At 61.6% G+C, this 56681-nt stretch carries 48 protein-coding genes, 4 tRNA genes and 1 riboswitch; of the genes, 21 read left to right on the top strand and 31 right to left on the bottom strand.

Translation table 11 applies throughout. The annotated features are described in order from the left end of the window. Window positions 1–98: 98 nt before the first annotated feature. The 4 genes from MM194_RS12180 to MM194_RS12165 form a co-directional block, all read right to left on the bottom strand. Window positions 99–476 (bottom strand): VOC family protein, encoded by a 378-nt coding sequence (locus MM194_RS12180; RefSeq protein ID WP_033129870.1) that lies wholly within the window; start codon window positions 474–476, stop codon window positions 99–101. Window positions 477–542: 66 nt separating this feature from the next. Beyond that, window positions 543–1247 (bottom strand): YafY family protein, encoded by a 705-nt coding sequence (locus MM194_RS12175; RefSeq protein WP_033129869.1) that lies wholly within the window; start codon window positions 1245–1247, stop codon window positions 543–545. A gap of 60 nt (window positions 1248–1307) precedes the next feature. Next, entirely contained in the window at window positions 1308–2270 is a 963-nt protein-coding gene (locus tag MM194_RS12170; RefSeq protein ID WP_033129868.1) for a helix-turn-helix domain-containing protein, read from the bottom strand. An 88-nt stretch (window positions 2271–2358) separates the two neighbouring features. Further along, window positions 2359–3129: an MBL fold metallo-hydrolase gene (locus MM194_RS12165; protein ID WP_033129867.1), complete on the bottom strand. Its 771-nt coding sequence runs from the start codon at window positions 3127–3129 to the stop codon at window positions 2359–2361. Window positions 3130–3400: 271 nt separating this feature from the next. Here MM194_RS12165 and MM194_RS12160 point away from each other — a divergent pair, with 271 nt between their 5' ends. Together MM194_RS12160 and MM194_RS12155 are read left to right on the top strand one after the other, a co-directional pair. Continuing rightward, window positions 3401–3814, top strand: a complete 414-nt coding sequence (locus MM194_RS12160) for an Hsp20 family protein (RefSeq protein ID WP_033129866.1) — start codon at window positions 3401–3403, stop codon at window positions 3812–3814. Window positions 3815–3907: 93 nt separating this feature from the next. Beyond that, the gene (locus tag MM194_RS12155; RefSeq protein ID WP_241343700.1) at window positions 3908–4348 is read left to right on the top strand and encodes an Hsp20 family protein; all 441 of its coding nucleotides are present in this window, start codon (window positions 3908–3910) and stop codon (window positions 4346–4348) included. Between the two features lie 59 nt (window positions 4349–4407). Here MM194_RS12155 and MM194_RS12150 read toward each other — a convergent pair whose 3' ends face one another. Together MM194_RS12150 and MM194_RS12145 are read right to left on the bottom strand one after the other, a co-directional pair. After that, window positions 4408–5661, bottom strand: a complete 1254-nt coding sequence (locus MM194_RS12150) for a valine--pyruvate transaminase (protein ID WP_033129864.1) — start codon at window positions 5659–5661, stop codon at window positions 4408–4410. 265 nt (window positions 5662–5926) lie between these two features. Further along, entirely contained in the window at window positions 5927–6700 is a 774-nt protein-coding gene (locus MM194_RS12145) for a helix-turn-helix transcriptional regulator (protein WP_241343699.1), read from the bottom strand. A gap of 92 nt (window positions 6701–6792) precedes the next feature. Here MM194_RS12145 and MM194_RS12140 point away from each other — a divergent pair, with 92 nt between their 5' ends. Continuing rightward, window positions 6793–7920 (top strand): MFS transporter, encoded by a 1128-nt coding sequence (locus tag MM194_RS12140; RefSeq protein WP_241343698.1) that lies wholly within the window; start codon window positions 6793–6795, stop codon window positions 7918–7920. Between the two features lie 4 nt (window positions 7921–7924). Here MM194_RS12140 and MM194_RS12135 read toward each other — a convergent pair whose 3' ends face one another. The 10 genes from MM194_RS12135 to MM194_RS12090 all read right to left on the bottom strand — a co-directional run bounded on the left by MM194_RS12135 (window position 7925) and on the right by MM194_RS12090 (window position 24687). Further along, the gene (locus tag MM194_RS12135) at window positions 7925–8608 is read right to left on the bottom strand and encodes a response regulator (RefSeq protein WP_241343697.1); all 684 of its coding nucleotides are present in this window, start codon (window positions 8606–8608) and stop codon (window positions 7925–7927) included. Beyond that, window positions 8608–11196, bottom strand: coding sequence for a sensor histidine kinase KdpD (locus MM194_RS12130; RefSeq protein WP_033129860.1), 2589 nt, complete (start codon window positions 11194–11196; stop codon window positions 8608–8610). Before MM194_RS12130 ends, MM194_RS12135 begins: the two co-directional genes overlap by 1 nt. A 72-nt stretch (window positions 11197–11268) precedes the next feature. After that, window positions 11269–11796 carry a potassium-transporting ATPase subunit C gene (locus MM194_RS12125; RefSeq protein WP_033129859.1) on the bottom strand — a complete coding sequence of 176 codons (528 nt, stop codon included), beginning with the start codon at window positions 11794–11796 and terminating at the stop codon, window positions 11269–11271. A 61-nt stretch (window positions 11797–11857) separates the two neighbouring features. Continuing rightward, window positions 11858–13915 carry a potassium-transporting ATPase subunit KdpB gene (gene kdpB / locus MM194_RS12120; protein WP_033129858.1) on the bottom strand — a complete coding sequence of 686 codons (2058 nt, stop codon included), beginning with the start codon at window positions 13913–13915 and terminating at the stop codon, window positions 11858–11860. Next, window positions 13912–15597, bottom strand: coding sequence for a potassium-transporting ATPase subunit KdpA (gene kdpA, locus MM194_RS12115; RefSeq protein ID WP_241343696.1), 1686 nt, complete (start codon window positions 15595–15597; stop codon window positions 13912–13914). Before kdpA ends, kdpB begins: the two co-directional genes overlap by 4 nt. Window positions 15598–16393: 796 nt before the next feature. Next, window positions 16394–17743: a glutathione-disulfide reductase gene (gene gorA, locus MM194_RS12110; protein WP_241343695.1), complete on the bottom strand. Its 1350-nt coding sequence runs from the start codon at window positions 17741–17743 to the stop codon at window positions 16394–16396. A gap of 75 nt (window positions 17744–17818) precedes the next feature. Continuing rightward, on the bottom strand, window positions 17819–19777 hold the full coding sequence (locus tag MM194_RS12105) for an ATP-binding protein (protein ID WP_033130864.1): 1959 nt from the start codon (window positions 19775–19777) through the stop codon (window positions 17819–17821). 120 nt (window positions 19778–19897) lie between these two features. Continuing rightward, window positions 19898–22978, bottom strand: a complete 3081-nt coding sequence (locus MM194_RS12100) for a multidrug efflux RND transporter permease subunit (RefSeq protein ID WP_241343694.1) — start codon at window positions 22976–22978, stop codon at window positions 19898–19900. A gap of 15 nt (window positions 22979–22993) precedes the next feature. After that, window positions 22994–24100, bottom strand: a complete 1107-nt coding sequence (locus tag MM194_RS12095) for an efflux RND transporter periplasmic adaptor subunit (RefSeq protein ID WP_033130866.1) — start codon at window positions 24098–24100, stop codon at window positions 22994–22996. Then, on the bottom strand, window positions 24097–24687 hold the full coding sequence (locus MM194_RS12090; RefSeq protein WP_033130867.1) for a TetR/AcrR family transcriptional regulator: 591 nt from the start codon (window positions 24685–24687) through the stop codon (window positions 24097–24099). The genes MM194_RS12095 and MM194_RS12090 overlap by 4 nt, the downstream gene beginning before the upstream one ends. Window positions 24688–24941: 254 nt before the next feature. Between MM194_RS12090 and MM194_RS12085 the strand changes: the two genes are divergently transcribed. From MM194_RS12085 to MM194_RS12065, 5 genes are all read left to right on the top strand, one after another. Next, window positions 24942–25018 (top strand) — tRNA-Arg (locus tag MM194_RS12085). 50 nt (window positions 25019–25068) lie between these two features. Further along, a tRNA-His gene (locus MM194_RS12080) sits at window positions 25069–25144 on the top strand. A 31-nt stretch (window positions 25145–25175) separates the two neighbouring features. Beyond that, window positions 25176–25261 (top strand) — tRNA-Leu (locus MM194_RS12075). A gap of 62 nt (window positions 25262–25323) precedes the next feature. After that, window positions 25324–25400: transfer RNA gene (locus MM194_RS12070), tRNA-Pro, on the top strand. Between the two features lie 169 nt (window positions 25401–25569). Further along, window positions 25570–26088: a ricin-type beta-trefoil lectin domain protein gene (locus tag MM194_RS12065; protein ID WP_241343693.1), complete on the top strand. Its 519-nt coding sequence runs from the start codon at window positions 25570–25572 to the stop codon at window positions 26086–26088. Window positions 26089–26201: 113 nt separating this feature from the next. Here the strand turns inward: MM194_RS12065 and MM194_RS12060 are convergent, their stop codons facing one another. From MM194_RS12060 to MM194_RS12030, 7 genes are all read right to left on the bottom strand, one after another. Then, window positions 26202–27005: a Cof-type HAD-IIB family hydrolase gene (locus MM194_RS12060; protein ID WP_033130894.1), complete on the bottom strand. Its 804-nt coding sequence runs from the start codon at window positions 27003–27005 to the stop codon at window positions 26202–26204. 96 nt (window positions 27006–27101) lie between these two features. Continuing rightward, window positions 27102–28142, bottom strand: coding sequence for an alpha/beta fold hydrolase (locus MM194_RS12055; RefSeq protein ID WP_241343692.1), 1041 nt, complete (start codon window positions 28140–28142; stop codon window positions 27102–27104). Further along, a complete protein-coding gene (gene trmH, locus MM194_RS12050) occupies window positions 28132–28878 on the bottom strand; it encodes a tRNA (guanosine(18)-2'-O)-methyltransferase TrmH (RefSeq protein ID WP_241343691.1) in 747 nt (248 codons plus the stop codon). Before trmH ends, MM194_RS12055 begins: the two co-directional genes overlap by 11 nt. 124 nt (window positions 28879–29002) lie before the next feature. Further along, window positions 29003–31120, bottom strand: coding sequence for a bifunctional GTP diphosphokinase/guanosine-3',5'-bis pyrophosphate 3'-pyrophosphohydrolase (gene spoT, locus MM194_RS12045; RefSeq protein WP_033130871.1), 2118 nt, complete (start codon window positions 31118–31120; stop codon window positions 29003–29005). Between the two features lie 130 nt (window positions 31121–31250). Then, the gene (gene rpoZ / locus MM194_RS12040; protein ID WP_033130872.1) at window positions 31251–31526 is read right to left on the bottom strand and encodes a DNA-directed RNA polymerase subunit omega; all 276 of its coding nucleotides are present in this window, start codon (window positions 31524–31526) and stop codon (window positions 31251–31253) included. 78 nt (window positions 31527–31604) lie between these two features. Further along, a complete protein-coding gene (gene gmk, locus MM194_RS12035) occupies window positions 31605–32231 on the bottom strand; it encodes a guanylate kinase (RefSeq protein WP_033130873.1) in 627 nt (208 codons plus the stop codon). 269 nt (window positions 32232–32500) lie between these two features. After that, complete coding sequence (locus MM194_RS12030) at window positions 32501–33583, bottom strand: glycosyltransferase family 9 protein (RefSeq protein WP_033130895.1); 1083 nt, start codon at window positions 33581–33583, stop codon at window positions 32501–32503. A gap of 144 nt (window positions 33584–33727) precedes the next feature. Here MM194_RS12030 and MM194_RS12025 point away from each other — a divergent pair, with 144 nt between their 5' ends. Together MM194_RS12025 and MM194_RS12020 are read left to right on the top strand one after the other, a co-directional pair. Beyond that, on the top strand, window positions 33728–34453 hold the full coding sequence (locus tag MM194_RS12025) for a 3-deoxy-D-manno-octulosonic acid kinase (protein WP_033130874.1): 726 nt from the start codon (window positions 33728–33730) through the stop codon (window positions 34451–34453). Between the two features lie 71 nt (window positions 34454–34524). Beyond that, complete coding sequence (locus tag MM194_RS12020) at window positions 34525–35388, top strand: sensor domain-containing diguanylate cyclase (protein WP_033130875.1); 864 nt, start codon at window positions 34525–34527, stop codon at window positions 35386–35388. 160 nt (window positions 35389–35548) lie between these two features. On the opposite strand, the gene MM194_RS12015 is transcribed toward MM194_RS12020, so the two are convergent. After that, the gene (locus tag MM194_RS12015) at window positions 35549–36406 is read right to left on the bottom strand and encodes a carboxylate/amino acid/amine transporter (RefSeq protein WP_241343690.1); all 858 of its coding nucleotides are present in this window, start codon (window positions 36404–36406) and stop codon (window positions 35549–35551) included. A gap of 43 nt (window positions 36407–36449) precedes the next feature. Between MM194_RS12015 and MM194_RS12010 the strand changes: the two genes are divergently transcribed. Then, window positions 36450–36908, top strand: coding sequence for a DUF6314 family protein (locus MM194_RS12010; RefSeq protein ID WP_241343715.1), 459 nt, complete (start codon window positions 36450–36452; stop codon window positions 36906–36908). Window positions 36909–37424: 516 nt separating this feature from the next. Here MM194_RS12010 and MM194_RS12005 read toward each other — a convergent pair. Beyond that, complete coding sequence (locus MM194_RS12005) at window positions 37425–37586, bottom strand: hypothetical protein (RefSeq protein WP_152599220.1); 162 nt, start codon at window positions 37584–37586, stop codon at window positions 37425–37427. Next, window positions 37571–38470, bottom strand: a complete 900-nt coding sequence (locus tag MM194_RS12000; RefSeq protein ID WP_033130877.1) for an EamA family transporter — start codon at window positions 38468–38470, stop codon at window positions 37571–37573. Before MM194_RS12000 ends, MM194_RS12005 begins: the two co-directional genes overlap by 16 nt. 91 nt (window positions 38471–38561) lie before the next feature. Here MM194_RS12000 and MM194_RS11995 point away from each other — a divergent pair, with 91 nt between their 5' ends. Continuing rightward, complete coding sequence (locus MM194_RS11995) at window positions 38562–39521, top strand: LysR family transcriptional regulator (protein ID WP_241343689.1); 960 nt, start codon at window positions 38562–38564, stop codon at window positions 39519–39521. On the opposite strand, the gene trpS is transcribed toward MM194_RS11995, so the two are convergent. Both trpS and MM194_RS11985 read right to left on the bottom strand, forming a co-directional pair. Continuing rightward, window positions 39500–40513, bottom strand: coding sequence for a tryptophan--tRNA ligase (trpS, locus tag MM194_RS11990; RefSeq protein WP_241343688.1), 1014 nt, complete (start codon window positions 40511–40513; stop codon window positions 39500–39502). The two genes, MM194_RS11995 and trpS, sit on opposite strands and share 22 nt — an antisense overlap. Window positions 40514–40706: 193 nt before the next feature. After that, entirely contained in the window at window positions 40707–41141 is a 435-nt protein-coding gene (locus tag MM194_RS11985; RefSeq protein WP_033130880.1) for a universal stress protein, read from the bottom strand. 376 nt (window positions 41142–41517) lie between these two features. Between MM194_RS11985 and fabV the strand changes: the two genes are divergently transcribed. Further along, on the top strand, window positions 41518–42705 hold the full coding sequence (gene fabV, locus MM194_RS11980; RefSeq protein WP_241343687.1) for an enoyl-ACP reductase FabV: 1188 nt from the start codon (window positions 41518–41520) through the stop codon (window positions 42703–42705). Window positions 42706–42731: 26 nt separating this feature from the next. Here fabV and MM194_RS11975 read toward each other — a convergent pair whose 3' ends face one another. Continuing rightward, complete coding sequence (locus MM194_RS11975) at window positions 42732–44516, bottom strand: diguanylate cyclase (RefSeq protein ID WP_347006505.1); 1785 nt, start codon at window positions 44514–44516, stop codon at window positions 42732–42734. 209 nt (window positions 44517–44725) lie between these two features. Between MM194_RS11975 and ftnA the strand changes: the two genes are divergently transcribed. Both ftnA and MM194_RS11965 read left to right on the top strand, forming a co-directional pair. Beyond that, complete coding sequence (gene ftnA / locus MM194_RS11970) at window positions 44726–45250, top strand: non-heme ferritin (protein WP_033130883.1); 525 nt, start codon at window positions 44726–44728, stop codon at window positions 45248–45250. Between the two features lie 150 nt (window positions 45251–45400). After that, window positions 45401–46585, top strand: coding sequence for an NAD(P)/FAD-dependent oxidoreductase (locus tag MM194_RS11965; protein ID WP_241343685.1), 1185 nt, complete (start codon window positions 45401–45403; stop codon window positions 46583–46585). 154 nt (window positions 46586–46739) lie between these two features. Here the strand turns inward: MM194_RS11965 and MM194_RS11960 are convergent, their stop codons facing one another. Beyond that, complete coding sequence (locus tag MM194_RS11960) at window positions 46740–47960, bottom strand: MFS transporter (protein ID WP_033130885.1); 1221 nt, start codon at window positions 47958–47960, stop codon at window positions 46740–46742. Between the two features lie 284 nt (window positions 47961–48244). Here MM194_RS11960 and leuE point away from each other — a divergent pair, with 284 nt between their 5' ends. The 6 genes from leuE to murI all read left to right on the top strand — a co-directional run bounded on the left by leuE (window position 48245) and on the right by murI (window position 55913). After that, window positions 48245–48883 (top strand): leucine efflux protein LeuE, encoded by a 639-nt coding sequence (gene leuE, locus MM194_RS11955; protein ID WP_033130886.1) that lies wholly within the window; start codon window positions 48245–48247, stop codon window positions 48881–48883. 196 nt (window positions 48884–49079) lie between these two features. Then, a complete protein-coding gene (locus MM194_RS11950) occupies window positions 49080–50753 on the top strand; it encodes a sensor histidine kinase (RefSeq protein ID WP_033130887.1) in 1674 nt (557 codons plus the stop codon). Window positions 50754–50799: 46 nt separating this feature from the next. Further along, the gene (locus MM194_RS11945) at window positions 50800–51531 is read left to right on the top strand and encodes a LytTR family DNA-binding domain-containing protein (RefSeq protein WP_241343684.1); all 732 of its coding nucleotides are present in this window, start codon (window positions 50800–50802) and stop codon (window positions 51529–51531) included. A gap of 109 nt (window positions 51532–51640) precedes the next feature. Further along, window positions 51641–52831 carry an MFS transporter gene (locus tag MM194_RS11940; RefSeq protein ID WP_033130889.1) on the top strand — a complete coding sequence of 397 codons (1191 nt, stop codon included), beginning with the start codon at window positions 51641–51643 and terminating at the stop codon, window positions 52829–52831. Between the two features lie 114 nt (window positions 52832–52945). Beyond that, window positions 52946–53124: riboswitch (cobalamin riboswitch) on the top strand. A gap of 49 nt (window positions 53125–53173) precedes the next feature. Further along, on the top strand, window positions 53174–55009 hold the full coding sequence (locus tag MM194_RS11935) for a TonB-dependent receptor (RefSeq protein ID WP_241343683.1): 1836 nt from the start codon (window positions 53174–53176) through the stop codon (window positions 55007–55009). Window positions 55010–55124: 115 nt separating this feature from the next. Further along, the gene (gene murI / locus MM194_RS11930; protein ID WP_241343682.1) at window positions 55125–55913 is read left to right on the top strand and encodes a glutamate racemase; all 789 of its coding nucleotides are present in this window, start codon (window positions 55125–55127) and stop codon (window positions 55911–55913) included. Between the two features lie 4 nt (window positions 55914–55917). Here the strand turns inward: murI and MM194_RS11925 are convergent, their stop codons facing one another. After that, complete coding sequence (locus MM194_RS11925; protein ID WP_241343681.1) at window positions 55918–56409, bottom strand: RNA-binding protein; 492 nt, start codon at window positions 56407–56409, stop codon at window positions 55918–55920. Window positions 56410–56681: the final 272 nt, after the last annotated feature.

The raw sequence follows: 56681 nt of genomic DNA, 5'->3' as shown, positions 1-56681 counted from the left end.
AATAAAAAAGCCGGTCCTCGTGACCGGCTTTTTGTTTTCAGGGCTGGGTATAAAGTCACGTTCCACGTGAAACACTAGCTGCGTAGATGCTGCTATCGTCAGGCCAGCTCGGGGGTGGGGCAGTAGAGGCGTAGCCGATGGCCATCCGGATCGAGCGCCATGCCGGTGTAGCCAAACTCCAGTCGGATCGGCGGCTGGGTGATGGTGAGGCCACGAGCCAGCCATTTCGCAAACTCGGCATCGACGCTGGCATCATCAGGCAGAGGGAAGGCCAGCTCCATGGCACCGGCTCCTTGCGTGACCTTGGGCTCGACCGTGGCACTGGACCAGAGCGCCAGCCTGGCGCCCGACTCGAACACGAACATGGCAAAGGTGGGGGACTCCTCCACCGGCGAGCGACCAAACAGCTCGCGATAGAAGCGGGCGCTGCGAACCGGATTGGCGACATAGAGAATGGTGAACTGGGGGACAAGCATGGGGACACTCCTTGTTTCGGGGATGGCGCATCTGCGCCGACCCCGTCAGCATGGCGCTACCTGCTGTCAGTTTCTGTCAGCAATGAATTTTGGCTGCGGGATCTGCTGGGTGGCGCGCCACTCCTTGAGCAAGATAGCCCGGCTCCTGGGATAGCCGATCTCCTCCAGCTTCAGCTGGCGGATGCGATCGACCCGGAAGTGGCGAAAGTCCTGTCGCAGCTCGCACCAGGCCATCAGCACCCGCACCTGCTCGAAATAGCCGAGGGCGAAGGGCCAGACGGTGCGCTCGGAACTCGCCTCCCTCAGATCCCGATAGCTCAGGGTCACCTTGTGTTGCTGGCGGATGGCACTGCGCAACGGGGCTTCATCGGTGAGGCTGTCACTGCGGGCGGTGCCGATCAGTAGGGCATTGGCCTGGAGCTGCTGACGGTACTCGGCGGGCAGCACGGCTTCTATCTTGGCCAGCGCGCTGCTGGCCGATGCACTCAAGGCTCCGTCACCGTGAGCGACGACCCAGCGCGAACCCAGCACCAGCGCATCCAGCTCCTCCTCACTGAACATCAATGGCGGCAGCATGAAACCGGGTCGCAGCACATAACCTATCCCCGGCTCTCCTTCAATATGTGCCCCCTGGGCTTGCAGGGTGGCGATATCCCGATAGAGGGTGCGCAGGCTGATGCCAAGCTGGCTGGCCAGTTCGGTGCCGGTGATGGCGTAGCGATGACCGCGCAGCAGCTGGAGCAGGGCCAGCAGGCGTTCGGAACGGGACATGAGGTGGCTCCTTGAGATCTGTGATGGTGCTGCCGAGCGGGTGGAACGGCAAGAGCGGCGTTACAGCTTGTCGCCGCGAAAGGTGCGGCGCCACTCGCTCGGAGACACCCCGAAGCGAGTGCGAAAGTGCTGGCGCAGGCTGGTGGCCGTCTTCAATCCCACCAGTTCGGCGATGCGTTCCATGGAGTGAGAGCTGGATTCCAGCAATTCCTGGCTGAGTCCGAGCCGCTCGGCCAGCAGCCATTCACCGACGGAGAGGCCGGTCGCCTGCTGGAAACGGCGGGTGAAGGTGCGCCGACTCATCAGGCAGTGCTCCGCCAGGCTGTCGAGGCTATGGGGCTGCGCCAGGTGGACGCGCAGATGATCCAGCAGCTGATTCATCCTGGTATCCCGGGTGGAGGCGGGTACCGGCTGCTCGATGAACTGGGCCTGGCCGCCTTCTCTATGGGGTGGCACCACCAACCGCCGCGCCAGCTTGTTGGCAATGGCTGAGCCATGGTGCTGGCGAACCAGATGGAGGCAGCAATCCAGTCCGGCCGCCGTGCCGGCCGAGGTGACCAGGTTATCGTCATCCACATAGAGGGCGTTGGTATCGAGCCGCACGCCGGGAAAGCGCTGCATGAAGTCCTGCTCGTATTCCCAGTGGGTGGAGGCCCTGCGTCCCTCCAGCAGGCCGGCGTAGGCCAGCACATAGGTGCCGAGGCAGAGCCCCACCACCTGGGCGCCTCGGCCATGAGCGGCAACCAGGGCATCGAGCAGGGGCTGGGCCGGGCGCTCGGCGGGATCTCGCCAGAAGGGAATGATGATGATATCCGCCTCGGCCAGGGCTTCGAGCCCGTGGGTGGGATTGATGTGAAAGCCTTGGGAGGAGCCGGGCTGGCGGATGGCATCACCGGCGCAGAGCCTGAGTTCGAACAGGGGTCGACCCGGCATCATCATGTCGCCGAAGATGAGACAAGGCACGGCACAATGGAAGGGGCTGAAGTGATCGAAGGTCACCACTGCGACTATCGGGCTGGGCATGGCGGTAGGCTCCTCTGCTCGTTGCACAAGGATGATAATCTCTGGTCGCAGAAAGACGAAGGGCCATGTAGTCCCATGGCCCTCTTGCTCAGAACACCAGGGTCTCGCCATCCTCAGGCACCAGAACCCGTTCCTGTATGCCGTGTTTGCCAAGATAGTCGCGCAGCTCGTGCCGTGACAACAGGGCATGATTGACGGCCTCCAGATGGCTGGCGATCAGGGTGGCCTGCGGGGCGGCTTGGTGCACCGCCAGCACATCCTCCTTGTTCATGATGATGGCGCCGAGCCCGGGAATATGGGCATCGCCACAGTTGAGCACGACCACCTCGGGTCTGTGCTGTCGCAGGCTCTGTTCAACCATCTCGTTCCAGACGGTATCACCCGCCAGATAGAGGCGCTTCTCGCCGGGATGGGAGAAGACCACGCCGCACACCTCTCCCAGCCGTTCACCCAGCACGGCCATGATATCGTCGCTGCCGTGCTGGCCTTCGGTCCGTTGCAGCCGGATACCGGCAAACTCTGCCGACTCGCCCAGCAGACGCACATCATGGAAGCCGCTGGCGCGGATGCTGTCGGCATCCTTCTGGTGCTGCACGAACAGCGGGAGGTGTTTGGGGATCTGCTGCTGTGCGGCCAGGTCCCAGTGGTCAGGATGATCGTGGGTGACGATCACCGCATCCACATCGATGAGTTTCGCCAGGGGCAGTGGCAGCTCGACCAAGGGGTTACGAAGGTGGCTGTTGGCCGTCCCCTCAAAGCCCGGGAGGCTGTCCTTGGCAGACAACATGGGATCGATCAGAAAGCGGGTACCGGCATAGTCGATCAGCAGGGTGGCGTTACGAACCTGGGTAATGTGCATGGCATTGCATCCTTGGTGGCGACTGAGTGTGCAACCAGTATGACGAGAGATGCGGGGAGCGATGAGTGGCCCGTGGGTCGATAATCATCACAATCGGGCCAAATTGCAGCGCGAGAGTGAGCGGGGAAAAATTTTTTAAAAATCTCCCTTGAAAGAAAAAAGCTGACCCCTATATAGGTAACAAGGCCGGAACGCTCAATAGAGGTTTCGACCAGGCGCCCGTCCAAATGGAGGGCAAACAATCTGTTATCGCTCAAAAGAGGGTAATACTATGCGTTCTATCGACTTCTCTCCGCTCTATCGTTCTGCCATCGGTTTCGATCGTCTGGCCAATCTCATCGAATCTGCGGCCAGCAATGGCAATGCCGGCTATCCCCCCTACAACATCGAGCAGCTGGGGGACAACGACTACCGCATCAGCATGGCAGTGGCGGGCTTTACCCAGGAGGAGCTGGAGTTGAGCTTCCAGGAAAACCTGCTGACGGTGAAGGGCAGCAAGCAGGCCGATACCGATCGCAACTATCTCTATCAGGGCATCGCCGAGCGAGGCTTTGAGCGTCGCTTCCAGCTGGCCGACTATGTGCGGGTGAAGGGGGCCGATCTGAAAAATGGTCTGTTGCACATCGAACTGGCCCGTGAAGTGCCCGAGGCGATGAAGCCGCGCAAGATCGAGATCAACGGCTAATCGCCACGCTGACCACCATTTTTTACCTAGTTTCCCGGGTGCCTGATGGGCCTGTGGAGATGGAAACCTGTTGCTTAATAGAAGGATAGGATTATGCGTAACCTCGATTTTTCTCATCTCTCTTCCAATGCCGTTGGCTTCGAGCGGATGGCCCGTGAGCTGGAAGGCCTGTTTGAACACAAGGCTACGGCCTATCCCCCTTACAACATCGAAAAGCGGGAGCAAGACGGCTACCGTATCACCCTGGCGGTGGCTGGCTTCGAGCGTGAAGAGCTGGAGCTGGAGACCGAAAACGGCACCCTCAAGGTGAAGGGCCGCAAGGCACCCGCTACCGGGGAGCGTCGCTTCCTCCATCAGGGCATAGCCGAGCGTGACTTCGAGCTCGCCTTCAAGCTGAGCCAGCATGTCGAGGTGCGAGGCGCCAGACTGGAACACGGTCTGCTGATCATCGACCTGGCCCGCGAGCTGCCCGAGGCGCTCAAGCCCCGTGCCATTCCCATCGGTCAGGCGGAGCAGCTGGCGCTGCCGAGCTAAGCCCCGAGATCGAAAAGGCCTGCAATCGCAGGCCTTTTTTATTTTCTGAAGTTGGGCTCTCAGCTGCCGGCGTATAGGCGGTTGATCTCCTCGGCCAGGATGGCGACACCGCGGCGCACCAGCTCCTCACTCTGGGAGTAGTTGAGGCGGATGCACTCCTGGCTGTGGCGCCACTCGGGATCATCGATGCCGGGGAAGAAGTAGTGACCCGGCACTATCAACAGGTTCTTCTCCTTCAGGCGCTCATAGAGTGTCTGGCTGTGGATCGGCAAATCTTCGAACCAGAGCCAGAGGAAGAGGGCACCTTCCGGCTTGTGGATATGGAAGCGGGGATCCGGGATCGCCTCACGTAGCAGCTTTACCGCCAGCTTGGCCTTCTGCTGGTAGAAAGGCTTCACCACCTGTTCGCTCAGGGCGATGATCTCGCCGCTCTCGATCATCGGTATGGTGATGGCGGGTCCCAGGCTGCCCGGCGCCAGGTTGATGATGCCGCTCAGGTTGGTGATGGCCTGGATGATCTTCTCATCGGCGATGACGATACCACAGCGGGTACCCGGCAAGCCGAGCTTGGAGAGGCTCATGCAGAGGATGGTGTTGGCATTCCAGAACGGCTTGGCTTCGCTGAAGATGATGCCGGGGAAGGGCACTCCGTAGGCGTTGTCGATCAGCAGGGGAATGCCCTTGTCGCGGGCGATCTGATCGAGATGCTCGATTTCCTCATCGGTCAGCACGTTGCCGGTCGGGTTGGTCGGGCGGGAGACACAGATCACCCCGATGTCATCACCCACCTGCAGGCTCTCGAAGTCCACATGGTACTTGAACTGGCCGTCGGCCAGCTTCTCGATGGTGGGCTTGTAGGCCACGAAGTAATCGTCGGCCAGGGCCGAGTCGGCATAGCCGATGTATTCGGGAGCCAGGGGGAAGAGCACCTTCTTCTTGCGGCCATCGGCGAACTCGCCGGCCAGCAGGTTGAACAGATAGAAGAAGGCGTTCTGACTGCCGTTGGTCAGGGCGATGTTGCGAGCCGAGATGTCCCAGCCGAGTTCCTTGCTGAGCAGGGCGGCCAGGGCCTTGGTGAACCTGTCCTTGCCTTGTGGGCCGTCGTAGTTGGCCATGGCTTTGACCAGTTCACCGTTATCGAGCAGGCTCTGCGCCTCGGCCTGAAAGCGTTCCAGCATGGCGGGAATGGGGGCCGGGTTGCCGCCTCCCAGCATGATGGCGTCCGGATTGAGCAGCCCCTGATTGAGGTCATCCATGAGTTGGGTAATGCCGGCGTGGCGAGTGAACTTCTCGCCGAACAAGGAAAATTCCATTCGGTGGCGGATCCAGGTTGAGTAACGGGGATGTAGCACCATAGCTCAGTTCAAAAGCGGGTGTCGATCAAAAAAACCGGACGTTTCACGTGGAACAGGGCCGGCAACTCAGAGATTTGAAAATGCCTAATCCGAAATGGATATCTCTCACCCCTCATATCTGAATGATGATTAATTTAAATAAAATCATCGACTTATAAGAATTGTGAGGAGAACCCGTTGCCATCCGTCGGATGGCAACGGGGTAGAGGCATCCTGATGGCGATTATTTGCCCCGCGCGCCCAGGTAGCGCAGCGGGGTCTGCCCGGTGTGCTGCTTGAAGAAGCCGATGAAGGCGCTGTCGCTGGAGAACTCCAGCTGCGCCGCGACCCGGCTGATGGGTACGGCCTCGGCCAGCAGCTCCATGGCGCGCAACAGGCGCCACTGCTGGCGCCAGGCCTGATAGCTCATGCCGGTATCCCGCATGAAGATGCGACCTATGGTCTTGTCACTGGCACCCACCCGCTCGGCCAGCCGGTTGAGCCGAGCGGGCAGGGCGCCGTCTCGGGTCACCTCCTGCAACCAGTTGTCCAGCCGCGGATCGGCGGGCAGCGGCAGCTGCCAGGATTCCTGCGGTACCTCTGCCAGTTCCTCCATGAAGAGTGCCAGCAGTCGGCTCTGCTCCTGCTTCGGCTTGTCCCAGGGCCAGAATGCCATCCGCTCGATGACCTCCCGCAGCAGGGGGTTGACCGCGATCACCTGCACCTCGGTCGGCAATTCGGCCCGCGGTTTGAAGTAGAGGGAGCGGTAGGCCACCACCCCGCGCATCAATACCCTGTGGGGCGTACCCGCCGGTAGCCAGGCCGCCCGGCTCGGTGGCAACAGACAGATCCTGTGCGCCAGCTCTATGCTCATGCAGCCCGCCTGGGCGAACAGCAGCTGGTGACGGCCATGCCGATGCAGACCCGAGTCATGCCAACCCAGATCGGAGGCGATACCGCTCACATCGCCAGTCAGCTGATCGGGGTCGAAAGGGTGATCGGGAAGAATAAAGGCCATCTGTCTGATTCTTGATGTTTATAGTCCTGCTTATTGTAATCAGACATCCGCTTTCTCACTAGACTGGCAGCCTCTCATCAAGGAGGTTTGTCATGAACAACAAGTCGCCACCGCTCTGGCTGGTGGTCGGATTGATGATGTTTCCCCAGCTGGTGGAGACCATCTATAGCCCCGCACTGACCCATATCGCCACCGGGTTCCGGGTGAGCGAGGGGCTGGCATCCCAGACCCTGTCGGTCTATTTTCTGGCGTTCGCCCTGGGCGTGGTCTGCTGGGGGCGGCTGTGCGATCTGATCGGACGGCGTCCGGCCATGCTGGCCGGTCTGCTGACTTACGGGCTTGGCGCCTTGCTGGCGCTGCTGGCTACCGAATTTGAAACTCTGCTGGTCGCGCGGGTCATCTCGGCCTTCGGTGCCGCCGTGGGATCCGTGGTGACCCAGACCATGCTGCGTGACCGCTATCAGGGCGGGGATCTGGCGCGCGTCTTCTCGGTGATGGGGGTGGCGCTGTCCCTCAGTCCCGTGCTCGGTTTGATGAGCGGTGGCCTGCTGGTCGGATGGGCTGGTTACCTCGGCGTGTTTGGCGGTTTGCTGGTGCTGGCTTTGGGGTTGCTGCTGATCGTCGGTTGGCGGTTGCCGGAGACGCGCCCGGTGAGCACAACCCGGGTCGCACTCTGGCCGCTGGCGTGCCGGATGGTGCGGGATGCCGGGCTCTGGTGCAGCGCCCTGCTGGTCGCATTGTTCAATACCATGCTGTTTGGTTACTACAGCCTGGCGCCCTTCCTGTTTGCGAAGCTGGGATGGAGCGTCAGCGAGTTCGGCTACTCCGGTATGGGGCTGGCCCTGGCGACGCTTGCCGGCAGCCTGTTGAACAAGGGGTTGCTGGGGAAGGGGTGGATGCCGTCATCTCTTATCCGGTTGGCCGCCGGCCTGGCGCTGGGCTGTGGTGGGGCCCTGTGGGCGACGCAGAGTTCGCTCTGGTTCCTGCTGCCCATGATGGGGGTAGTGGTGGCTTTTGGTATCGCCATCCCCAACATCCTGAGCCAGGCCCTGCTGGCCTATCGGGAGGTGGCGGGCAGTGCCGGCGCCCTGTTTGGCCTCGCCTACTACCTGTTGCTCAGCCTGGGATTGGCGCTGGCGGCCACCTTGCAGGATCTGGGGTTGCTGCTCATCGGCTGCGGCTTGCTGGCAATGCTGGCCAGCAAGCGCCGTTCCACGTGAAACATCAGCTGCCGATGAAGCGGTAGCCGATGCCGGATTCGGTTTCGATCAAGCTGGGCTGCTGGGGGTTATCGGCCAGCTTTTTGCGCAGGCTGGCGATGACGATGCGCAGGTAGTGGGTGTCTTCCTTGTGGCTGGGCCCCCAGATGTCGTTGAGCAGTTGGGTCTGCATCACCAGCTTGCCGGGGTGGCACACCAGCGCCTGCAACAGGGCGAACTCCTTGCGGGACAGGGGGATCTCCTCTCCGTGCAGGCTCACCTTGTGGCTGCTGGTATCCAGGCTCAGGCCACATTGGGGAAAGTGGCGGCACTCGCCGCTGCTGGCCCCGGCCCGCTGCCGCAACAGCACGCGGATCCGCGCCATCATCTCCCCGATGCCGAACGGCTTGTTCATGTAGTCGTTGGCGCCGGCATCCAGCAGCCGCACCTTCTCCTGCTCTGAGTCCCGTGCCGACAACACCAGCACCGGGTGCTGATGATGTTCCCTGATGGCTTGCAGGATCTGGATGCCGTCTCCGTCCGGCAGCCCCAGATCCAGGATCACCAGGTCGGGGTTGAGATGGCGATACTGTGCCAGGCCGTCATTGACGCCGACCGCCTCGCTGACCTGATGGCCCTCGGCGATCAGGCTGATGCGCAGGAAGCGGCGGATGGCCACCTCATCGTCGATGACCAATATGTGCGCCATTACACCTCCGGTGAATTGAGGACGAGCGGCAGGGAGATGCGCATGCAGGTACCGTTGCCGTTGGGGCCGGCGAATGCCCAGATGCGGCCGCCGTGGGCCTCTATCATAGCGCGAGAAATGGCGAGGCCAAGCCCGGTGCCGCGACTGCCGCCATCGCCGACCGGCTGGGTGTAGAACAGATTGAAGATCTTGTCCCTGTCCGCGGTGGCGATGCCCACCCCGATGTCGATGATGTCGATGATGAGATCCGGGGTGGCCAGCATCACCTTGAACTCGATGGGGGTGCCGGCTGGCGAGTAGCGGGAGGCGTTGTCGAGTATGTTGACCAGCACCTGCTCGATCAGGGCGCCGTGCACGTAGAGCTGGGGGATCTGCTGATCGAAGTGAATGAGCAGCTTGTGCTGGCGCCAGGAGGAATCCAGCCGCTTGCGGGCGCTCTCCACCAGATCGGCCAGATCGACCCACTCCCGCTTGAGCTGGAAGTCCGGCGAGCCGATGCGGGTCATGTCCAGCAGGTTCTGCACATAGCCGTGCAGGCGGCGAGCTTCGTCCTGCACCGAATGCAGCAGCTCGTCGCGATCCTCCGGGCTGATCCGATCACCGTATTCCAGCAGCGTGCTGCCGGCACCTATGATGGTGGCGAGGGGCGTCTTCAGATCGTGAGATACCGAGGAGAGCAGGGCGGCGCGCAGCCTGTCCGTCTCGGCCTGCAGCTGGCTGTCGGCCAGCCGCTCGTTGAGATCGATCCGGGCAAGGGCGGCACGAATATCGGTGAGCAGCGCCTGCAACTGGTGTTCGGCGGAGGAGGCGAGCGGGTTGGCCAGCCTGATACCCAGCACCAGTTCATCGGTGAGGTGATGATACTGGGCTTCGGCCGCGTTGAGGGTCGCGGTGTGGGCCCCGGCGCTCTGCTTCTGGGCCAGGCACCAGTCGATGGCGGCCTTGTCGGTCTGGCCCGGTCCCCGCACCTCATCCCCGGCTCTGTACTGGTACTCCTCATCCAGGGCGAACACGGGTTGCCCCAGGGCCAGGGAGATGGCCTGGGTACCCTGCCTGAGCACCTCCACCGGGCTGCTGGCGGTGGCCAGCCCCTGGCTCAGGGACAGCAGGGCGTTGCCGAGCTGCTGGGTCTCGCGCAGGCCGATCAGCTGCTGGCGCTGGCGGGAGGCGAGCCGTCCTGCCGTCATGCCGACGATGAGCAGTACGAACAGGGTGAGCAGGTCGCTGTGGCTGGCCACGCTCAGGGAGAAGTAGGGGGCGGTGAACAGCAGATTGTGAGCGACGAATCCCAGCACGGCCGCCAGTATGGCTGGCACCAGGCTGGTGGAGAGGGCCGTGGCCAGCACCCCCAGCACGAACAGCAGTGGCAGGGAGGCGGGTGGCAGCCAGTGAGAGAAGCCCCAGGCGATGGCCGAGGTGATGCCCATGATCAGCAGGGCCAGCAGGCTCTGGCGGATCTCCCTGGGGCCCGCGGGGTGCAGTCTCAGGCTGGGTTTGCGCTTGTCCGTGTCCACCAGGGTGATCTCGAATCCCTGCGCCTGTTTCAGCAGGTGTTGCACCAGAGAGCGGCGCCAAGGCGGGCTGTGAGGCTTGCCGAGCAACAGCTGCGAGACCTGCTGCTGTTCGGCCGTCTCCAGCAGGGCATCGGCGACCGCCGGGCTGGAGAGGGTCAGCACCTTTGCGCCGAGGTGAGAGGCCAGCGCCAGTGCCTGCTCCACCTCGGCCGAGCGCCACCCCTGGCTGTCGATATGCACCACCAGCCAGGGCAGCTGGCGGCGCTGGGCGAAGCGGTGACCGTAGCGCACCAGGGAGGCGCCGTGCTGATCGCCGAGGCAGACCATCAGCTTGCCTCGCAGTGGCTGGGTGGTCTTGCCTGCCGCCTGCCACTGCAGTTGCAGATCTCCCTCCACGTGGCTGGCGGCAGTCTGCATCGCCAGCTCGCGCAGGGCGGTCAGGTTGTTGAGGGAGAAGAAGGATTGCAGGGCGGCCTTGGCCTGATGGGGCACATAGACCTTGCCCTCCTTGAGCCGGCCGAGCAGCTCCTTGGGGGGAAGGTCTATGAGGACTATGCTGTCCGCCTCCAGCAGCACCTGATCCGGCAGCGTCTCCTTGACCCTGACCCCGGTCAGTTGCCACACCAGATCGTTGAGGCTCTCCAGGTGCTGTACGTTGAGGGTGGAGTAGACATCGATGCCGGCGCCGAGCAACTCCTCCACATCCTGCCAGCGTTTCTCGTGACGGCTGCCGGGGGCGTTGCTGTGAGCCAGTTCGTCCACCACGGCGATGGCAGGCTTGCGTGCGAGCAAGCCATCCAGATCCATCTCCTCCAGTCGCTGCTGGCGGTGGTAATGCAGCTGGCGCGGCTGGATGGCGAGCTTGTCGAGCAGGGCCAGAGTCTCCTGGCGGCCGTGGGTCTCGACCACCCCGATCAGGATATCGACCCCCTCCTTGGCCTGCTCGCGCACGGCCTGCAGCATGGCGTAGGTCTTGCCTACGCCAGGGGCTGCACCGAGAAACACCTTCAGCTTGCCCTTGTGTTCCTCTTCCAGGCTGGCCAGCAAGGCATCGGCCCTTACCTCATCACGCATTCTCTTCCCTATCGAGCGGCAGGCTCGGCTCAAAAATATGAATGATTGCCAGTGAGCCAGCGCACACCACCATTATGCTGCCTTGTCTTTATCGAGCAGCAAGTTTAGCTGGAGAATGTTGACCACTTGCGGGCCAAGGATACCAGCTTGTGCCGCCGACTTGACCCGCTCCGTCAACGAGGCGGGATCCAGCCCTCGCTCCCTGGCGACTCTGGTCACCTGAGCCAGCACGGCATCCACGGGCAGGTGGGGATCCAGGCCGGAGCCGGAGCGGGTCAGCTGGGTGGGAGAGGGGTTGTCGCCCTGGGCCTTGGCCGCGGTGTTGGCAAATTCGGCGCGCAGCGGTGAGCTCATACCGAGGTTGGAGGCGCCGCTGCCGATGGTTGCGAAATCGCTGGCTGAGGGGCGGGAGTGGAAGTATTCCGCCCGCTCAAACTTCTGTGCCAGCAGGGCGCTGCCGATCAGCTGTTGTTTGTCATTGGTCAGCTGGCTGCCGTTGGCCTGCCAGGGGAACAGCACCTGGGCCAACCCGGTCACGGCCAGGGGATAGGCGACCCCCAGCAACAGGGTCAGGGTCAGCAGGGTTCTGATAGCAATCATGGTATGTCCTTACTCCGGAATGAGATGACGGGATGCGAGCCTGGCCCGCATCCCTCGGTGCTTACACCAGGCCGAGGCCGGTGATGACCAGATCGATGAGCTTGATGCCGATGAAAGGCACGATCAGGCCACCGACGCCGTAGATCAGCAGGTTGCGGCGCAGCAGGCTGGCGGCCGTTCCCTTCACATCGACCCCTCGCAGCGCCAGCGGCACCAGCGCCACTATGATCAGGGCGTTGAAGATGATGGCCGACAATATGGCGCTCTCGGGGCTACCGAGTTGCATCAGGTTCAGCACGCCGAGTTGTGGATAGGCGGCGATAAACAGGGCTGGCAGTATGGCGAAGTACTTGGCCACGTCGTTGGCAATGGAAAAGGTGGTCAGGGCGCCACGGGTGACCAGCAGCTGTTTGCCCACCAGCACCACGTCCAGCAACTTGGTGGGGTTGGAGTCGAGATCCACCAGGTTGCCCGCCTCCTTGGCGGCCTGGGTGCCCTCATTCATGGCCAGCCCTACGTCGGCCTGGGCCAGTGCCGGGGCGTCGTTGGCCCCGTCGCCGCACATGGCCACCAGCCGGCCATCGGCCTGCTCCTGGCGGATATAAGCCAGCTTCTTCTCCGGGGTGGCCTCGGCGATGAAGTCATCCACCCCGGCCTCGGCGGCGATGGCGGCCGCGGTCAGCGGGTTGTCGCCGGTGATCATCACGGTGCGGATCCCCATGTGACGCAGGATCTGGAAGCGGGCCTTGATGCCGGGCTTGATGATGTCCTTGAGGTACACCACCCCGAGCAGTTGCTCGTGGGTACAGACCAGCAGCGGGGTACCGCCTTGGCGGGCGATGTGATCGACCGCCTTCAGGATCGGCTCCGGCACCCCCTTGCGATCGAGGGAGAGGTAGTTCAGCACCGCATCCACGGCCCCCTTGCGATATTGATGACCGTTGCGGTCCAGCCCGCTCAGTCGGGTTTCTGCGCTGAAGGGGATCACCTTGTCGCTCTCCAGTTGGCTCGGCTTGGCCATGCTCTTGCCGGCCAGGGTCAGGATGGACTTGCCCTCGGGCGTGTTGTCGCCGAGGGAGGCCAGCATGGCGGCCTGGGCCAGCAGGGAGGGATCGACCCCGGGGGCCGGGATCAGCTCGTCAGCCATGCGGTTGCCGAAGGTGATGGTACCTGTCTTGTCCAGCAGCAGGGTGCGCACGTCACCGGCGGCCTCCACGGCACGGCCTGACTTGGCGATCACGTTCAGCTTCACCAGCCGGTCCATGCCGGCGATGCCGATGGCGGAGAGCAGGCCGCCTATGGTGGTCGGGATCAGGGTGATGAAGAGGGCAAGCAGGTAGAGACGCGGTACCTGGGTGCCGTTGTAGTCGAGGAACCAGGGCAGGGTGGCGACCACCAGCAGGAAGATCAGGGTCAGACCCACCAGCAGGGCATCGAGCGCCATCTCGTTGGGCGTCTTCTGGCGCTTGGCCCCCTCGACCAGAGCGATCATTCTGTCGAGCGTGCTTTCCCCGGGATTGTTGGTTACACGGACCCAGATCTCGTCGGAGACCACAGTGGTGTTGCCGGTCACGCCGCTGCGGTCGGTGCCGGACTCGCGGATGACGGGGGCGGATTCCCCGGTGATAGCGGCCTCGTTGACGGAGGCGATACCGGCAACGACTTCACCGTCGGCCGGGATCATCTCGCCGCTGCGCACCAGCACCAGATCCCCTTTTTGCAGGCTGGTGGCCGGGATCCACTCGCCCTGGCCATCTTTCGGATCCCGTACCTTGCGTGCCTGAAGCTGGCTCATGCCCGCCTTCAGGCTGTCGGCCCGCGCCTTGCCACGCCCTTCCGCCAGGGTCTCGGCGAAGTTGGCAAACCACAGCGTCAACCAGAGCCAGGCAGTCAGCTGCCAGGCCAGGCTGGGGGTAACCCCCGACAGGGGTTGCCCCATCAGGGACTCCACGGTCGCCATCACGGCGGCCAGCCAGAGGGTGAACAGGATGGGGCTGCCAAACAGCGCCTTGGGATTGAAGCGATAGAAAGCTTCAATCATGGCCTGTACGACCTGTGAATGAGGTGACTTGCCCTTGACCTTATTGGTGCCGGCTGTCACTGAAATGGACTTGCTCATTGGAAAGCTCCCTGCATCAGGGTGAGATGTTCGGCTACCGGTCCCAGCGCCAGTACGGGCAGGAAGGAGAGGCCACCTATCAGTAATACGGTGATGATCAACAGCGTCACGAACAGAGTGCCGCTGACCGGGAAGTCCCCCTCGCCAGCATCTATGCGCGATGATCTAGCGAGCTGACCGGCGATGGCCAGTACCGGGATGATGTAGCCGAAGCGGCCGAGCAGCATGGCCAGACCGATGGCGATGCATTGCCAGCTGTCGGCGGCGGCGAAGCCACCGAAGGCCGAGCCGTTGTTGCCGGCCGCCGAGGCGTAGGCATAGATCAGGCGGGACAGGCCGTGGGGGCCCTCCTGGCCGATGATGGTGCTGGCGTCCGGCATCAGCAGGGTGACCCCACCGATCACCAAAACCCCGACCGGCATCACCAGCATGCTGGCAACCACCCACTTCATCTCGGTGATGCCGAGGCGCTTGCCGAGATAGGTCGGGGTGCGTCCCACCATCAGGCCGCACAGGAACACGGTCAGCAGCACGAACAGCATCATGCCGTAGATACCGGCACCGACCCCACCAAACACCACCTCACCCAGCAGCATGTTGATCATGGCGACCATGCCACCGAGGGGGGTGAAGCTGTCGTGCATGGCGTTGACCGAGCCGTTGGAGGCGGCGGTGGTCGCCACTTCCCAGATGCTGGAGAGCACCGGGCCGAAGCGGCTCTCCTTACCTTCCCAGTTGCCTGCCTGGGTGGTGAGCTGGGCGAGCGCCGGATCCGGTTGCAACTCCTGATAGACGGAGAGGCCGAGCCCCAGCACGAACAGCAGCGTCATGGCAGAGAGGATGGCGCGGCCGTGACCCTGGTGCTTCACGTAGCGGCCCAGGGTACAGACCAGGGCGGCGGGCAGGGTCAGCAGGGTGACCATCTCCAGCCAGTTGGAGAGGGCGGTCGGGTTCTCGAACGGGTGTGCCGAGTTGATGCCAAAGAAGCCCCCGCCGTTGGAGCCGAGCTGCTTGATGGCGATCTGGGAAGCAGCGGGCCCAAGCGGCAGCAACTGCTCCTGACCTTCCAGGGCGTGGAACGGCAGGTAGGCCGACAGACTCTGGGGAACCCCTTGCCAGACCAGCAGCAGTGCCATGACGAGCGCCATCGGCAGCAGCACGTAGAGGCAGAAGCGCACCAGATCCTGCCAGAAGTTACCCAGATGGGTGGTCTGCTGGCGAGTGATGCCGCGGAACAGCGCCACGGCCACGGCGGCGCCTGTGCTGGCGGAGACGAAGTTCTGGGTGGTGAGCCCCACCATCTGGCTGAAGTAGGAGAGGCTGACCTCACCGGAATAGGCCTGCCAGTTGGTGTTGGTCATGAAGCTGACGGCGGTGTTGAAGGCCAGTTCCCAGCTCAGGCCCGGTAACTGCTGCGGGTTGAGGGGCAGCAGGCCCTGGGCCATCAGGATCAGGAACAGCAGACCGAAACCTGCGCCGTTGAAGGCCAGCAGGCTGAGGGCGTAGGACTTCCAGTTCTGCTCCCGCCCATCGGTGCCACTGCAGGCCATGGTCGCTCGTTCGATAGGGGAGAGCCAGCGGCTCTGCCCCTCGAACACCTTGTACATGTAGTTGCCGAGCAGAGGTGCCGGCAGCAGGACCAGCAGCACGAAGGCCACCGGATAGATTATTTCTTGCCACATATCTGGTCCCTCACTCGTGGTCGCGGTGCATCAGTGCACGCATTGGATAGCCCGCGAGGCCCGGCAGGCCGCAGGCCACCGGATGGATAATTACTTGCCGCATCTTCAAGTCCCTCACTCGTGGCTGCGCGTTAACGCACGCAGCAGATAGCCCAGCAGGGCGAGGACCAGCAGCAGATATAGCCAATTCATAACGACTCCGTTGAGATGATTAGCGCCGAAAATCGATGTAGAACCACATCGACCCCTTGGCTGTAATTGACGCCTCAAGGGTATAAATAAGGGGCGTAAAGGCGCCATAAAGCGCCCTATGACGGGCGTAAAATCGGCGTAAAAAGCGGGGGTTACTGAGCGGCAGGATAGAAAAAACCCGGCTGGAGCCGGGTTTTGTTCGGGCTGGGTACCGCTAGAGCATGGTCACGAATTCTTCCGCGCTGGTGGGGTGGGGAAGGGCAACGCAGTGGTGGGAGGCTGGTTACGGATATGCAGCCAGCACCACCTTTGCTTAGCGCATGGTCACAAACTCTTCCGCGCTGGTGGGGTGGGGAAGGGCAACGCAGTGGTGGGAGGCTGGTTACGGGTATGCAGCCAGCACCACCTTTGCTTAGCGCATGGTCACAAACTCTTCCGCGCTGGTGGGGTGGGGAAGGGCAACGCAGTGGTGGGAGGCTGGTTACGGATATGCAGCCAGCACCACCTTTGCTTAGCGCATGGTCACGAACTCTTCCGCGCTGGTGGGAAGGGGAACGCAGTTATTGAAGCTGGCCTGATAGTGACAGGCCAGCTTCAACCACGTTTATCGCATGGTCACAAACTCTTCCGCGCTGGTGGGATGAATGGCGATGCAGTTGTCGAAGTCCGCCTTGGTGGCCCCCATCTTCATGGCGACACCGAAGCCTTGCAGTATCTCGTCCATCGCAAAGCCGATGCCGTGCAGGCCGACCACCTTCTCCTCTGGCCCGACGCAGACCAGCTTCATGCGGGTGGGCTGGCGGTGCTGGGTCAGCGCCGAATACATGGCGGTGAACTGGCTGCGATAGACCTTGACCTGGCTCTCGCCATACTCGGCGATGGCCTCCGGCTCGGTCAGCCCTATGGTGCCTATGGGCGGGTGGCTGAATACCACTGTCGGCACCAGATCGTAGTTGAGGTGCTCGTTTGGCTTGTTGTTGAACAGCCGCTCCGACAGGCGACGGCCGGCGGCGACGGCCACCGGGGTGAGCTGGATGCGGCCGGTGTTGTCACCCACCGCATAGAGGTTGTCGACATTGGTGTTCTGGAACTTGTCGGTCGGGATATAGCCCTTGTCATCCAGCGCGATGCCGGCGGCAGAGAGGTTTAGATTGTCGGTGGCGGGGGCACGGCCTATGGCCCAGATCAGGCAATCCACGGTGAGGTGGCGGCCATCTTCCAGCTGCAGGGTCAGGCTGTCGTCGGCGTTCTTGATCACCGCTTTAGGGATGGCATGGGTATGCAGCTTGGGGCCTTCGGCAGCCATGATCTCCACCAGGGTCTCCTGGATCATGGGATCGAAGTTGCGCAGCGGACCCTGCTTGCGTACCACCAGATGGGTCTCCGAGCCCAGCGCCTGCATCACGCCGGCGATCTCGACGGCAATATAGCCGGCACCGACTACGGCGACCCGCTTCGGCTGCTCTTGCAGGGCGAAGAAGCCGTCTGAGTCGATGCCGAGCTCGGCGCCTGGGATATTGGGCACCTCGGGGTGGCCGCCGGTGGCGATCAGTATGTGATCGGCCGTGTAGTGCTCACCATCCACTTCGACTGTGTTGCCGTCGACGAAACGGGCGAACCCCCGGATGACGGTGATCTGGTTCTTGCCGAGCACGTTCTCGTAGGATTGATGAATGCGGCTGATATAGGCCTGGCGGGATTCCACCAGCTTGGCCCAGCTGAAGTGGTTGAGTGTGGTGTCGAAACCGTAGTCGGCGCCATATCTCAGGGCATCGGCGATCTGGCCGGCATACCACATGGCCTTCTTGGGGACGCAACCCACGTTGACGCAGGTGCCGCCCAGTGCCTTGGCTTCGATCAGGGCGACTTTCTTGCCATACATGGCCGCCCGGTTGGCCGAGGCGATGCCGCCGCTGCCGCCGCCGATGGCGATGTAGTCAAAATGCTGTGCCATGGTAGGTTCTCCGCTTGTGAAAAATGCTGTCACAGCATGATGGGGACAAAGGCGCCGGCCCACAAGGGCCGGCGCTCAGTTCTGCTGGATGGGCAGGCGGATATGGAACTGGGCGCCCAGGCCTGGTTCGCTGGCGCAGTGGATGCGGCCGCGCAGCAGTTGCACCACCAGGTTGTAGATGATGTGAGTGCCGAGCCCGCTGCCGCCGTGGCCCCGCTTGGAGGTGACGAAGGGATCGAAGATGCGCGGCAGTATCTCGGGGGGGATGCCGCGGCCATTGTCGCTGTAGTCGATGATGAGCTCATTGTCCTGCTGTTCCACCCGGATGCTGATCTTTTTGGGTCTGTCCCAGCCATCGAAACCGTGGTTGATGGAGTTGAGGAGCAGATTGGAGTAGATCTGGGTGAAGCTGCCGGGGAAGGAGTAGAGGGTCAGCTTGGGATCGCATTGGATGTCGACCTCACACTGGGCCTTCTTGAGCTTGTGGCCGAGGGAGACCACCACTTGGTGCAGGTTGTCGGCCAGGCTGAAGTTGTAGCGTGCCTCGGACGACTGATCCACCGCCACCTGCTTGAAGCTGGCAATCAGCTCGGAGGCGCGTCTCAGGTTGCCCTGCAGCAACTGCATGGATTCATCAAGATTGACCGTGAATTCATTCAGATAGGAGCGGGAGAGCTGCTTGGCCTCGATGTGCTGCTTGAAATCGGCCACCTGCTCCTGCAGGTAGGAGGAGGCGGTCACGCTGATGCCGATGGGCGTATTGATCTCGTGGGCCACCCCGGCGACCAGCGATCCCAGCGAAGCCATCTTCTCCGACTCCACCAGGGTTTGCTGGGCCTGTTTCAGGTCGTCGTACGCCTTGCCCAGCTGCTCGTTGGCATCGCTCAGGCGGCGGGTGCGCTCGTCTACCTTGCCTTCCAGCTGCTCGTTGAACAGGGTGATCTCCCGCTCAACTTTCTTCAGGCGGGTGATGTCATAACCGAATCCAATCAGATACTTGAGGTTCGGGCCTTCGTAGAAGGGGGCGAAGGTCCACTGCAGGACGAGTTCGTTGCCCTGCTGGTCGTGCATGATGATCTCCCTGTCTTCGAGGGAGCCCTGTTCGGCGAGCAGGGTGCCCAGCTCGGTCCGCTGCTCCTGGCTGACGAACAGATCCAGCCAGTTGTGCTGCAACAACTCTTCATGGTGATAGCCGGTGAGCAGGATGGCGGCAGGGTTGATGCTGGCGATGTTGAGGTCCGGCTCCATGCAGCAGATAACCATGTTGGCCGAGTTGATCAGGGTGGCGGAGAAGTCCCGCTCCTGCTGGAGCTGCTCGGCGGCCTGATGGCGGGCCGTGAATTCATCGTTCAGACGGGTGCGCATCTGGTTGAGGGTCGCGGCCAGCGCATCGAATTCGTCGGGGTGCTTGCGGGGCAGGGTGCGCCCCTCCAGCGTCAGCTCCACTGCGAGTCTATCCAGGTTCAGTTTCTGGGCGTAGTTGACGATGCGATTGATATGACGGATCACCAGGTAGTAGATGATGATCAGGATGCAGAAGGAGACGACCAGGGTCTTGATGGTCTGGCTGACCAGGATCAGCACGGATTTCTCGATCAGCCGCTGGTAGATCTGTTCGAGGGAGGCGGCGACAAACAGCTTGCCGACGATCTCGCCCTGATAGGTGAGGCTGAACTCCCGGGAGATGTCGTACTGCTCTTTTTCCACGCCCTGGGTCAGCAGTGGCACTTCCGAGTTGCCGAGCATCTCCTTGACCATCACGAACTGCATGTTGGGCAGGTTCATGATGCCTTCGATCTGAACCTTGACCTGTTCTTCATCCAGATTCCATAAACTGGCGGAGATGGGCTGCAGGAAGGAGGCCTCGATCTGATCGATGCTCGCCTCGATGACGGTCACATCCTTGTTGTAATCCCAGGCGAGCTGCAACACCGTAATGATCATGGCCAAGACGGTACTGCATATCAGAATGTAGGAGAGCAGACGGTAAGACAGTCCGTTAAGGCCGATGGCCTTGGAGAAGATTCCTGACATGGCATCCTTGCGGTCTGGATTGAGTGCGGTTTAGTGTAACTGCTTCATCTACCTATGTCGTGTGTCATAAAACGGATAAAAGTAAGGCCCCTTTCGGGGCCTTTTTGTTCTCTCCAGGGATTAATGATTCCCTTTCGCCTTGGCCGGAATGGATTCATCAAATTCCGGCAGCGGTTTGTGCTCGGAGGCCAGGTAGGTGTAGATCACCGGCAGCACGAACAGGGTGAACAGGGTGCCGATGGCCAGACCCGCCACTATCACGATACCGATGCTGAAGCGCTGGGCGGCGCCTGCACCCGCGGCATAGAGCAGCGGGATGAGGCCCGCAATCATGGCCGCCGTGGTCATCAGGATCGGGCGCAGTCGCACCTTGGCGGCTTGCATCACCGCCTGCATCCGGTTCAGACCGTGCAGCAGCTGCTCCTCCTTCGCCACCTCACAGATCAGGATGCCGTGCTTGGTAATCAAACCGACGAGGGTGATGAGGCCCACCTGGGAGTAGATGTTCATGGTGGCCATTCCCCAGGCCAGCGCGATCAAGGCACCGCTGATGGCGAGCGGGACCGAGACCATGATGACCAGGGGGTCACGTACCGATTCAAACTGGATCGCCAGCACCAGGAAGATGATGGCAAGGGCCAGGGCGAAGGTGGCGTACAGGGCGTTGCCTTCGGTCACGAACTGGCGGGCTTCCCCCATGAAGTCGTAGCGATAGCCTTGCGGCAGCTTCTCTTCTGCGGTGGCCTTGAACCAGTTGATCGCATCACCCATGGCGACACCCGGAGCAGGAACTGCGCCTATGGTCGCCGAGTTCAGCTGGTTGAAGTGGGGCAGGGCACGGGGCTCGCCCACCACTTCGATGCTGATCAGGCTGCCGAGCGGGATCGACTTGCCATCGGCGGCACGCACGTAATAGCCCTTCATGGATTCAGGGTTCATACGGAATTTACGCTCCACCTGCGGGATCACCTCGTAGGAGCGGCCATCCAGATCGATCCGGTTGACGTAGCCATCCGCCATCATGGTGCCCATGGTGACGCCTATGTCCTGCATGGTGATGCCGTAGGCACCCGCCTTGTCCTTGTCGATCTTGATCTTCATGGTGGCCGAGTCGTAGTTCAGATCGAGATCCGAATAGACGAACTGGCCGTTGGCCTGGGTGGCCGTCAGCATCTCACCGGCGATCAGGAACAGGCTCTCGAAGCTGTTCGGGGTGGTGATGACGAACTGGATGGGCAGGCCGCTCGAGGCACCCGGCAGCTCGGGGAACTGGAAGGTGGTGATGGCCATACCTGGGATGTCCTTCACCAGACCGGCAACCCTATCCAGCACCTCTTTCTGGCTCGCTTCACGCTCGCTCCAGGGCACCATGGAGGCGATGCCGAAGGCCTGGTTGGCGTTGAACACCCCGGAGAAGACCTGGGAATACGCGATCTCGGGCTGCTTATCCAGGATCTTGTTCACGTCCGCCATGGTGTTTTCGATGTAGTCCAGGTTGGCATTGGAGGGTGCCGTCCCCAGCACGGCCATAACGCCCTTATCCTCGGACGGGGCCAGCTCGCTCGGGATGAACTTGAACAACAGCGGCAGGCTGCCGAACACGATGACGGCGAACACAACCACCACGATGCGGTGCTGCATCACGGCGTGCAGCATGCGGTCGTAGCGATTCGTCATCCGATCCAGCAGGTGGTGCACCGTGCTCTCGAACTTGTTCGGCTGCTCATTGGCCTTGAGCATCTTGGCGCACATCATGGGCGACAGGGTCAGGGCTATGATGCCGGAGACGAATACCGCTCCCGCCAGGGTCAGCGCAAACTCCTTGAACAGGGAGCCGGTGATGCCCCCCATCAGGGCGATAGGCGCGTACACCGCGGCCAGGGTGACCGTCATGGCTATGACCGGCACAGCGATCTCGCGGGTGCCTATGATGGCCGCCCGGAACGGTTCTTCCCCTTCCTTGATGTGACGATCGACGTTCTCCAACACGACGATGGCGTCATCCACCACCAGACCGATCGCCAGCACCATGGCCAGCAGGGTCATCAGGTTGATGGAGAAACCGAACAGATCCATCATCATCACCACGCCGATGAGGCTCAGCGGTATGGTGATGATGGGGATGATGACAGCCCGGAAGGAGCCGAGGAACAGGGTGATCACCACCAGTACGATGGCGGCCGCTTCCAGTATGGTCTTGATAACCTCGTGGATGGATTCGTTGATGGCAATGGTGGAGTCATACAGCACGTTGGTCTGCAGGGTACTCGGCATGTTGCTCTTCAGGCTCGGCAGCAGCTCCATCACATCGTGGGCGATGGTGATGGGGTTGGCGGTCGGCGCCGCGTTGACCGCAAGCACCACCGCTTCCTTGCCGTTGGCGCTGGCACGGTAGATGTCGTGGCTCTTCTCCAGCGTCACCTTGGCGATGTCGGAGAGGCGGATCACCTTGCCATCCCGGGTCGCCACCACCAGCCGCTTGAGCTCACCGGTGTTGCTGACCTGGGTTTCGGCATTGCCGTTGAACAGGGTGAAGTAGCCGGTCGCCTGGCCGGTAGCAGACTGATAGTTGTTGCTGTTGAGCACCGTCATCACGTCGCTGGAGGTCAGGTCGAAGGCCGCCATCTTGGCCGGATCCAGCCACACCCGCAGGGCAAACTCGACCCCGCCGTAGATGTCGATCTTGGAGACCCCACCCACGGTGAACAGCTGGGGCTTGATGACCCGCTCCAGGTAGTCGGTGATCTGGCTGGAATTCAGCTCAGGGCTGGTGAAGCCCATGTAGAGCACCGCCGTGGTCGAACCGGTGGAGGAGGTGACCGAGGGGTCTTCCGCCTCCTTGGGCAACTGGGAGCGCACCGAGTTGACCTTGGCCAGGATATCGGCCAGGGCTGCGTTGGGGTCGGTGTTCAGCTTCATGTACGCGGTGACGGTGGAGCTGCCCAGCTGGCTGGAAGAGGTCATGAAGTCGATGTTGTCGGCTTGCGCGACCGCCTGCTCAAGGGGTTGGGTGATGAAGCCCTGGATCAGGTCAGCACTGGCACCGTAGTAGCTGGTGTTGACCGTGATCACCGTGTTGATGACTTCAGGGTATTCCCGCACCTGCATCTTGAAGATGGCCTGGAAGCCCAGCAGGGCTATCAGGAAGCTGAGCGAGATCGCCAGCACGGGCCTTTTTATGAATATGTCAGTAAATCGCATCACAGATCTCCGCGCTTACAGCATCGGGGTTTGTGCCGGAACGGCAAGGGCATCGTTTTCGACTACGCGCACCTTGGTATCGTTACTCAGGCGAACCTGACCCGACAGCACGATTTCATCGCCGGCCTTGAGGCCAGACAGCACATGGACGTCATTGCCACGACGCTCACCCGCCTTGACCACTACCTGCTTGGCACGCTTCACACCGTCCGCCTCGTGGATGACATAGACGTTCTCGCCGTACAGGGTGAAGGAGATGGCGGATTGCGGGATCACGATCTGATCCTTCACCGTGGGCAGTATGATGCTGGCACGGGCAAACATGCCGGAGCGGAGCTGGCCCTCGTTGTTCGGGATGTCAGCCTGCACCTGGATCAGGCCGCTCTGATAGTTGACGGCTGGCTCGATGGCGGTGATATGCCCGTCAAACTGGGTATTGGGATAGGCATCCACGTTGATCTTGATGGTCTGGTGCAGGGCAATCTTGGAGATGTCGGTCTGGGGCACGGTGAAGCGCAGGCGCATCACGCTGGTGTCTTCCAGTCGCACTATCTCGGTACCCGGTTCCAGGTATTGACCGAGGAAGACGTTGCGCAGGCCGACCACACCACCGAAGGGAGCACGCACTTCGCGACGGGCTATGGTGGCCTTCAGGCTCTCTATATCCGCTTCCAAGGAGCGGTAGCTGGCTTCGGCGTCATCCAGTTGATCCCGGGAGATGGAGTTCTTCTGGTACAGGTTCTGATAGCGCTCAAACTTGGCCCGCGCCGCCGGCAGTCTGGCCTGGGACGATTGCAGGTTGGCTTTTTCCACGCTGGAGTCCAGGCTCAGCAGCAGCTGATCTGCCTTGACCTGGGTGCCGGATTCGAAGCTGATCTTGTCGATGGTGCCCGCCAGTTCACTGGAGAGAGTGACCCCTTGCTTGGGCTCGATGAAGCCGATGGCATCTATGGTCGGAACCCAGTCTTGCGCCTTGGTCACCATGGCGGTGACCGGGAACTCAGGCTCTGGTCGATTGGCCATGAACTCTGCGATCTTCTTCTGTTTGAACATATTGAAGCCGATGACACTGCCAAACAAGGCGAGTGCTATCAGCAGCATGATGGCCATCCACTTTTTCATGAACAGGCTCCTGTGGTGGAAATATTAGGGTTTAAAATGGCATTCCAGCTGGCCCGGATCACCGTCTCCAACTGTTCTTGCGTCAATACAAAATCGTGAACCCGGCGTTGTTGTGCCAGGTTGGTCACGCAATCCAGACTCAGCGCCTGCAGCACCAGGACGGGTAAATCGATAAACAGTCCTTGCTGGCGTCCCCGTTCGAAGAAGCGCTCAAGTGGCGCCCAGGTTGCCATTATGACCGGATCCCGCTCCAATTCAGCCCCCAATGGAGAACTTTCGTACTGCAATTTGCATTTGAGGGCATTGGGGTGGTGGGTGAAGATGGCATCGATGTTGAGCCACAGGCGTCGAAATTGCCGATATGACACCTCTTCTATCTGCACATCCTCCATGACCAGCGGATGACACTTCAGAATGGTGTGCAGATAAAGTTGGCGGATCAGATCATCCTTGTCGCTGAAGTAGCGGTAGATGGTGCCTGCCGCCACATTGGCTTGCTTGGCGACCGCGGCAACGGAGAGACCATAGAAGCCCTGCTCGCCGAGGATCTCGTGCGCCGCCTCGAAAATGCGCTCTTTTTTATCCATGACTCTGCTGATCACAATGAATGAACGTTCATTCATTCTAGGTAGAGAAGCAAGCAAGTCAAGGATGAGAATCGATACTCTGCCAGATGAGGGCACAGAAGTGGGCCGAGTGAGGACGATTCAGGCCGAAAGCATGGAGAAGAGATACAAAACTGTACAAAGCGATGCAAAAACAATCGGTTGATTCATTGTGATAAAAAAAGAGTGGACAAGGTGGGTGCCATCATCAATAATGCGCCCCGTTCGACAGCGTAGCGCCCGTAGCTCAGCTGGATAGAGCGCTGCCCTCCGGAGGCAGAGGTCACAGGTTCGAATCCTGTCGGGCGCACCATAAAACGTGCGCCAGTTAAGCGGGCGTGTTGTGGAACGAAAACAGCTGTGGTGGCTGTAGCTCAGTTGGTAGAGTCCCGGATTGTGATTCCGGTTGTCGTGGGTTCGAGCCCCATCAGCCACCCCATTTTACAGTTGTTTTGCGGCATGTTAGGTATGCGAAGGTGGCGGAATTGGTAGACGCGCTAGCTTCAGGTGTTAGTGCCCCCCGGGTGTGAGGGTTCGAGTCCCTCTCTTCGCACCATACTTGCTGTATGACGAAGGTGACCATTGGTTATCTTGATAGTTGAAAAAGAAGTACCCCATCGGTGATTAGCGCAGCCCGGTAGCGCATCTGGTTTGGGACCAGAGGGTCAAAGGTTCGAATCCTTTATCACCGACCACATTTGAAAACCTCGCTTCGGCGGGGTTTTTGCTTTTCTGCGATTTGCTCTCCCTCTCTGTCACGTCTTTTTACACTTCTGTTGGCGCCTGTTCGCCTCGAGTTCGTTATGCTGGGTGCCAGACTCCCAAGTAGTGGGCATCATCGAACACTTTCAGGCACAAGGTCACATGTACCATCATCCTATGCTCTTTCAAGCCTGCACTCTGGCGCTGGTGGTCATGACCCTCGGCGGTTGTGCGTTGCAACCCAAGCCGGAGGCATTGCTGATGGGGGCGGCCCCCAAGTCGACAGCGTCCTCCTCGGCGGCCCTGGTGACCGATGGCGGCTTCTGCGTGGCCTTGAGCGAGAAGGGCGGTCTGCTGACTCAGCCCTGTGACCGGAGCCCCCGCCAGCAGTTCGAGTGGGATGCCGGTGCCTTGCAGCTGTCGGAGCATTGCCTGATCGCCAGGGGCAGCGACGATCTCGTCATGGCGGATTGTCAGGATAACAGCCATCAATGGCAATGGCAGGCGGATCGCCTGTTCAACCGGCAGGTCTCGCTCTGTCTGGATGTGGCCGGGCGTCGTCACCAGCCCGGCACGCCGTTGCGACTGGCGGAGTGTTACGGCGGCGCCAACCAGAGTTTCGAGTGGCAGCCCGCCACCAGCCTGCTGGATCGGCTAGCCCTGCCCAACCTCGCCTGGTGAAAAGGACGAACGCGGCAGGGCCGGCGTTCTGGATGAAGAGATGCGATGAATGGATGTGAAAAGGGTGGTCATGCGACCACCCTTTTGCATTTCTGGCGAGGAGACGAACGGGATCAGCCGACGCTGGGGGCGAACAGCTGCTCCAGATAGACGGCGACACCATCCTCGTCCGAGCTCAGGGTCTGCTCATGTTCAGGCAGAGCCAGCTTGAGGCGATCGTGGGCGTTGCCCATGACCACGCCGCGACCCACCATGCTCAGCATCTCGAAGTCATTCATGCCATCGCCGAAGGCGACTGCCTGGGACATCTCCAGTCCATTCTGGGCCAGCACAGCGCGCACGGCGTTGCCCTTGTGCACGCCACCGTGCATCACCTCGAGACAGTCCGGCAGGGAGAAGGTGACGTTGAGCCGATCACCATATTGCTGGTTGAGCCGGGTCTCGATCTCGAGCAGTTTCTCGTGATCGCCGATGTAGAACACCTTGTTGATCTTGTCCATCGGGTGAGTGGCGAGGTCGGTCAGGCGGTAGGCGAAGCCGGACTCTTCGTGGAATTGCAGCATCTTGGGCATCTCTTCCTCCACCAGCCACTCGTCGCCGTAGTAGACGTTGAGGTGGATGGAGGGATCCCGTTCCAGGGTGATCAGCTCGGCCGCCACCGAAGCGGGCAGCGCCTGATTGAAGATCAGCCGATCCTGCTTGTCGTGCACCACGGCGCCGTTGGAGGTGATGAGATAGATATCGAGTCCGAGCGCATCGCGGATGCCGCGCACGTCCACATGATGGCGACCGGTGGCCACCACGAACTTGATCCCCTGATCGACCAGGCGGTGCAGGGTGTCACGGGTGCGGGGGGAGATCTGGTGCTGCTTGTTGAGCAGGGTGCCATCGAGATCGGATACAACTACCTTGAACATCATTACCTCGGCATGAATGGAATGCCGGGGCAGTGTACCCCAGCGTCTGACCTCACCCCATTTATTTAGGGATCCAAAAAATAGCCAGTATCGGCGCTAGAAACGAGCGAAGAACGCCAGGGTCGCGGTCAGTGCGGGAAGGCGCTGGGTATCCGCCTCGATAAACAGCTCGTGCCAGCCCCCCTCGATCCGCAGCGGCTTGCCCCCTTCACAACGTGCCCTGGTGCAGAACTCGTCCTGGGCCAGGTTGTCGACGATGCCGTCATCCCCCGCCTGTATCAGCAGCAGCGGCGTCTTGATCCTGTCTGCCTCGGCGATGGCGGCATCCCCGGCCTTGATGCCCTCGCGGATCCAGTGGGCGGTGACGCCGCCCAGCTTGATCTGCGGCTGCTGTTCATAGAGCTGGCGGAATGCCTGATAGCGGGGCTCGCTGTGACTCAGACCGTTGTCGGCGAAATCGTGGGAGACATAGCCCCCCTGTCCCGGCCCGTAGGGGGGCTCGCCCCACCAGCTGCCGACCGTATCCATGGTGACCGCCAGCCCCTTGGCCAGCCACTTGGGCAGGCCGCCGAGGTTGATGCCCAGCATGGGGGAGGAGAGCACGGCCGCCTTGATGTCATCCGGCCAGCGTTCCAGATAGCGTGCCGAGATGGCACCCCCCATGGAGTGGGCCAGCAGGAACAGCTTGGCGGGTTGGTCCGCGACTATGACCTCGTCGTGGAACTGCTTCAGATCCAGCACATAGTCGTCGAAGTCGGCGACATAGCCCTTCTCCGGATCCGCCAGCATGCGGCCGGACAGCCCCTGGCCGCGATGATCGATGAGATAGAGGCTGTAGCCCTGACGCCACAGATCCCAGGCCAGCTCTTGATACTTGAGGTAGCTCTCGACCCGGCCGTTGACGATGAGGATGGCTCTGTCCACCTTGGCCTGGCGCAGGGCGGCGTAGCGGATGCTCACCCCGTCCTTGCCCTTGAACTCTCCTTCGACGGCATGATCACGCCAAAAATCGGGCAGGGTCTGCTGATGAAGAGAGGGGACCTCGGCTTCCATGGTGAGCTGATAGGGATTGTCCACGGCGAGGGCTCCGGCAGAAAACAGGGTCAGGGCCAGCAAGGGCAGGCAGTTAACTTTCATCGGATGGATACTCCATGTCCATAGGGTCTTCCTGGTGTGCGGCCCAGCCTTTGCGGGTCAGCTGCATCCGTTGCCACCAGGCCTCGTCCGCCAGGATCTCGCCCGCCGGGCCGAGCTGGGGGTAGGGCATCTCTTTTTCTTTGCAGAGCTGGGCATAGATGGGATAGCCCCCCTCGAACAAGATGCTGTTCTGCTCGTCGAGATCGAGGGGGCAACCGCGCTGGTAGCAGCCCGCCAGCTCGCGCTGGCGCTGGGCCTCGTACAGGATGGCAGCGGCGGCCACCGAGACGTTGAGGGACTGCACCATGCCCACCATGGGGATGACGATATGATGATCGGCCAGCGCCAGCGCCTCTTCCCCTATGCCGTGCTTCTCCTGGCCCACCAGGATGGCGGTGGGCTTGGTGTAGTCGATGGCACGAAAGTCCACCGAGCTCTCGGAGAGGTGGGTCGCCAGGATCTGCATGCCGGCGGCTTTCAGTTCGCCGACCGCGGTACCTATGTCCGGGTGCAGCTTCACATCCACCCAGTTCTGGCTGCCACGGGCGGTGCCCTTGCGCGGGTGGATGGAGGTCTTGGGCCAGACAGCATGCACGCGATGGATGCCGATGGCGTCGGCGGTGCGCACTATGGCGGCCAGGTTGTGAGGCTTGTGGACCTCTTCCATGCAGACGGTCAGGTCGAGCTGGCGCATGGCCAGCATGTCGGAAATCCGTTTAAAGCGTTCAGGTGTCATATCAGTTTCTATGCAGTGGGGCTCCAGCTGGCCAGAATGGTCAGCATGCCGGATAGGCGGCTTACGCGCTCGGGAGCCACGGGTTGTCTCTGTAAAAGCAACAGGCGGCTTGCGCCGCCTGTGTTCAGTTCTTCTGTCGGCTCACTCTGAGCACGTTGGGCATCACCCGGATCTTGCGCATGATGTTGGCAAGGTGGATACGGCTCTTGGTGGTGATGAGCAGGGTGACCAGATAGACCCGGCCATCCTTCTCCTCGGTACTGATGGCGTGAATGTTGGCGCCGGTGGCCGCGATCACGTTGGCCAGCTCCGCCAGCGCTCCCTGATGGTTGATGATCTCGATGCTGATGCCGGTGCGGAATTCCTGCTCCTGCTCCTTGTCCACCTCCCACTGCACCGGCAGGTACTTGTCCGGTTCGCGGCTGTAGCCCCTGATGTTGCGGCAGGACTCCTGGTGGATCACCAGGCCCTTGCCCGGGCTGATGTGGGCGATGATGGCGTCCCCCGGGATCGGGCGGCAGCAGTTGGCGAAGGTGACCAGCATGCCATCGGCCCCCTTGATCGGCATCTTCTTGCCGGTGGACTTGGGCTGCTCTTCCGGCGGCAGTTCATCCCCCAGCATGCGGCGCGCCACCATGACGCTCATGGCGTTGCCGAGGCCCACGTCGGCCAGCAGGCCCTGCAGGTTCTCGTGCTTGGTGTCGGCCAGCACCTGCTTGATGCGCGGTTCGGGGATGTCTTCGATATTCTTGGCACCGAGCGCATGGTTGAGCAGGCGGCGACCCAGCACCACCGACTCTTCGGTACGCAGGTTCTTGAGGAACTGGCGGATCTTGGAGCGCGCCTTGGTGGTCACCACGAAATTGAGCCAGGCCGCGTTCGGGCGGGCGCCGGGGGCCGTGATGATCTCCACCGTCTGACCCGAATGCAGCGGGCTGCTGAGCGGGTAGGGGTGACGGTCGACCCTTGAGCCGACACAGGCGTGACCGATGTCGGTGTGAACCGTGTAGGCGAAGTCCACCGGGGTGGCGCCGGCGGGCAGCTCCATGATGCGGCCCTCCGGGGTGAAGACGTAGATCTCGTCAGGGAAGAGGTCGGTCTTGACCCCTTCGATGAATTCGAACGAGCTGCCGGCGCTCTGTTGCAGCTCCAGCAGGCTCTGCATCCAGCGCTGAGCGCGGATCTGGGCCGTGGTGCCCGAGCTGTCGCCATCCTGCTTGTAGGCCCAGTGGGCGGCAACCCCCTTGTCGGCCATCTGATCCATGAATTCGGTGCGGATCTGCACCTCGACCGGCACCCCGTGCGGCCCCACCAGGGAGGTGTGCAGCGACTGGTAGCCGTTACTCTTGGGGATGGCGATATAGTCCTTGAAGCGGCCGGGACGTGGCTTGTAGAGGCTGTGCATCTGGCCCAGCACCCGGTAACAGGTATCTATGTCCTTTACCCTCACGCGAAAGGCGTAGATATCCATCACTTCGTGGAATTGCAGTTCTTTCTTCTCCATTTTGTTGTAAATGGAGAATAAATTCTTCTCGCGCCCGCTCACCTGAGAGTCGATGCCGGCCTCCCGCAGCCGGCCCTCAATCTCGCTCTGGATGGAGTCGATGATCTCGCGGCGATTGCCACGGGCGCGGCGCACCGATTCCCGCAGCACCCGGGAGCGCATGGGGTAGAGCGCCTCGAAGCCGAGCTCTTCCAGCTCGTTCTTCATGGTGTGGATGCCGAGACGGTTGGCGATGGGGGCGAAGATTTCCAGCGTCTCGCGGGCGATGCGGCGACGCTTGTCCGGCCGAAGTGAGCCCAGCGTGCGCATGTTGTGGGTGCGGTCGGCGAGCTTGATCAGGATGACCCGGATGTCCTGGGTCATGGCCATCATCATCTTGCGGAAGTTTTCGGCCTGGGCTTCCTTGCGATCGCGAAACTTCAGCTTGTCGAGCTTGGAGACGCCCGATACCAGCTCGGCAACGGCGTTGCCAAACAGTTCGGCCAGATCGTCTTTGGTGACCGGGGTGTCTTCGATGACGTCGTGCAGCACGGCGGCCATCAGGGTTTCGTGGTCGAGGCGCATGTCGCCCAGGATCCGGGCCACGGCAACCGGGTGGGTGATATAGGGCTCGCCGCTGGAACGCATCTGTCCCTGGTGAGCATCACGGGCCACCACATAGGCTTGCCTGAGCTTCTCGACCTGCTCGGAAGGCAGGTAGGAATTGGCTATTTCTTTAAGATTTTCAAATAAATACAAGACAGTCCCCGCAGTGGCGAAACAGCAATTCGTGGAATTGAGGGTATGTCTCCGAGTTTGCGAGGTTTTCGAGCGGTTGTAAATGGGGAGAACAGTCGGCACCCGGGCGGGTGCCAACCGGAAAAATAACTTAACCGCGGCCTTCAGCGATGGCAGCAACGGCAGCCAGCTCGGCGGCTTCCTGCTCTTGCTGCTCGTAGCGGTCCTGGGTATCCATCACTTGATTGTTCACCAGACCCATCTCGATCTCGCGCAGGGCGATCACGGTCGGCTTGTCGTTCTCTGGGTCGACCAAGGGATCTTTGCCTTGTACCGCGATTTGACGGGCGCGGCGCGCGGCGACCAGCACCAGATCAAAACGGTTACCTACCTGTTTTACAGCATCTTCTACAGTAACGCGTGCCATGAGGACTCCAGTGTTTGGGCTTTCTGTGTTGAAAAAAGCGGTGTTTAAAAATGACGCAAAAGTTTACTTGTTTTTGGACTATTCTGCCAGCAACTGTTGCAGCAAGTTTTGTTGGGCCTGCTGTTGCTGGTGCAATGCCAGCCGCTGGCACTCGATGATGGCCCTGAGCTGGAACAGCGCCTGCTCAAAGTCTTCGTTGATGATGACATAGTCATACTCGTCGTAGTGCACCATTTCGGCAATGGCTTTCTCCATCCGCCCTTTGATCACCTCGGCACTGTCCTGGCCGCGTCCGATCAGGCGTTGCTGCAGCTCGGCGCGGCTGGGGGGCAGGATGAAGATGGACTTGGTCGGCATCTGCTCGCGGATCTGGCGAGCACCCTGCCAGTCGATGTCGAGGAAGACGTCGATGCCTTGGGCCAGACAGGCCTCGATGGCGGCGCGGGAGGTGCCATAGTAGTTGCCGAAGACCTCGGCCCACTCCAGAAAGTCGCCGCGCGCGATCAGCGCCTTGAACTCTTCTACCTGCACGAAGTGGTAGTGCACCCCATTCTCTTCCCCTGGGCGCATGGCGCGGGTAGTGTGGGAGACCGACAGTTGCATCTTGCCAGCATCGTTATGCTTGGTCAGCAAGGCATTGATCAGGCTGGACTTACCCGCCCCGCTAGGGGAGGAGATGATGTAGAGAGTGCCTTGTTGCGCCATGTCTGTACCTTTAAGCGATGACAGTGTTTTGGTTGTAGCAGAGGCCGCCGTCTTGTGCCCGATAAGGGAGACAGTCGCTCGCAAAACACGGAAAAATCAGAATCAGAGGGATCTAAAGGCGGCGAATTTTAGCAGATGGTGGCGGATAAAAAAACGGCCGGAATCATATTCCAGCCGATCAAAGTATTCGTAGCTTGCTGCGGGAGCGTCACCCACAGGTCACTATTCTGCCTCTGGCGTGGGAGATGGGCCAGCAGGTTATCCCAGCCTCAGGATTCGGAATTTCCGAGTTTTTCACCGCCAGGCAGTCGATGCTGGGCGCAGATCCGATCGAAGGCGGCGATCACCCGCTCGCTCGTTATCTTGCTCATGGCGTCAGGATCCTTGAGGCGGGTGCGCCAGTCGAGCTGTGCCAGCGGCTTGCCGGTCTCCTGCTCGATGAGTTCCTGATAGACGCTGACCGCATAGTCGCGGCACAGATAGGGGCCGGTGCGCGCCGGATTGTGGTGGGCGTAGAGGCCGATGACCGGAGTCCCCACCAGGGTCGCCATGTGGGTGGGCCCCGTGTCCGGTGCCAGCACCAGGCTGGCCTCGGCGATCAGTGCCAGCAGTTGCTTGAGGTTGGTCTGGCCCACCAGATCCACCGGCCTGCTCTGGCTCAGCCGCTGGATGTCGGCGGCGAGATCCCGCTCCAGTTTGGCCGGACCGCCACAGAGATAGACCTGAAAACCCTTGCCGGCGGCGTGATCCGCCAGGGCGGCATAACCGGCGGCGGTCCAGTTCTTGAACGCCTTGCTGGCGGCGGCGCAGATGAGCAGGGTGGGCTTGCCGCCCACCTTCTGCCGGGCCCAGTCGCGCTGTTCCGTGCCTATGGGCAACTGCCAGTCCGGCGTCAGATCCCGGATGCCGAGCTCTTTGGCGAAGGCGAGAAAACCGTCGAGCACATGGGGGGAGGCGGGCGAGGGCACGCGATGGTTGGTGAATAACCACTGACCGTCGCTGGCGCGTTCTTTATCGAAGCCGAGTTTGACGCCGGCCTTGATGCCGAGAGTGGCGATGCTGGCCCGCAGGGCGGCCTGCAGGTGCAGCAGGGCGTCGAACCGGCGGCCCTTGAGGGTCTGCCACAGCGCGCGATAACCGCGCCAGCCCTTGCTCTTGTCGAAGGCAATGACCTCGACTCCGGGCAGGTCGGCAAAAAGTGTCGCTTCAATCTTGCCGGTGATCCAGGTGATGCGAGTCTCTGGCCACTCCCGCTGAATGACGCGCACCAGCGCCAGCGCATGGCAGCAATCCCCGATGGCGGAGAGCCGCAGGATGCAGATAGAAGAAGGTGGCGTTTGGAACAGCGGCATGATGTGGCGCAATGGTGGCAGAATGGATGGATGGCATTATGCAAACTCCCTTGTGGATTGTAAAATCGCACCCGCTGGCATGCCTGACCGGCACATTCTCCATGGATTGATGCATTGCGCCCAACTATCGACCGGAATCTTCAGATGTTGACACAGACCGTCCATAACCAGATCTGCTGGTATGCCGAAGGGGCCTTCCGCGACCCTTCCCCCGAATTGTTCGATCCGGCCTGGTGGCAGACCCATCGCCAGGTGGTGGGTTCCGCCATCGGTCGCGGGGTGACCTGGTTTGTGAAGGATGAGTCGCGCCACCTGGTGCTGCGCCACTACTACCGCGGTGGCATGGTGGGCAAGCTGGTGCGGGATCGTTTCTGGTTTGAAGGGGTGGAGACCAGCCGTGCCATGGTCGAGTTCAGCCTGCTGGCCAGGCTGAGCGAGCAGGGGCTGCCGGTGCCGCGCCCGTTTGCGGCGCGTATGGTCAAGCAGGGTCCCTTCTATCGCGCCGATATCCTGATCGAGCGCATCCGCGGCGCCAAGGATCTGGTGGCGCTGCTCAAGCAAGGCAGCATCGCCGGCGAGGTGTGGCACAGGGTCGGCCAGACGGTGCGCCAACTGCACGATGCCGGCGTCTATCACGCCGATCTCAATAGCCACAACCTGTTGCTCGACAAAGACGGCAAGGTCTGGGTGATCGATTTCGACAAGGGGGCCATCCGCTCCCCCGGTAGCTGGCAGCAGGCCAACCTTGAGCGGTTGCTGCGCTCCTTCACCAAGGAGTCCCAACTGCATACCAGTTTTCACTTCGTGCCGGAAAACTGGCAGGCGCTGATGGCGGGATATCAGGGCACCACGGGCGGAAAAGCAGGCTGAGCTTGTTGCTCGGCGCGAGCGCCAATGCTACTTATTTGGGCTGATATTTGGATCCGGTTTCGAGGCGTGTGATGGAAAGAGATGTAACTCCCTGGGTTGAGACCGTGACCCGGCTCGATATGTCCCTGATGGCGCAAGCCATGGAGATGCTGGAGGCCGGGATCTGGGTCTGGTCGGCGGAGCAGGGGCTGAGGCGCGATCCCTCCTGCCTGCAACTGCTGGGGCTTGAAGGCGATGAGCTGGATGATCTCGGCTGGCTGGCACGGGTGCACCCGGACGATACCGCCCGCCTGGAAGAGGCCATCAGGGCGTGCCAGAGTGGCCAGGGCAACGGGCTGCGCCTCGAGTATCGCATCTTGCACCATCAGGGCCACTACCTCCGGCTGGAGGAGCGGGTGCGCAGTGATGGGCAGGGTCAGCTGTTGGGGGTGGTACGCCACCTCGATCCGGCCGCACCCCAGCTGGACGAACGCCACAATACGGATCCCCTCACCGGGCTCGAGAGCCGCAGTTACTTCGAGTTGCTGCTGGATGAGCGGCTGGCACACGAGAGCGGCAGCTTCTGCCTGCTGCAGTTCACCGTGGATCACAGCAGCAAGATATTGCAGCTGTTCGGTGAGGTGGCCTGCGACGCCATGCTGGCGAAGCTGGCTCGCATAGTGCGCCGCGAGCTGCGCCGGGAAGATCCCTTCGCCCGCTGGGACGAGGATGGTTTCATCCTGATGCTGTCCCAGACCGATCGCCTGAGCGGCCTGGAGATCGCCGAGCGGCTGCGCCTCGAAATCGCCGATGCCAACCTGTTGCCCGAGCGGCCGGTGACCGTCAGCATCGGGTTGGTACAGAGCCAGAGCGCCGAGCAGATCGATCACTTGTTGGCCCGGCTGGCCTCTTGCCACGGCCAGGCCAAGCGGGAGCACAACACCGTCATCGGTTGATTTTTAGTCAGTACTCACTCACCCGATGACGTCGGTGGGCCAAAGAGAGTCAGCATTGACGGGCCTGGCGGTCGACCGATCGTCAGTCCGTGCTATGCGCCGGATGATGCCGGTGGGCCAAAGAGGGCCTGTATCAAGGGGCCTGGCGGTCGGCAGATCGTCAGTTCGCGCTACGCGCCGGCTGACGCTGGCAGACCCAGAGGGAGGCCAGCATCAGCAGGCCACCCAGGCTGAGCCTGATCAGGTCGGTATCCTTGCCCCAGAGCACCAGATTGACCAGCAAGCCGGCCGGGATCAGGGCGTTGTTCATGATGGCCAGCACGCCGCTGCTGACCAGGGTGGCGCCCTTGTTCCACAGGAAGTAACCCAGCCCGGATGCCCCCACCCCCAGCCAGAGCAGTATGCCCCATTGCAGGTTGGTGCTCGGGTATTGGGGCTGGCCCAGCAGTAACCAGGCGGGCAGGGCGATGGCCAGGGCCCCCAGATAGAAGCAGCCGAACACCGCGAGCTGGGGCGGCTGCTCCTTCTCGCGTGCCAGCAACACCTTGTAGCCGACCTGTCCGATGGCGAAGCAGAGGTTGGCCCCCTGCACCACCAGGAATCCCATCACATAGCTTTCGGTCAGGCCATCGAAGCGGATGACGGCCGCCCCCAGCACGGCGAGCAGGGCCCCCCACAGGTAGGCCGGCTTGAATCTGGACTCCAGCAGATCGTGGAGCAGGGTGACGTAGATGGGGGTGAAGATGGTGAACACCAGCACCTCCGGCACCGTCAGCAGCAGGAAGGAGTGGTAATAGAACAGGTACATGATGCCGAGCTGAGTGGCGCCGAGCGCCATCAGCTTGACGACCAGATCGGGTCTCAGCCAGCGGCGGCGCAGGAAGGGCAGGAACACCAGGCTGGCGAGAGCGATGCGGGTCAGCACGGAGAAGTAGGCATCCACCTGGCCGGCGAGGTAGACCCCGATCAGGCTGAAGGAGAAGGACCAGAGCAGGGTGACCCCTATCAAGTAGTTCATGTGATTGAATTGTCGTCAGTTGTCAATTTTGGAGGGCGCTATGATGGCCGAGTTGGAAGGCGCGATCCAGCGTTTATGGGCACTGTTGCCACAGATCGGAGCATTTGCCTTCGAGGCGAGCAACGGGGTGGGTTCCGCGACCGACTGGAACGGGCGGGGTGAGGGAGAGGTGCGGGTGACCGATCACCAGGGGGGTTGGCTGTTTGCCGAGGCGGGCCGCTATACCACGCCCCACGGCCGTGAGCTCGCCATGCACAACAGTTTCTGGTGGCGGCGCAGCGAGCGGGGGATCTCGCTCTCCCATCTGCGCCATGAGGCCCCGGTCCTGCTGTTTGAGCTGCGGCCCGGGTCGGACGGGCGCTGGCTGACCGCCGAGCCCCATCTGTGCGGCCAGGACCACTACAGTGCCGAGCTGACGCAGACCGACGGCGGTTTTCTGCTGGGCTGGGAGATCAGGGGCCCACGCAAGAACGAGCGATTGAGCTATTGCTATTCGGTTTGAGTGCCAAGTGGCGTTGTTGGTTTTCTTAACCAATCAGTCCAATACACTGGACTAGTTGGAATGTCATGTGCCCATAGCCTAGGTCTGATTTACCATCATCAGTCTCATATAGGAGACTGCCTCGCATGTTATGTTTTCAGTAGCCCTGCGATAGTGTTGACCAGCATTGTGATGGCAAGCGCCGCTACGGCAACGCACAGGTTTTCTAACGGACTGTTGGTCGTCAGGGTGTAAAGGGTGTGGGATAGGACTAGAGCAGTACGCATGTGAATCACCTTAATGAGTCGGCTTTAATTACCTATACCCAGTTCTTTAAGGATTCACTGTCGGTGAGAAACCACTGTTAGCTCAGCCACCACCATCAAAACAGTTGATAAAAGGTAACTGCCCCCCGCTGATTTCGAACATAAAAAAACCGGCGCAGGGCGCCGGTAGCGGGGACAAATCGGAGGTTTTTTTTAAAACGGTCCCAAAAACAGGAGAGATACACTCTCGTCACACATTCAGAGATGGCATTCAGGCATGCAGGGCATAGTTCAGCATGGCCTGCAGCTTGCTGTCGAACAGCCACGGCAGGGTCAGCATCAGCAGGCCGAGCAGTCCGGCCAGCCGGTGGCGATACTGCCAGCCGGCTATCAGCACCAGACCGCCGCAGAGGGTGGTCAGGATGCCTGACATAGGCTGGCCTCCCGACGGGCACGGCGTTGCTGAGCCCACTGGTTGAGGGCGACTGAGCCCAGGATCAGGGCCAGTGCCGCGCCTGTGGTGGACTGGATCTGCTCGCCGAGGAACAGGGCGCCCAGCATGACGCCAAACAGCGGCACCAGGTAGTTGCTGAAGGAGGCGAAGGTCGGGCCCGCCTGCTGGATCAGCGCCATGTAGAGGAAGTAGACCAGGCCGGTACAGAACACGCCCAGCACGGCGACCGCCCCCATGGCCTGCTGGCTCGGCATCGTGAGGGCGCTCAGATCGGTGACGAAGGGCGCGGCCAGCAACAGCTGGATGGCCGACGAGATCAGGATGTTGCGAGCCACCACCACGGGGTGGTCCTTGGCGAAGCGCTTGATCATCAGCAGGCCGATGGCGAAGCAGCTGGCCCCGAACAGAATGGCGACGGCGCCGAGCAGGCCCGCATCCATGCCATTCGCCAGTTTCGGCCAGAACAGCACCAGCACACCGACAAAGCCGATGACCACGGAGACAAGGCCTCCCTTGGTGATTTTTTCACCGGAAACCAACAAGGGTGCCATCAAGATGGTGACAAAGGGGATACAACCCATCACCACGGCGGCGATGGCGCTATCCACGTACTGCTGACCCCAGGCCACCATGATGAAGGGGATGGTGGCATCGAGCAGGGCGATCAGCATATAGGTGCGCCACGGCGTGTGTTCGCTCTTGAGGCGCATGAACAGGCAGAGCAGACCCAGGGTCAGGCTACCGCACAGGGCGCGCACGGAGGCCACCATGATGGGAGGCATCTCGTTGACGGCCTGATGCATGAAAATGAACTGGGAACCCCACAACAGGCCGATCGCCAGTAACAACAGATAGCTGCGCATTTTAATCTCCGATGTAATTTGCCCGCGCATTCTATGCAATCTGCTACTATGCCAAAAATGAATTGTCGTCATTCCACTATGGCCAATATCGATGGAACTCCCCCTTTCCCGCCTGGATCTCAACCTGCTCACCGTGTTCGACATGCTGATGCAGGAGCGCAACGTCACCCGTGCCGCCGAGCGGTTGCACCTCTCCCAGTCCACCGTCAGCCACGCCCTCGGGCGACTGCGCAGTGCGCTGGACGATCCGCTGTTTGTCATGAGCCGGCGGGAGATGATGCCCACCGAGCGCGCCAAGGCGCTGGCGGGGCCGGTGCGCCAGGCGCTGGCCATGCTGGAGCAGGGCTTGCGCCAGGCGAAGGGGTTCGATCCCGCCAGTGCCCAGCGGGTGTTTCGCATCGCCACCCCGGGCTCGGTGGAGCACGGCCTGGTGCCGACGCTGGTGGAGCGCATGGTCCAGCAGGCGCCCCAGTGTCGGTTGGAGGTGTGTGAGCTGGCGGACAGCGACTACGAGCGGGAGCTGGAGATGGGGGAGCTGGATCTGGTGATCGGTTTCGCCGATGCCAACAACCTGTCGCCCCGGCTGTGGCGCGAGGAGTGGTTCAGCAACCCGCTGGTGTGCCTGTCACCGCTGGGCAGCGCACTGCCGGATGCGCTGGGGCCGGCCGATCTGGTCAGCCGCCCCCATATTTACACCTCCAGCTGGGGCCACAGCCAGGCCATGGTGGATCTCTGGCTGGCCCGCTTCGAGGTGGCGCGTGAGTTGGGCGTCAGATTGCCGAGCTTTATGGCGGTGCCGCAGCTGATGGCGACCGGCCGTTATCTGGTGGTGGTGCCGGAGATGATCGGCCGCCACTTCAGTCACTACTACCCGCTGCGGCTGCATCAGCTGGACCCGGAGATCCCCATCGTCTACCTGATGGCGGGTCACCCCCTCACCGCCCATGACGAGGCGATCGGCTGGTTCAAGGGGTTGCTGCACCGGCTCGCCCTCGAGCGTTACGGCAAGGCCGCGCTGGGCACGGCGGCTCAGCGCAACCCGGCGAAGTAATCCAACCCCATCGCGCTCTTGACCTCGGCCAGCACCTCGTCGGTGAGGGTGCGAGCCTGCAGCGTTCCCTGATGCAGCAGCGCCAGCAGTTGGCCCTTGTCGGCGATGGCCGCCTGCCGCCGTTCCCGCATGGGGGCGAGCAGGGCCTGCAGGCAGTCGTTCAGCACCTGCTTGCAGCGCATGTCACCCAAGCCGCCGCGCTGGTAGTGGGCCTTCATCTCGGCCATCAGCGTCTTGTCCGGGTGGAAGGCATCCAGATAGGCAAACACCGTATTGGCCTCCACCTGACCGGGATCGCTCACCTTGAGGTGATTGGGGTCGGTGTACATGGCGAACACCGCCTGCTTGATCTCATCGCTCGACATGCCGAGCTCTATGGTGTTGCCGAGGGACTTGGACATCTTGGCCTTGCCGTCGATGCCGGGCAGGCGGCCGGTGTCGCTCAGTATGGGCTGGCACTCGGTCAGTACCTCCTTGCCCACCAGGGCATTGAAGCGGCGCACTATCTCGTTGGTCTGCTCCAGCATGGGCAGCTGATCCTCGCCGACCGGCACATGGGTGGCGCGAAAGGCGGTGATGTCGGCGGCCTGGCTGACCGGATAGACCAGGAAGCCCGCAGGCAGGCTGCGCTCGAACCCTTTTTGCTGGATCTCCGCCTTGACGGTGGGGTTGCGCTCCAGCCGGGCGACGCTGACCAGATTGAGGTAGTAGCAGGTCAGCTCGGCGAGGGCGGGCAGGGCGCTCTGCAGGCAGAAGGTGGTCTTGGCGGGATCGAGACCGGCGGCCAGATAGTCGGCCATCACCTCCAGCACGTTGTCGGTCACCTTGGCCGGGTTGTGGCCGTTGTCGGTCAGCGCCTGCAGATCGGCGATCATCACGAACTGGCGGTAATGGGACTGGGCCTCTACCCGCTGGCGCAATGAACCGACGTAGTGGCCTATGTGCAGTCTGCCGGTGGGTCTGTCGCCAGTCAGTATGATGGGGTTATGCATGTCATTCTCTCCGGTTGGGGGTGAGCCGGGAGGCGACAAAGGGATAAAAACAATGACCGCCTCTCGGCGGTCACGGTGTTTTCTGTTGAAAATTTCACATAGAAAAGCGGTGCCGCCTGTTTAGGAGCAGCACCACCAGTTGTTGTGATTGAAAGCTGTGATGTTCATGGATAAACAAGCTACGCCCGTTTGATCACTTCTGCAAGGGGACGACCAGCAGATCGCAGGGCACTGTATTCATCAGCTGACGGGCGCTGGAGGTGAGCAGGCTCCAGAAACTCTGGCGATGGCCGCACACCAGCAGGTCGATCTGGTAATCCTTGACCGCCTGATTGACCCGCTCGCTCAGATCGCCGCAGATCACCAGCTTCTTCTCGATGGGGTAGTCCACCGAGGCCAGGAAGGCTTCCAGCTTCTCCTTCGCTTCGGCGATCACCTGATCCTGCACGTTGTCGATGTCGATATCGATCATCTCGGTGTAGAGATCCTTGAGGTCCACGTCGACGTGGATCACGGACAACTTGGCGCCGTTGGAGCGGGCCCGGTCGACCGCCTTCTCGATCACCTTGCGGTTGTCTTCCGACAGGTCGATCGCGGCCAGTACGTGTTTGTAATAGGTTCCATTCATGGGAGTTCTCCTCACTGATCCTGGGTTCACTATACCAATGTCTGATGAAACTAAAACGGTGTTGTCACCACGGCCTCAGGATTGGAATGGGTTTTCTGTACGGCTATGTTGCCGCCTTCGATGAAAAATTGTGCATATATTGAGCAAGAATTTGAAGCCGATCACAGCCGGCGTATTGCCCCGCAACGGCGAGGGGAATAGGATGTGCCCGTGCTTCGCAATGAACACAAAACAACAAAAAGCATCTGAATACCGCTTTGGGGAGCCTCGTGCTCCCTCTTGTTTTTCTGCGCCCTTCCGTACCCGATTCCCCCTGACATCAAGGTAATCCGTTGCGTCATGGCTATGCTGTAGCCAGTTCAAGCGGAGATTTCTCATGATTATTCATCCTCAGATCCAGGGCTGCGTTGCCCGCAATTGTCATCCCATAGGTTGCCGGGCCGCCGTGGCTCAGCAGATCGCCGGCGTCAGGGCGGCGGGCCACTTCAACGGGCCCAGGCGGGTGCTGGTGCTGGGGGCCTCGTCCGGTTTCGGGCTGGCGTCCCGCATCGCCCTGACCTTCGGGGCGGGAGCCGACACCGTCGGTGTCTCGTTCGAGCGGGGGCCGTCCGACAAGGGGCTCGGTAGCGCGGGCTGGTACAACAACATCTGGTTTAGGCAGGCTGCGGAGCAGGAGGGGCGCATCGCCGTCAACCTGATCGGCGATGCCTTCTCGGACGCCATGCGCCAGCAGGCGGTGGAGACCATCCGCCAGCAGTTGGGGCAGGTGGATCTGGTGGTCTACTCCCTCGCGAGCGGCATCCGGGTGCTGGCGGACGGCACTCAGGTGCGATCCGTACTCAAGACTACGGGCCAGCCGTTCAGCGGCTGGGGGCTGGATCTGGAACACGACAGCCTGGTGCAGCAATCCCTGGCCCCCGCCACCCCGGAGGAGATCAAGGGCACCGTCACCGTGATGGGGGGCGAGGACTGGCAACTCTGGCTGCAGGCGCTGCAGCAGGCGGATTGTCTGGCGCCGGGCGTGCAGACGGTGGCTTACTCCTACATTGGCCCGGAATCCACCTATCCGATCTATCGAGATGGCACCATCGGCTATGCCAAGGAGCACCTGCACGCCACCGCCGAGACCATCAATCTGCAGCTGGCCGAGCTCGGCGGCCACGCCTGGGTGTCGGTGTGCAAAGCGCTGGTGACCAAGGCGAGCGCCTACATCCCTGTGCTGCCGGTCTACCTCGGCCTGCTGATGGGGGTGATGAAGGAGCGCGGGGTGCACGAGGGCTGCATCGAGCAGATGCGGCGCCTGTTTGCCGACAAGATGTACGGACCTCAAGGGGTGGTGGCCGACGGCAACCGCTTGATCAGGATGGACGACCACGAGCTGGATCCCGCCGTGCAGGCGGCGGTCTCGGCGCTCTGGTCCAAGGTGACGCCGGACAACTTCCAGGCCCTCGGGGATTTTGCCGGGCTGAAGCGGGACTTCATGCAGCTCAATGGCTTCGAGCTGGAGGAGGTCGATTACGGGGCGCCGGTGAATGAGGCGTCACTGACCGAGCTGGTGCCCTGAGGGACGGGCGCTGATGCAGCCCCCTGTCAGGCGACGCTGCTGGTCAGTTCGGACAGCAGGTTGGGGGCCGCCGCCAGTATGGTCTGGTTGCGGCCCTGGCGTTTGGCCTGATACATCGCCATGTCGGCCCTGTGGATCAGCTGATTCAGGCTGTCATCCTCGGGGCAACGCTCCGCCACCCCCGTGCTGATGGTCATGTGAGGGGAGCCAAGGCTCTCGATCCGGCTGCGCAGCTGTTCGGCCAGGTGCCAGCAGGTGGTGCCGTCCTGCGACATGGCCACCAGAAACTCCTCTCCTCCCCAGCGCCCGACCTGTTGCAGGTCGGGGGCCCAGCGTTTCAGCTCTTCGGCCAGTTTCTGGATGGCCAGATCGCCGGTCTGATGGCCGTGCCTGTCGTTGATCTGCTTGAAGTGATCGATGTCGATGATGAGCAGGGTCAGTGGCTCGTCCAGTTGCCACTGTTGTGTCAGTCGCTCCAGCAGGGCACGCCGGTTTGGCAACCCGGTCAGTTGATCGAAGGTGGCGAGCCGGTAGAGATGGCGTGAGTTGCGGTGCAGTCTGCGGGTGGTGAGTCCGAGCATGATCAGGGCGCCCGCCAGCAGCGCGACCAGCATCAGCTGATAGTAACGGGCGCTCTGCTGATACAGCAGCTGCTGCCGTTTGCGATCGTTCTCCTGCTGCAGCGCCCTGTTGTTGGCCTCGCTGCGCGCCAGCTCCATCTCGGCCTGGAAGGCGTTGGCATGTTGGCTCAGGGTCTGATTGAAGTGCTGCTTGTAATGCTGCATGTACTCGGTCATGACCCGGTACGCCTCGGGATAGCGCCCCAGATCCGCCAGCAATCTGGCCTGCAACGCCTGGCCGTCGATGGTGATGGCGTCAGGTCGGGTCGTCAGCAACTGCAATGCCAGCTGCTTCTCCCCACGGCCCTGCAGCGTCCTGGCCCGGGTCTCGGTCAGGCGGGAGGCCGCCTGTGGATAGCCGAGCCGCTGATAGATGGCCTGGGCCTCGTCCAGGCTGTGCCAGGCCGCGCGCCACTCCCCCTGTGCATTGAGGGCCATGGCCTGATAGCCGAGCACGATGGCGCGATAGTCTGGCGACAGATCGGGGTTGGTCAGCAGGGCATCGAGCAGCTTCCTCGCCTTGGCGGGGCGGGCCATGTCGATGTAGAGCCGCGCCATGTTGGCCCTGATGATGGTCTGACTGTTGGGCTCACGCAGTTGCACCATCAGCCCCAGCGCATCCTGATAATAGGTTTCGGCCTCCCGGTGGAGGCTGAGATCGGCATAGAGGTTGCCAAGGGTCATCAGCACGCGGGCGCACTGCAGGTCGGAGAGCGCACTCTTTGGCTCTTGTTGCTTGAGGTGAAAAGCGGTCTTGAGCTCGGCTATGGCCTCTTTGAGCTGCTGGGTGCGGTAGAGGGCGAGCCCGTTCAGGGCGTGCCATTCGGACTGCTGGGCCGGGTGGCCGCCGAGGGTGGGTTGCAGCTGGGCCAGCAGGCTGAGGGCCAGCTGTGGCGCTTCGGTATCCAGGGTGAGTGCCACCTGCTGCAGCTGGAAGTCCAGCAGCCGCGCGTTTTCCTGGCGGGTGATGGCCAGGGCGCGCGCCCGGGCGTTGTCGAGCAGGGCTTGTGGATAGCGCCCCAGGGCGGCCTTGGCCAGGGATCTGGCGTGGAACAGCTCCATATCCTGCTGCGGGTGGGCATCGAGGCGCCGCAGATAGCCGACGGGATCGCGCGCCGCCTGCAATTCAGCCTCTTCCGACAACGGGGGGGAGGCCTGCAACTGGGTCGTCCAGAGCAGCGCCAGTACCATCACCAATCTCATTGCATCTTCTTCCTGACCATTGGCGCCATCATAGAGGCTGAGTCCGGTTACACCATCCTTCTTTGCTTCTCTATGCCCGTATGGGGGCCAGGATGAGAGGAAGTTGCGTCACAACAATGGCCTATGACGAAAGCGGACAGTTGATTCGTGCTGCAACAGTGGCGACAATCGTGACCAAATCACAGTGGAGAATCAGCATGTTGGCCAAAGCCATGATCGAGAAGTTGAACGAGCAGATTAATCTTGAATTCTATTCCTCCAATCTCTACCTGCAGATGAGCGCCTGGTGCGAGGACAAGGGCTTCGAAGGGGCTGCCACCTTCCTGCGCAAGCACGCCGCCGAGGAGCGCCAGCACATGGAGCGCCTGTTCACCTACGTGAGCGAGACCGGCGGCATGCCGCTGCTGGGGGCCATAGAGGCGCCTCCCCATGAGTTCAACTCTTTGGGCGATATCTTCCGTACCACCCTGGAGCATGAGTACCACATCACCAAGTGCATCAACGGCCTGGCCCACGTGGCTTTCACCACCCAGGACTACTCCACCTTCAACTTCCTGCAGTGGTACGTGGCCGAGCAGCATGAAGAAGAGAAGCTGTTCAAGAGCATCGTCGATCGCCTGTCCCTGGTGGGCGAGGATGGCAAGGGCCTCTACTTCATCGACAAGGAGCTGGCCGAGCTGGCCAAGGGGGCGCCGGCCAGCATCATGGACGGCAACGCCTGATAGTCGTGGACACTTAGTGTTCAGTCAGTACAATGACGGCCCTCTTGAGGGCCGTTTCTGTTTACACCGGGACACTGAGCTATTGGTTTTTGCCCGTGATGACGGCTCTTATGAGCCGTTTTCGTTGATCGTTTGATGAGTAGGGTTGTGATGATGCAAGTGGATGTGGTGGTGATCGGGGCCGGTGCGGCCGGTTTGATGTGTGCGGCCCAGGCAGGTTATCGTGGGCGATCCGTGCTGCTGCTGGACAATGCCAAGAAGCCGGGCCGCAAGATCCTGATCAGCGGTGGCGGTCGTTGCAACTTCACCAACCATCAGGCCGGCCCCCACGCCTTCCTCTCGGGTAACCCGCACTTCTGCAAGTCGGCGCTGGCGCGCTACACCCAGCAGGATTTCATCGATCTGGTGGACAGGCACGGGGTGAATTACCACGAACGTACCCTGGGGCAGCTCTTCTGTCTCGAGAGCGCGAAAGAGATAGTCGAGGTGCTGCTCACCGAGTGCGACTGGGCCGGGGTAACCCAGCAGTACCAGACCGAGGTCCTTTCCGTCAGCAAGACGGACGACGGCTTCCTGCTCGACACCAGCAAGGGAGAGGTGCGCTGCCACTCCCTGGTGGTGGCCACCGGCGGCCTCTCCATGCCCAAGCTCGGTGCCACCCCCTATGGCTTCAAGCTGGCGGAGCAGTTTGGTCTCACCGTGCTGCCGACCCGCGCCGGGCTGGTGCCCTTCACCCTGCATCAGGAGCAGAAGGAGGCGTTCACCGATCTGGCCGGGGTCAGCCTGCCGGTGGCGGTGACCGCGGAGGACGGCACCCGCTTCAAGGAGGCCATGCTGTTCACCCACCGCGGCCTCTCCGGCCCCGCCATACTGCAAATATCCTCCTTCTGGCTGCCTGGGCAGAAGATCCACATCAATTTGCTGCCAGATCTGGATATTCCCGCTGCCCTCAGGGGCTGGGCCGAGGCCCATCCGGCTCAGGAGCTGAAAACCGTGCTGGGGCGCGAGCTGCCCAAGCGCTTCGTCGACAAGCTGGTGGAGCTGGGGCAACTCGTCAACAAGCCGATGCGCCAGTACAACGAGCGGGAGCTGGCGGCCATCGCTGCCCTGCTGGGGGATTGGCAGATCCTGCCGAACGGCACCGAGGGTTATCGCACCGCCGAGGTGACCCTGGGAGGGGTGGATACCAATGAGCTCTCCTCCAAGACCATGGAGGCGCGCACCGTGCCCGGTCTCTACTTCATCGGTGAGGTGGTGGACGTCACCGGCTGGCTCGGGGGCTACAACTTCCAGTGGGCCTGGTCCTCCGGCTGGGTAGCCGGGCAGTACTGCTGAGGCACACGCCAGGCAGTATCGAACGACCTGAGGTGCCGCCTCTGCACGCCTCAGGCCGTTCTCACACCGATGTCAGCTGCCTCTCTCCCTTCCACCTTATCCCCCTCGACTCCCATCCCGTGACGCAGATCTCCTCTCCACGCCAGTGGGCCGATCAGCCCTTCCTGAGCGTGGGCAACAACACCGTCAGCAACCCGATCAGCGGCAGGTAGGCGCAGACCTGATACACGGTTTCGATGCTGGTCGCGTCGGCCAGCTGACCCAGCAGGGCGGCGCCTATGCCCCCCATGCCGAAGGCGAAGCCGAAGAACAGGCCGGAGATGGTGCCGACCTTGCCGGGGACCAGCTCCTGGGCATAGACCAGGATGGCGGAGAAGGCCGAGGCCAGGATCAGGCCGATGATCACCGAGAGCACCGAGGTCCAGAACAGGTCGACATGGGGCAGCAGCAGGGTGAAGGGAGCGACGCCGAGGATGGAGATCCAGATCACCCGCTTGCGGCCGATGCGGTCACCGACCGGCCCGCCGAGCACGGTGCCCGCCGCGACGGCGAACAGGAAGGCAAACAGATAGAGCTGCGCGCTGTCCAGTGACAGGCTGAACTTGTCCATCAGGTAGAAGGTGTAATAGCTGCTCAGGCTGGTCATGTAGAAGAACTTGGAGAACATCAGCAGGCCGAGGATGGCCAGCGACCAGCCGATCTGGCGGCGGCTCAGGCCGTTGCCGGCATGGGCCTTCATCCGTTTATGGAAGTTGGCCCCGTGATGGCTCGACCAGCGCCCGACCAGGCTGAGCACCACGACGCCGACCAGCGCAAACAGCGAGAACCAGGCCGCGCTGCCCTGTCCCTGCGGCACTATGATGAGTGCCGCAAGCAGCGGACCTATGGCCGACCCCAGGTTGCCGCCGATCTGGAACAGGGATTGGGCCAGCCCGGGCTGACTGCCAGCCGCCATGCGGGCGACCCGCGAGGATTCCGGGTGGAAGACTGACGAGCCCATGCCGATCAGCATCGCCGACAGCAGCACGGCACCAAAGCTGCCCGCCTGTGACAGGGAGAGCAGGCCGAGCAGGGTGAAACCCATGCCGAGTGGCAGCGAATAAGGCATGGGCCTGCGGTCGGTGTAGAGGCCGATCAGCGGTTGCAACAGTGAGCCCGTGAACTGATAGGTGAGGGTGATCAGGCCTATCTGGGTGAACGACAGGTTGAGCCCGAGTTTGAGCAGCGGATAGATGGCCAGCAGCACCGACTGCATCATGTCGTTCAACAGGTGCGAGAAGCTGATCGCGGCGATCACCGGATAAGTGGTGGTATTCAGGGCGTCGGTCGCGGGGGGCGCGACGAGAGGGCTATCGGTGCTGAGGCTCTTTTCCATGAGATAGTGTGTCTGTTGTCCATGTATCGCTCTAACATGCCCGATCCTGGCCCGTCTGGACACAACAAAGTGGGCGGGAGGGGGTTTCCGATCGAGGCGGCGAGAGTGTGGGGACGAACGAAGCGCTGCTCAGATCTTGTGCTTGGCGAGAGGCGGATTAGTATAGAAAGCCTGCCGTCGTTAGTCGGCTCACCGCCATGGAGGGAACATGTTTGAAAGCCTGGGAGTCATCAACGTTTGGACCTGCCTGACCGGGCTGTTTTCCAAGTCCAGAGGGGCACGCCATGTTTGAGAGTTTGGGAGTCATCAACGTCTGGACCTATCTGGTCGGGCTGTTTTTCATCATCATAGCGCCGGGCCCCAACTCGATTTATGTGCTGCGCACCGGGGCGACCCGTGGCATAGGCCCGGGTTACAAGGCGGCCCTCGGGGTCTTCGTCGGCGACGCCATCCTGATCTTCTGCGCCTATCTGGGCATCGCCTCCCTCATTCGCACCACCCCCCTGCTGTTTACCCTGGTGCGCTACCTCGGCGCCCTCTATCTGCTCTATCTGGGGGTGAAGATCCTGCGCGCCAACTTCATCGCCAGGCGGGAAGGGGAGGCATCCGTGGTCGAGTCCGGCGAGCGCTACTTCTCCAAGGCGCTGACCCTGAGCCTCACCAACCCCAAGGCGATCCTGTTCTACGTCTCCTTCTTCGTGCAGTTCGTCGACTTCAACTATGCCCACACCTGGGTCTCCTATCTGGTGCTGGCGAGCATGCTGGAGGCCATGAGCTTCGTCTATCTGACCCTGCTGATCTTCGGCGGCACCCTGATGGCGCGCTTCTTTGCGCGCAAGCGGCGCCTGGCCCGGCTCGGCAACGGCCTGATCGGCCTCTTCTTCATGGGCTTTGCGGCCCGGCTTGCCACCCTCTCTTCCTGAATCCCTCCAGCAGGCTGGCCCTCTCCCGGCCAGCCTGCAACGCCGTTGCTCCCTTGGCGGGTCGTCTGAGGTAAACTGGGGCCCGCTCAGGGGCTGCCCATCCTGCTGTGTTCTTTTTTCCCCTCGATCTGGGTCGGCAGCCCATGACTCCATACACCTTATAGTGCGCCCCTCGTGGCCCTAGGCCGGAGGGCCCATGCTCGAAAATCAGATGATGTTGTTGGCGGTGTTTGAACGGGCGGCGCTGATGCTGATGACGCTGTTCCTGCTGACGCGCACCAGACCCTTCCAGCGATTGTTCCAGAAACGGGATCACACCCCGGCCGAGCTGACGCTGGTCGCCAGCATCTTCGGGCTGTTCGCGGTGTTCAGCACCTACACCGGCATCGCGGTGGAGGGGGCGCTCATCAACGTGCGGATCATCGCCATCATCTCCGGCGGCATCCTGTTCGGGCCCTGGGTCGGCATCCCGGCCGGGGTCATCTCGGGGCTGCACCGCTATCTCATCGACATGGATGGCCACACCTCCATTCCCTGCCTCATCGCCAGCATTATCGCCGGCCTGCTGGCGACCTGGATCCACCTCAACTGCCGCAAGTCGCGGCTCTGGCTGTACGGGATCCTGGCGGGCATGGCCTGTGAGGGGCTGACCATGCTGCTTATTTGGATCCTGACAGAACCTCATTCTGTCGGGGTCGAGATTGTTAGTCATATCGCCTACCCCATGATCGCCGGGGCGCTCTGTATCGGCCTCATCATCAAGCTGGTGCAGGATCTGGACGACGAGAAGGAGATGATTGCCGCCAAGCAGGCCAAGCTGGCGCTGGACATCGCGAACCAGACGTTGCCCTTCTTCCAGAACATCGACCGTCACTCCCTCGGCCAGGTGTGCGGGGTGATCCGGCGCGAGATCGACGCCGATGCGGTGGCCATCACCGACACCCGGGACGTGCTGGCCTATGTGGGGGTGGGCAAGGATTACTACGAGCTGGACGAGCACCACGCTATCAGCGACATGACCCAGCGGGCCGTGCTGCTGGACCAGATCATCATCAACAACGATCTGCGCCAGTACCACCTGTCGGACTTCCACTCGGTCATCATCATTCCGCTGCGGGAGAACGGCGCCGTCAGCGGCACCCTCAAGATCTATTACCGCCGCACCCACAGCATCACCAGCTCGTTGCGGGAGATGGCGGTGGGTCTCTCCCAGCTCATCTCCACCCAGATGGAGGTGTCGCGCATCGAGCAGTTGAAAGAGATGACCCGCAAGGCGGAGTTCACCGCCCTGCAGAGCAAGATCAACCCGCACTTCCTGTTCAATGCCCTCAACGCCATCTCGTCGCTGATCCGCATCCGTCCCCAGCAGGCGCGCCAGCTGATCGCCAATCTCGCGGACTACCTGCGCTACAACCTCAACAAGGGGGACGAGCTCATCGACATCCAGGAGGAGTTGCAGCAGGTGCGCGACTACGTGGCCATCGAGCAGGCCCGCTTCGGCGACAAGCTGGAGGTGGTGTTCGAGGTGGACGACGTGCACATCCAGGTGCCGAGCCTGCTGCTGCAACCCCTGGTGGAGAACGCCATACTGCACGGCATCCAGCCCCGCAGCGCGCCGGGCCGGGTCACCATAGAGGTGAAGCAGCTGGCGGGCGGCATCCGGGTGGCGGTGCGCGACACCGGTTACGGCATCAGCCAAGCGGTGATCGACGGGGTGGCCGCCGGCCGGGTGGAGAGCCGCAGCATCGGCCTGATGAACGTTCATCAACGGGTCAAGCTGCTGTACGGCGACGGGTTGCAGCTCAGGCGGCTCGAACCCGGCACCGAAGTCTGTTTCTATCTGCCGGATCCGGAGGCCATGCCGTGCTGAGCGCTATCAATATTGAGAAGGAAGATATGACTCGAGAGATGCAGCCATGTTGAAAGCCATCATTGTTGAAGACGAATATCTGGCCCGTGAGGAGCTCATCTATCTGGTGAACCAGCACAGCAGCATAGAGATAGTGGCGAGCTTCGAGGACGGTCTGGAGGCGTTCAAGTACCTGCAGGATCACGAGGTGGACGTGGTGTTTCTGGATATCCAGATCCCCTCCATCGACGGCCTGCTGCTGGCCAAGAACCTGCACAAGTCGAGCCACCCGCCCCACATCGTCTTCGTCACCGCCTACAAGGAGTTCGCGGTGGAGGCGTTCGAGCTGGAGGCGTTCGACTACATCCTCAAGCCCTACAACGAGCCGCGCCTCATCAGCCTGTTGCAAAAACTCGAGCATGCCGGCAAGTCACAGGCGGGGCAGGGGGCCGAGGTGAGCGCGCCGCAGAATCGCACCGTCAACCTGGTGAAGGGGGAGCGCATCATAGTCACCCCCTGCGAGCAGATCTATTACGCCGAGGCGGACGAGAAGCTGACCCATGTCTACACCCGCACCGATCGCTACGTGATGCCCATGACCATCAGCGAGTTCGTCAGCCGGCTGCCGGCGGAGGGATTCTTTCGCTGCCATCGATCCTACTGCGTCAACATCAACAAGATCCGAGAAATCGTGCCCTGGTTCAACAGTACCTACCTCATCCGGCTCCATGATCTGCCGTTCGAGGTGCCGGTCAGTCGCAGCAACATCAAGGCGTTCCGTCAGCTGATGCGGCTCTGATTGTCATTCATTCCCGCCGATCTGCATTTCATGCCTTAATCGGTCGGCACGAGCTGCGTCTTGCCTATAGTGGGCTCAATTTCCTTAAGGCCACCGCCCGAGACGCATCATGACCAAAGAGATGAACCGCACCCGGTACCTGACCCTGATCGGTACCATCATCACCCAGTTCGCACTGGGCTCCGTTTACACCTGGAGTCTGTTCAACGCCCAGCTCTCCGACAAGCTGGACGAGCCGGTCAGTCAGGTGGCCTTCGCCTTCGGTCTGCTCAGCCTGTCCCTGGCGGTCGCCTCCTCCCTGGCGGGCAAGCTGCAGGAGCGGTTCGGGGTGCGCAACGTCACCCTCGGCGCCGGCGTGCTGCTCGGCATCGGCTTCTTCCTCACCGCCCATGCCAGCAACCTGGCCATGCTCTATCTCTGCGCCGGCATCCTGGTGGGCTTCGCCGACGGCACCGGCTACCTGATGACGCTCTCCAACTGCGTGAAGTGGTTCCCGGAGCGCAAGGGGCTGATCTCCGCCTGCTCCATCGGCGCCTATGGTCTGGGTAGTCTGGGCTTCAAGTACATCAACCTGCTGCTGCTGTCGAACAACGGCCTGGAGGCGACCTTCCAGCTGTGGGGGCTGATCGCCATGTCCATGGTGCTGGTGGGCGGCATGTTGATGAAGGATGCGCCCAAACAGGCCGCCTCCCTGCAGCAGACCGAGAGCCGCGACTTCACCCTGGCCGAGGCGATGCGCAAGCCGCAATACTGGATGCTGGCGCTGATGTTCCTCACCGCCTGCATGAGCGGCCTCTATGTCATCGGGGTGGCCAAGGACATCGGCGAGAACATGGTCGGCCTGTCGACCGCGGTGGCGGCCAATGCGGTGGCGGTGATCGCCATGGCCAACCTGGGTGGCCGACTGGTGCTGGGTATTCTGTCTGACAAGATGTCTCGCATCCGGGTCATCACCATCGCCCAAGTCATCACCCTGTGCGGCATGGGGTTGCTGCTGTTCGTGCCCCTCAATGCGAACCTGTTCTTCGTGGCGGTGGCCTGCGTGGCCTTCAGCTTCGGCGGCACCATCACCGTCTACCCCTCCCTGGTGAGCGACTTCTTCGGCCTGAACAACCTGACCAAGAACTACGGCGTCATCTACCTGGGCTTCGGGCTGGGCAGCATCATCGGCTCCATCGTCGCGTCCCTGTTCGGCGGTTTCATGGCGACCTTCAACCTCATCCTGGTGCTGATGGTGGTGGCCCTGGTGCTCTCCCTCACCATCCGCCTGCCAGCCCCCAAGGCGCAATACGCAGACTGATAGCCGAACTTATTGATAAATCTGACAAACCGGAGCCTACGAGCTCCGGTTTTTGTTTTTATGAGCAAAAGACGTATGGATGGCTAAATAGCTATACTCTTCTGCCACCCTTTCCTATAATCCTCCCGCTTTGGCGCATCATGCTTAATAGGGAATCCGGTGAGAATCCGGAGCTGGCGCGCAGCGGTAAGGGGGAACGAAGCGACATCAGGGCACTGCCGTCAGGTGGGAAGCCGTCGCCGTAGGCCATTAGCCCCCCAGCCCGAAGACCTGCCAAAGTTCGTATTTCTGGCCGAGAGAAACCGGCCATGAAAGATGCTTACGCGAACTTAAGGATCTGTAATGTCCAAGAAATTATTGGCGGCTGCCCTGTTGCCTGCGGCGGCCTTCGCCCAATCCTCCCTTCCTGCCAATGACACCATGGTGGTGACCGCCAACCGGGTGGATCAGTCCGTCGGCTCGGTGCTGGCCCCCGTGATAGTGATCGAGCGCGCCGAGATCGAGGCCCGCCAGGTGTCGAGCCTGCCGGACCTGCTGAAGACCCTGCCAGGGGTGCAGATCACCACCCTGGGCGGGCGAGGGCACATGAGCAGTCTGTTCATCCGTGGCACCAACTCCAACCACTCTCTGGTGCTGATGAACGGCCGTCCCATCGCCGCCATGGTGGCCGGTACGCCGGATCTCAGCCAGATCCCCCTCGGCAACATAGAGCGCATCGAATATATCCGGGGCCCCCGTGCCGCCGTGTACGGCTCGGATGCCATCGGTGGCGTCATCAACCTCATCAGCAAGACCTCGGCCAAGGGCGGCAGCGAGACCCACCTGAAAGGCGGGGTGGGAAGCCATGGCTACGGAGAGGGGCAGGTGCGTACCGTGCAGGCGCTCGGTGAGCATACCGACATGAACATGCTGGTGGGCTATGAGCGCACCGACGGCTTCGACGTGGTGGCGGGTGCCCAGCAACCGGATCGGGACGGTTTTGACAGCCTGAACGGCCAGTTCGGGCTGAACCATGCCTTCAACGAGGCCTGGAGCGCGGACTTCAACGCCCAGGGTTATGACAACCAGACCGAGATGGACGATCCCTATCTGGCGACGGATCAGAGCCGGGTGCAGGCCTTCCAGTACGATGGCGGCCTCAAGTACCAGAGCGGTGCCCTGACCAGCCGGCTGGAGGCCAGCTACGGCGAGAACAAGCTGAAGAACTGGCTGGAGAGCCAGGGCGAGTCCAGCGCCGAGCCGATTCATACCGGGCTGACGCGGTTCTCCTGGATCAACAGCTGGACGGGTGTAGAAGGGTTGATGCTGACTGGGGGTGCCGACTGGCAGCAAGAGCAGCTGAAATCCGACTCGAGCAGCTATGGCCAGTCGTTCAATGCGCCGGACCGCGACAACACCGGCCTGTTCGCGGTGGGCAGCTATCGCTGGCAAGCCCTGCTGTGGGAGCTGTCCGGTCGCACCGATGACAACAAGCAATACGGTCGCCACAACACCTGGTCCGCTGCTGCGGGATTGGACATCGACGACAACCACAATGTGCACCTGAGCTACGGCACCGGCTTCAAGGCGCCGACCTTCCTCGACCTCTATTACCCAGGTTACGAGAACCCGGACCTGAAGCCGGAAGAGAGCAAGAACCTGGAACTGGACTTCTCCGGCCGTTACACCGGCTGGGATTGGTCACTGAACCTGTATCGCAACCAGATCCAGAACCTGATCGCCTGCCAGAGCGCCTTCTCCAGCTGCAAGCCGGACAACACGGATGCCGAGATCCGGGGCGTGGAAGTGGCACTTGGGCTGGAGACCGGTCCGCTGCGCCATGACTTGAGCTTCGATTACACCAAGACCGAGGACAAGAACGACGGGGATCAGCAACTGCTGCGCCGCGCCAAGCAGAAGGCCAGCTGGCTGACTCAGGCACAGCTGGGCCCGGTGGATCTGTCGACCGAGCTGCTCTACGTGGGCAAGCGGGATGACAAGGACTTCAGCAGCTTCCCCGCAGAACGGGTGGTGCTGAGCTCTTATACCCTGGTCAACCTGGGGGCCAGCTACGATGTGTTGCCTCAGCTGACCCTGGGCGGTCGCATCGACAACCTGTTCGATCGCGACTATGTGCCGGCCTATGGCTACGCCTCTCCGGGTACCGAGTTCAAGCTGACCGCCGATTACCGTCTCTGATCCCGACCTCTGCTTATATAGAGAGGAAAAAGCGAGGCCCCGCCATGTGCGGGGCCTTTTCTATGGGCCGTTGGCGGGAGTATGATCGCCGCTTCGCATCCAAGGGGGAGTTCAGGTGGCCAATATTCTAGTGTTCGACTCAGGCATGGGCGGTTTGACCGTTTATCGCGAGATCCGCCGCACCCTGCCGGCACACAACTATCTCTACTGCTTCGACAACGCCCACTTCCCCTATGGCGAGCTGAGCGAACCGGATCTGATCGCTGCCTGCTGCCGACTGGTCACGCACATGGTGGCCGAGCACGCCATCGATCTGGTGGTGATCGCCTGCAACACCGCCAGCACCATAGCCCTGCCATCCCTGCGCACGGCCCTGACCGTTCCCGTGGTGGGCGTCGTGCCGGCCATCAAGCCCGCCGCCGCCCTGACCCGCAACGGTTGCATCGGCCTGCTGGCCACGCCGGGCACCGTCAGCCGTGCCTATACCCATGAGCTCATCGCCCAGTTCGCGCCGGGCAAGCGGGTGCTGCTCAAGGGTGCGACCGAGCTGGTGATCGAGGCCGAGCAGAAGCTGGCGGGTCGACCGGTCAACATGGCGCTGCTGCGAGAGGTGCTGATGGACTGGCTGGAAGGAGAGGATGCCCCGGATACGCTGGTGCTGGGCTGCACCCACTTCCCGTTGCTGGGCGACGAGATCCGGCAGCTGATGCCGGAGTGCCAGCTGGTGGACTCCGGCAGTGCGGTGGCAAGAAGGGTGGATCACTTGTTGGCAAGCCTTCCCACCCAGCTCGCTGAGGGTGGTCAGGGCAGGGCATATTGCACTCGGCTCGATGGTGAGGCCCAAAAACTGACAGCCCCCTTGCAAGCATGGGGGCTGTCATCACTCGAAGAGGTGGTTTACTGAGGTATCAGGCGTCGACGTCGTCGCCTTCCCGCTCATCCCTGTCCCGCTTGTCGTTCGCTTCACGTACCTTGAGGGTGCGCTGTTGATACTCCTTGTCATTGAGCGCAGCAATTGCCTTGGCCGCATCGGCGGCGGGCATTTCCACAAACCCGAAGCCCCTGCGCTTGCCGGTGGCCTTGTCTTTCATCAGGCGGACAGAAATAACCTGGCCTTGTTCGGCAAACAGCTCACGCACGGCGATCTCGTTGGCGCGATAGGGCAGGTTGCCTACATATAAGGTGCAAGTCTCTTGGTTCGCAGCCTGTGCGGCCACAGTGGCGGGAGCCCGGTTAAGGAACAGCGGTACGACGAAACCGCCAATGGCCAGACCCACGGCAAAAATGACTTCGGCTTTCAGAGAAAACTGCAGGGCCTGGGCAACCAGATAACCGACCAACGCCAATACCAGCGAGAGAACGGCTGCCTGCATATAAACGGGAAACTTGGATAAATTCATCTTTAAAGACCTTTTGTAAATGAAAGCAAAAAAGGTGCAACACTCTATTCACCTCCATGGTAACCAGCTTTATGGCCGGGCGCTACCATGGACCATTATCCGCTTCAGTATGGCATTCCTTAAGCAAGGAAGAGCCAGCTAAATGCCAATAAAACAGCGCTGAAATCATCGGTTTGTGGATAACATTGTATATATACACTGGATAAGCTGTTTCTAATTGGATAATTTGAGATTTCCGTGACTTTCTTCAAAAAATCCCTTGTCATCGCACG

The organism is Aeromonas sp. MR16 (genome assembly GCF_022549315.1).
GTDB lineage: Bacteria > Pseudomonadota > Gammaproteobacteria > Enterobacterales > Aeromonadaceae > Aeromonas > Aeromonas aquatica.
Note: the sequence above shows the minus strand (reverse complement) of the source record. Positions and strands in the feature narration are given on the sequence as shown.

Excerpts from the sequence above, each read along its gene's own strand:
- MM194_RS12180 (WP_033129870.1), bottom strand. The coding sequence starts at position 476 with ATGCTTGTCCCCCAGTTCACCATTCTCTATGTCGCCAATCCGGTTCGC.
- MM194_RS12175 (WP_033129869.1), bottom strand. The coding sequence starts at position 1,247 with ATGTCCCGTTCCGAACGCCTGCTGGCCCTGCTCCAGCTGCTGCGCGGT.
- MM194_RS12170 (WP_033129868.1), bottom strand. The coding sequence starts at position 2,270 with ATGCCCAGCCCGATAGTCGCAGTGGTGACCTTCGATCACTTCAGCCCC.
- MM194_RS12165 (WP_033129867.1), bottom strand. The coding sequence starts at position 3,129 with ATGCACATTACCCAGGTTCGTAACGCCACCCTGCTGATCGACTATGCC.
- MM194_RS12160 (WP_033129866.1), top strand. The coding sequence starts at position 3,401 with ATGCGTTCTATCGACTTCTCTCCGCTCTATCGTTCTGCCATCGGTTTC.
- MM194_RS12155 (WP_241343700.1), top strand. The coding sequence starts at position 3,908 with ATGCGTAACCTCGATTTTTCTCATCTCTCTTCCAATGCCGTTGGCTTC.
- MM194_RS12150 (WP_033129864.1), bottom strand. The coding sequence starts at position 5,661 with ATGGAATTTTCCTTGTTCGGCGAGAAGTTCACTCGCCACGCCGGCATT.
- MM194_RS12145 (WP_241343699.1), bottom strand. The coding sequence starts at position 6,700 with ATGGCCTTTATTCTTCCCGATCACCCTTTCGACCCCGATCAGCTGACT.
- MM194_RS12140 (WP_241343698.1), top strand. The coding sequence starts at position 6,793 with ATGAACAACAAGTCGCCACCGCTCTGGCTGGTGGTCGGATTGATGATG.
- MM194_RS12135 (WP_241343697.1), bottom strand. The coding sequence starts at position 8,608 with ATGGCGCACATATTGGTCATCGACGATGAGGTGGCCATCCGCCGCTTC.
- MM194_RS12130 (WP_033129860.1), bottom strand. The coding sequence starts at position 11,196 with ATGCGTGATGAGGTAAGGGCCGATGCCTTGCTGGCCAGCCTGGAAGAG.
- MM194_RS12125 (WP_033129859.1), bottom strand. The coding sequence starts at position 11,796 with ATGATTGCTATCAGAACCCTGCTGACCCTGACCCTGTTGCTGGGGGTC.
- kdpB (WP_033129858.1), bottom strand. The coding sequence starts at position 13,915 with ATGAGCAAGTCCATTTCAGTGACAGCCGGCACCAATAAGGTCAAGGGC.
- kdpA (WP_241343696.1), bottom strand. The coding sequence starts at position 15,597 with ATGTGGCAAGAAATAATCTATCCGGTGGCCTTCGTGCTGCTGGTCCTG.
- gorA (WP_241343695.1), bottom strand. The coding sequence starts at position 17,743 with ATGGCACAGCATTTTGACTACATCGCCATCGGCGGCGGCAGCGGCGGC.
- MM194_RS12105 (WP_033130864.1), bottom strand. The coding sequence starts at position 19,777 with ATGTCAGGAATCTTCTCCAAGGCCATCGGCCTTAACGGACTGTCTTAC.
- MM194_RS12100 (WP_241343694.1), bottom strand. The coding sequence starts at position 22,978 with ATGCGATTTACTGACATATTCATAAAAAGGCCCGTGCTGGCGATCTCG.
- MM194_RS12095 (WP_033130866.1), bottom strand. The coding sequence starts at position 24,100 with ATGAAAAAGTGGATGGCCATCATGCTGCTGATAGCACTCGCCTTGTTT.
- MM194_RS12090 (WP_033130867.1), bottom strand. The coding sequence starts at position 24,687 with ATGGATAAAAAAGAGCGCATTTTCGAGGCGGCGCACGAGATCCTCGGC.
- MM194_RS12065 (WP_241343693.1), top strand. The coding sequence starts at position 25,570 with ATGTACCATCATCCTATGCTCTTTCAAGCCTGCACTCTGGCGCTGGTG.
- MM194_RS12060 (WP_033130894.1), bottom strand. The coding sequence starts at position 27,005 with ATGTTCAAGGTAGTTGTATCCGATCTCGATGGCACCCTGCTCAACAAG.
- MM194_RS12055 (WP_241343692.1), bottom strand. The coding sequence starts at position 28,142 with ATGAAAGTTAACTGCCTGCCCTTGCTGGCCCTGACCCTGTTTTCTGCC.
- trmH (WP_241343691.1), bottom strand. The coding sequence starts at position 28,878 with ATGACACCTGAACGCTTTAAACGGATTTCCGACATGCTGGCCATGCGC.
- rpoZ (WP_033130872.1), bottom strand. The coding sequence starts at position 31,526 with ATGGCACGCGTTACTGTAGAAGATGCTGTAAAACAGGTAGGTAACCGT.
- gmk (WP_033130873.1), bottom strand. The coding sequence starts at position 32,231 with ATGGCGCAACAAGGCACTCTCTACATCATCTCCTCCCCTAGCGGGGCG.
- MM194_RS12030 (WP_033130895.1), bottom strand. The coding sequence starts at position 33,583 with ATGCCGCTGTTCCAAACGCCACCTTCTTCTATCTGCATCCTGCGGCTC.
- MM194_RS12025 (WP_033130874.1), top strand. The coding sequence starts at position 33,728 with ATGTTGACACAGACCGTCCATAACCAGATCTGCTGGTATGCCGAAGGG.
- MM194_RS12020 (WP_033130875.1), top strand. The coding sequence starts at position 34,525 with ATGGAAAGAGATGTAACTCCCTGGGTTGAGACCGTGACCCGGCTCGAT.
- MM194_RS12015 (WP_241343690.1), bottom strand. The coding sequence starts at position 36,406 with ATGAACTACTTGATAGGGGTCACCCTGCTCTGGTCCTTCTCCTTCAGC.
- MM194_RS12010 (WP_241343715.1), top strand. The coding sequence starts at position 36,450 with ATGGCCGAGTTGGAAGGCGCGATCCAGCGTTTATGGGCACTGTTGCCA.
- MM194_RS12005 (WP_152599220.1), bottom strand. The coding sequence starts at position 37,586 with ATGTCAGGCATCCTGACCACCCTCTGCGGCGGTCTGGTGCTGATAGCC.
- MM194_RS12000 (WP_033130877.1), bottom strand. The coding sequence starts at position 38,470 with ATGCGCAGCTATCTGTTGTTACTGGCGATCGGCCTGTTGTGGGGTTCC.
- MM194_RS11995 (WP_241343689.1), top strand. The coding sequence starts at position 38,562 with ATGGAACTCCCCCTTTCCCGCCTGGATCTCAACCTGCTCACCGTGTTC.
- trpS (WP_241343688.1), bottom strand. The coding sequence starts at position 40,513 with ATGCATAACCCCATCATACTGACTGGCGACAGACCCACCGGCAGACTG.
- MM194_RS11985 (WP_033130880.1), bottom strand. The coding sequence starts at position 41,141 with ATGAATGGAACCTATTACAAACACGTACTGGCCGCGATCGACCTGTCG.
- fabV (WP_241343687.1), top strand. The coding sequence starts at position 41,518 with ATGATTATTCATCCTCAGATCCAGGGCTGCGTTGCCCGCAATTGTCAT.
- MM194_RS11975 (WP_347006505.1), bottom strand. The coding sequence starts at position 44,516 with ATGGTACTGGCGCTGCTCTGGACGACCCAGTTGCAGGCCTCCCCCCCG.
- ftnA (WP_033130883.1), top strand. The coding sequence starts at position 44,726 with ATGTTGGCCAAAGCCATGATCGAGAAGTTGAACGAGCAGATTAATCTT.
- MM194_RS11965 (WP_241343685.1), top strand. The coding sequence starts at position 45,401 with ATGATGCAAGTGGATGTGGTGGTGATCGGGGCCGGTGCGGCCGGTTTG.
- MM194_RS11960 (WP_033130885.1), bottom strand. The coding sequence starts at position 47,960 with ATGGAAAAGAGCCTCAGCACCGATAGCCCTCTCGTCGCGCCCCCCGCG.
- leuE (WP_033130886.1), top strand. The coding sequence starts at position 48,245 with ATGTTTGAGAGTTTGGGAGTCATCAACGTCTGGACCTATCTGGTCGGG.
- MM194_RS11950 (WP_033130887.1), top strand. The coding sequence starts at position 49,080 with ATGCTCGAAAATCAGATGATGTTGTTGGCGGTGTTTGAACGGGCGGCG.
- MM194_RS11945 (WP_241343684.1), top strand. The coding sequence starts at position 50,800 with ATGTTGAAAGCCATCATTGTTGAAGACGAATATCTGGCCCGTGAGGAG.
- MM194_RS11940 (WP_033130889.1), top strand. The coding sequence starts at position 51,641 with ATGACCAAAGAGATGAACCGCACCCGGTACCTGACCCTGATCGGTACC.
- MM194_RS11935 (WP_241343683.1), top strand. The coding sequence starts at position 53,174 with ATGTCCAAGAAATTATTGGCGGCTGCCCTGTTGCCTGCGGCGGCCTTC.
- MM194_RS11925 (WP_241343681.1), bottom strand. The coding sequence starts at position 56,409 with ATGAATTTATCCAAGTTTCCCGTTTATATGCAGGCAGCCGTTCTCTCG.